Annotated in this window: 52 protein-coding genes, 1 tRNA gene and 3 pseudogenes; 29 read left to right on the plus strand and 27 right to left on the minus strand. The window is 73.8% G+C overall.

Annotation, left to right across the window (positions count from 1 at the left end):
* Together LCD33_RS14975 and LCD33_RS14980 are read right to left on the minus strand one after the other, a co-directional pair.
* A partial coding sequence (locus LCD33_RS14975; protein ID WP_224977963.1) for an MFS transporter occupies positions 1–1,203 on the minus strand: 1,203 nt, incomplete at its 3' end.
* Between the two features lie 52 nt (positions 1,204–1,255).
* Positions 1,256–2,755: an MFS transporter gene (locus LCD33_RS14980; protein ID WP_224967471.1), complete on the minus strand. Its 1,500-nt coding sequence runs from the start codon at positions 2,753–2,755 to the stop codon at positions 1,256–1,258.
* Positions 2,756–2,833: 78 nt separating this feature from the next.
* Here LCD33_RS14980 and LCD33_RS14985 point away from each other — a divergent pair, with 78 nt between their 5' ends.
* Both LCD33_RS14985 and LCD33_RS14990 read left to right on the plus strand, forming a co-directional pair.
* On the plus strand, positions 2,834–3,406 hold the full coding sequence (locus LCD33_RS14985; RefSeq protein WP_224967473.1) for a TetR/AcrR family transcriptional regulator: 573 nt from the start codon (positions 2,834–2,836) through the stop codon (positions 3,404–3,406).
* A gap of 194 nt (positions 3,407–3,600) precedes the next feature.
* Positions 3,601–4,914: a lipase family protein gene (locus tag LCD33_RS14990; RefSeq protein WP_224967474.1), complete on the plus strand. Its 1,314-nt coding sequence runs from the start codon at positions 3,601–3,603 to the stop codon at positions 4,912–4,914.
* Positions 4,915–4,979: 65 nt separating this feature from the next.
* Here LCD33_RS14990 and LCD33_RS14995 read toward each other — a convergent pair whose 3' ends face one another.
* Positions 4,980–5,348: a hypothetical protein gene (locus LCD33_RS14995; protein ID WP_224960972.1), complete on the minus strand. Its 369-nt coding sequence runs from the start codon at positions 5,346–5,348 to the stop codon at positions 4,980–4,982.
* A gap of 426 nt (positions 5,349–5,774) precedes the next feature.
* On the opposite strand from LCD33_RS14995, the pseudogene LCD33_RS29620 reads away from it, so the two are divergent.
* Positions 5,775–5,831: pseudogene (locus LCD33_RS29620) on the plus strand (hypothetical protein); the annotation flags it as partial.
* 811 nt (positions 5,832–6,642) lie between these two features.
* A complete protein-coding gene (locus tag LCD33_RS15005) occupies positions 6,643–7,866 on the plus strand; it encodes a beta-galactosidase (RefSeq protein WP_224977964.1) in 1,224 nt (407 codons plus the stop codon).
* 29 nt (positions 7,867–7,895) lie between these two features.
* Here LCD33_RS15005 and LCD33_RS15010 read toward each other — a convergent pair whose 3' ends face one another.
* The 4 genes from LCD33_RS15010 to LCD33_RS15025 all read right to left on the minus strand — a co-directional run bounded on the left by LCD33_RS15010 (position 7,896) and on the right by LCD33_RS15025 (position 11,152).
* Entirely contained in the window at positions 7,896–8,534 is a 639-nt protein-coding gene (locus LCD33_RS15010) for a response regulator transcription factor (protein ID WP_224977965.1), read from the minus strand.
* A complete protein-coding gene (locus LCD33_RS15015) occupies positions 8,531–9,688 on the minus strand; it encodes a sensor histidine kinase (protein ID WP_224960967.1) in 1,158 nt (385 codons plus the stop codon). Before LCD33_RS15015 ends, LCD33_RS15010 begins: the two co-directional genes overlap by 4 nt.
* 26 nt (positions 9,689–9,714) lie before the next feature.
* Positions 9,715–10,344: a DUF1453 domain-containing protein gene (locus LCD33_RS15020; RefSeq protein ID WP_224960964.1), complete on the minus strand. Its 630-nt coding sequence runs from the start codon at positions 10,342–10,344 to the stop codon at positions 9,715–9,717.
* A gap of 121 nt (positions 10,345–10,465) precedes the next feature.
* Entirely contained in the window at positions 10,466–11,152 is a 687-nt protein-coding gene (locus LCD33_RS15025; protein ID WP_224960962.1) for a TetR/AcrR family transcriptional regulator, read from the minus strand.
* Between the two features lie 115 nt (positions 11,153–11,267).
* Here LCD33_RS15025 and LCD33_RS15030 point away from each other — a divergent pair, with 115 nt between their 5' ends.
* Positions 11,268–12,479, plus strand: coding sequence for a cytochrome P450 (locus LCD33_RS15030; protein WP_224960959.1), 1,212 nt, complete (start codon positions 11,268–11,270; stop codon positions 12,477–12,479).
* An 11-nt stretch (positions 12,480–12,490) separates the two neighbouring features.
* The gene (locus LCD33_RS15035) at positions 12,491–12,688 is read left to right on the plus strand and encodes a ferredoxin (RefSeq protein ID WP_224977966.1); all 198 of its coding nucleotides are present in this window, start codon (positions 12,491–12,493) and stop codon (positions 12,686–12,688) included.
* Between the two features lie 52 nt (positions 12,689–12,740).
* Here LCD33_RS15035 and LCD33_RS15040 read toward each other — a convergent pair whose 3' ends face one another.
* Together LCD33_RS15040 and LCD33_RS15045 are read right to left on the minus strand one after the other, a co-directional pair.
* Positions 12,741–14,201: a carboxylesterase/lipase family protein gene (locus LCD33_RS15040; protein ID WP_224967480.1), complete on the minus strand. Its 1,461-nt coding sequence runs from the start codon at positions 14,199–14,201 to the stop codon at positions 12,741–12,743.
* Positions 14,198–15,112, minus strand: a complete 915-nt coding sequence (locus LCD33_RS15045) for an MBL fold metallo-hydrolase (RefSeq protein ID WP_224967512.1) — start codon at positions 15,110–15,112, stop codon at positions 14,198–14,200. Before LCD33_RS15045 ends, LCD33_RS15040 begins: the two co-directional genes overlap by 4 nt.
* A gap of 96 nt (positions 15,113–15,208) precedes the next feature.
* Between LCD33_RS15045 and LCD33_RS15050 the strand changes: the two genes are divergently transcribed.
* Positions 15,209–17,815 (plus strand): AAA family ATPase, encoded by a 2,607-nt coding sequence (locus tag LCD33_RS15050; protein ID WP_224977967.1) that lies wholly within the window; start codon positions 15,209–15,211, stop codon positions 17,813–17,815.
* Positions 17,816–17,955: 140 nt separating this feature from the next.
* Here LCD33_RS15050 and LCD33_RS15055 read toward each other — a convergent pair whose 3' ends face one another.
* Positions 17,956–19,929, minus strand: a complete 1,974-nt coding sequence (locus tag LCD33_RS15055; RefSeq protein ID WP_224967485.1) for a UvrD-helicase domain-containing protein — start codon at positions 19,927–19,929, stop codon at positions 17,956–17,958.
* A 137-nt stretch (positions 19,930–20,066) separates the two neighbouring features.
* Between LCD33_RS15055 and LCD33_RS15060 the strand changes: the two genes are divergently transcribed.
* The 7 genes from LCD33_RS15060 to LCD33_RS15090 all read left to right on the plus strand — a co-directional run bounded on the left by LCD33_RS15060 (position 20,067) and on the right by LCD33_RS15090 (position 25,917).
* Entirely contained in the window at positions 20,067–20,891 is an 825-nt protein-coding gene (locus LCD33_RS15060; protein ID WP_224977968.1) for a GNAT family N-acetyltransferase, read from the plus strand.
* 63 nt (positions 20,892–20,954) lie between these two features.
* A complete protein-coding gene (locus LCD33_RS15065) occupies positions 20,955–21,311 on the plus strand; it encodes a WhiB family transcriptional regulator (RefSeq protein WP_308011280.1) in 357 nt (118 codons plus the stop codon).
* Between the two features lie 15 nt (positions 21,312–21,326).
* Complete coding sequence (locus LCD33_RS15070) at positions 21,327–21,566, plus strand: DUF6158 family protein (protein WP_224960918.1); 240 nt, start codon at positions 21,327–21,329, stop codon at positions 21,564–21,566.
* Positions 21,556–22,956, plus strand: a complete 1,401-nt coding sequence (locus tag LCD33_RS15075) for an NAD(P)/FAD-dependent oxidoreductase (protein ID WP_224977969.1) — start codon at positions 21,556–21,558, stop codon at positions 22,954–22,956. Before LCD33_RS15070 ends, LCD33_RS15075 begins: the two co-directional genes overlap by 11 nt.
* A 149-nt stretch (positions 22,957–23,105) precedes the next feature.
* A tRNA-Ala gene (locus LCD33_RS15080) sits at positions 23,106–23,178 on the plus strand.
* Positions 23,179–23,711: 533 nt separating this feature from the next.
* Positions 23,712–24,281, plus strand: a complete 570-nt coding sequence (locus tag LCD33_RS15085) for a thymidine kinase (protein WP_224961799.1) — start codon at positions 23,712–23,714, stop codon at positions 24,279–24,281.
* A 148-nt stretch (positions 24,282–24,429) separates the two neighbouring features.
* Positions 24,430–25,917 carry a trypsin-like serine protease gene (locus LCD33_RS15090; protein ID WP_224961802.1) on the plus strand — a complete coding sequence of 496 codons (1,488 nt, stop codon included), beginning with the start codon at positions 24,430–24,432 and terminating at the stop codon, positions 25,915–25,917.
* Between the two features lie 48 nt (positions 25,918–25,965).
* On the opposite strand, the gene LCD33_RS15095 is transcribed toward LCD33_RS15090, so the two are convergent.
* Entirely contained in the window at positions 25,966–26,634 is a 669-nt protein-coding gene (locus LCD33_RS15095) for a TetR/AcrR family transcriptional regulator (RefSeq protein ID WP_224977970.1), read from the minus strand.
* Between the two features lie 101 nt (positions 26,635–26,735).
* On the opposite strand from LCD33_RS15095, the gene LCD33_RS15100 reads away from it, so the two are divergent.
* Positions 26,736–27,701: an SDR family oxidoreductase gene (locus LCD33_RS15100; protein ID WP_224961807.1), complete on the plus strand. Its 966-nt coding sequence runs from the start codon at positions 26,736–26,738 to the stop codon at positions 27,699–27,701.
* 826 nt (positions 27,702–28,527) lie between these two features.
* Here the strand turns inward: LCD33_RS15100 and LCD33_RS15105 are convergent.
* Positions 28,528–29,059: pseudogene (locus LCD33_RS15105) on the minus strand (response regulator transcription factor); the annotation flags it as partial.
* Between the two features lie 456 nt (positions 29,060–29,515).
* Here LCD33_RS15105 and LCD33_RS15110 point away from each other — a divergent pair.
* Together LCD33_RS15110 and LCD33_RS15115 are read left to right on the plus strand one after the other, a co-directional pair.
* Complete coding sequence (locus tag LCD33_RS15110; protein WP_224961809.1) at positions 29,516–30,187, plus strand: DUF3159 domain-containing protein; 672 nt, start codon at positions 29,516–29,518, stop codon at positions 30,185–30,187.
* A gap of 35 nt (positions 30,188–30,222) precedes the next feature.
* Positions 30,223–30,747, plus strand: a complete 525-nt coding sequence (locus tag LCD33_RS15115; RefSeq protein ID WP_224961811.1) for a TIGR02611 family protein — start codon at positions 30,223–30,225, stop codon at positions 30,745–30,747.
* A gap of 16 nt (positions 30,748–30,763) precedes the next feature.
* Here the strand turns inward: LCD33_RS15115 and LCD33_RS15120 are convergent, their stop codons facing one another.
* The 3 genes from LCD33_RS15120 to LCD33_RS15130 are packed head-to-tail and all read right to left on the minus strand — an operon-like array spanning position 30,764 to position 32,370.
* Positions 30,764–31,354 (minus strand): cysteine hydrolase family protein, encoded by a 591-nt coding sequence (locus tag LCD33_RS15120; protein WP_224961813.1) that lies wholly within the window; start codon positions 31,352–31,354, stop codon positions 30,764–30,766.
* The gene (locus tag LCD33_RS15125) at positions 31,351–31,752 is read right to left on the minus strand and encodes a PaaI family thioesterase (protein WP_224961815.1); all 402 of its coding nucleotides are present in this window, start codon (positions 31,750–31,752) and stop codon (positions 31,351–31,353) included. Before LCD33_RS15125 ends, LCD33_RS15120 begins: the two co-directional genes overlap by 4 nt.
* Positions 31,753–31,794: 42 nt before the next feature.
* On the minus strand, positions 31,795–32,370 hold the full coding sequence (locus tag LCD33_RS15130) for a UTRA domain-containing protein (RefSeq protein ID WP_224961818.1): 576 nt from the start codon (positions 32,368–32,370) through the stop codon (positions 31,795–31,797).
* A gap of 511 nt (positions 32,371–32,881) precedes the next feature.
* On the opposite strand from LCD33_RS15130, the gene LCD33_RS15135 reads away from it, so the two are divergent.
* The 6 genes from LCD33_RS15135 to cobF are packed head-to-tail and all read left to right on the plus strand — an operon-like array spanning position 32,882 to position 39,655.
* Entirely contained in the window at positions 32,882–33,691 is an 810-nt protein-coding gene (locus tag LCD33_RS15135; RefSeq protein ID WP_224961820.1) for an AfsA-related hotdog domain-containing protein, read from the plus strand.
* Entirely contained in the window at positions 33,688–34,332 is a 645-nt protein-coding gene (locus tag LCD33_RS15140) for an isoprenylcysteine carboxylmethyltransferase family protein (protein WP_224961821.1), read from the plus strand. Before LCD33_RS15135 ends, LCD33_RS15140 begins: the two co-directional genes overlap by 4 nt.
* Positions 34,332–37,022 (plus strand): PEP/pyruvate-binding domain-containing protein, encoded by a 2,691-nt coding sequence (locus LCD33_RS15145; protein ID WP_224977971.1) that lies wholly within the window; start codon positions 34,332–34,334, stop codon positions 37,020–37,022. Before LCD33_RS15140 ends, LCD33_RS15145 begins: the two co-directional genes overlap by 1 nt.
* On the plus strand, positions 37,019–37,927 hold the full coding sequence (locus tag LCD33_RS15150) for a hypothetical protein (RefSeq protein ID WP_224967502.1): 909 nt from the start codon (positions 37,019–37,021) through the stop codon (positions 37,925–37,927). The genes LCD33_RS15145 and LCD33_RS15150 overlap by 4 nt, the downstream gene beginning before the upstream one ends.
* Positions 37,924–38,835, plus strand: coding sequence for an NAD(P)-dependent oxidoreductase (locus LCD33_RS15155; RefSeq protein WP_224967504.1), 912 nt, complete (start codon positions 37,924–37,926; stop codon positions 38,833–38,835). The genes LCD33_RS15150 and LCD33_RS15155 overlap by 4 nt, the downstream gene beginning before the upstream one ends.
* 43 nt (positions 38,836–38,878) lie before the next feature.
* The gene (cobF, locus tag LCD33_RS15160; RefSeq protein WP_224967506.1) at positions 38,879–39,655 is read left to right on the plus strand and encodes a precorrin-6A synthase (deacetylating); all 777 of its coding nucleotides are present in this window, start codon (positions 38,879–38,881) and stop codon (positions 39,653–39,655) included.
* A 9-nt stretch (positions 39,656–39,664) separates the two neighbouring features.
* Here the strand turns inward: cobF and LCD33_RS15165 are convergent, their stop codons facing one another.
* On the minus strand, positions 39,665–40,237 hold the full coding sequence (locus LCD33_RS15165) for a TetR/AcrR family transcriptional regulator (protein WP_224967508.1): 573 nt from the start codon (positions 40,235–40,237) through the stop codon (positions 39,665–39,667).
* Between the two features lie 76 nt (positions 40,238–40,313).
* On the opposite strand from LCD33_RS15165, the gene LCD33_RS15170 reads away from it, so the two are divergent.
* Complete coding sequence (locus LCD33_RS15170; RefSeq protein WP_224967510.1) at positions 40,314–41,087, plus strand: oxidoreductase; 774 nt, start codon at positions 40,314–40,316, stop codon at positions 41,085–41,087.
* 7 nt (positions 41,088–41,094) lie between these two features.
* On the opposite strand, the gene LCD33_RS15175 is transcribed toward LCD33_RS15170, so the two are convergent.
* The 5 genes from LCD33_RS15175 to LCD33_RS15195 all read right to left on the minus strand — a co-directional run bounded on the left by LCD33_RS15175 (position 41,095) and on the right by LCD33_RS15195 (position 44,552).
* Positions 41,095–41,517, minus strand: coding sequence for a pyridoxamine 5'-phosphate oxidase family protein (locus LCD33_RS15175; RefSeq protein ID WP_224961834.1), 423 nt, complete (start codon positions 41,515–41,517; stop codon positions 41,095–41,097).
* A 229-nt stretch (positions 41,518–41,746) separates the two neighbouring features.
* On the minus strand, positions 41,747–42,133 hold the full coding sequence (locus LCD33_RS15180; RefSeq protein WP_224968488.1) for an ankyrin repeat domain-containing protein: 387 nt from the start codon (positions 42,131–42,133) through the stop codon (positions 41,747–41,749).
* 77 nt (positions 42,134–42,210) lie between these two features.
* A complete protein-coding gene (locus tag LCD33_RS15185; RefSeq protein ID WP_224963270.1) occupies positions 42,211–43,674 on the minus strand; it encodes a catalase in 1,464 nt (487 codons plus the stop codon).
* A gap of 22 nt (positions 43,675–43,696) precedes the next feature.
* Complete coding sequence (locus LCD33_RS15190; protein ID WP_224963272.1) at positions 43,697–44,122, minus strand: Fur family transcriptional regulator; 426 nt, start codon at positions 44,120–44,122, stop codon at positions 43,697–43,699.
* A gap of 142 nt (positions 44,123–44,264) precedes the next feature.
* On the minus strand, positions 44,265–44,552 hold the full coding sequence (locus LCD33_RS15195) for a hypothetical protein (RefSeq protein WP_224968486.1): 288 nt from the start codon (positions 44,550–44,552) through the stop codon (positions 44,265–44,267).
* 279 nt (positions 44,553–44,831) lie between these two features.
* On the opposite strand from LCD33_RS15195, the gene LCD33_RS28930 reads away from it, so the two are divergent.
* Positions 44,832–45,155, plus strand: a complete 324-nt coding sequence (locus tag LCD33_RS28930) for a hypothetical protein (RefSeq protein WP_255617511.1) — start codon at positions 44,832–44,834, stop codon at positions 45,153–45,155.
* Here the strand turns inward: LCD33_RS28930 and LCD33_RS29625 are convergent.
* The 5 genes and pseudogenes from LCD33_RS29625 to LCD33_RS15220 all read right to left on the minus strand — a co-directional run.
* A pseudogene (locus tag LCD33_RS29625) lies at positions 45,038–45,325 on the minus strand (AlkA N-terminal domain-containing protein); the annotation flags it as partial. The gene LCD33_RS28930 and the pseudogene LCD33_RS29625 overlap by 118 nt on opposite strands.
* Positions 45,325–45,927, minus strand: a complete 603-nt coding sequence (locus LCD33_RS15205) for a DNA-3-methyladenine glycosylase I (RefSeq protein ID WP_308011281.1) — start codon at positions 45,925–45,927, stop codon at positions 45,325–45,327. The pseudogene LCD33_RS29625 and the gene LCD33_RS15205, both read right to left, overlap by 1 nt.
* Entirely contained in the window at positions 45,909–46,601 is a 693-nt protein-coding gene (locus LCD33_RS15210; RefSeq protein ID WP_224977972.1) for an alpha-ketoglutarate-dependent dioxygenase AlkB, read from the minus strand. The genes LCD33_RS15205 and LCD33_RS15210 overlap by 19 nt, the downstream gene beginning before the upstream one ends.
* A 319-nt stretch (positions 46,602–46,920) precedes the next feature.
* Positions 46,921–47,523: a methylated-DNA--[protein]-cysteine S-methyltransferase gene (locus tag LCD33_RS15215; protein WP_224962411.1), complete on the minus strand. Its 603-nt coding sequence runs from the start codon at positions 47,521–47,523 to the stop codon at positions 46,921–46,923.
* A complete protein-coding gene (locus tag LCD33_RS15220) occupies positions 47,520–48,002 on the minus strand; it encodes an RNA polymerase sigma factor (RefSeq protein ID WP_224968482.1) in 483 nt (160 codons plus the stop codon). Before LCD33_RS15220 ends, LCD33_RS15215 begins: the two co-directional genes overlap by 4 nt.
* Positions 48,003–48,079: 77 nt before the next feature.
* Here LCD33_RS15220 and LCD33_RS15225 point away from each other — a divergent pair, with 77 nt between their 5' ends.
* From LCD33_RS15225 to LCD33_RS15235, 3 genes are all read left to right on the plus strand, one after another.
* Positions 48,080–49,378, plus strand: coding sequence for a hemolysin family protein (locus tag LCD33_RS15225; RefSeq protein WP_224977973.1), 1,299 nt, complete (start codon positions 48,080–48,082; stop codon positions 49,376–49,378).
* Between the two features lie 129 nt (positions 49,379–49,507).
* Positions 49,508–50,035: a hypothetical protein gene (locus tag LCD33_RS15230; RefSeq protein WP_224977974.1), complete on the plus strand. Its 528-nt coding sequence runs from the start codon at positions 49,508–49,510 to the stop codon at positions 50,033–50,035.
* Positions 50,029–50,691, plus strand: a complete 663-nt coding sequence (locus LCD33_RS15235; protein WP_224977975.1) for an excalibur calcium-binding domain-containing protein — start codon at positions 50,029–50,031, stop codon at positions 50,689–50,691. Before LCD33_RS15230 ends, LCD33_RS15235 begins: the two co-directional genes overlap by 7 nt.
* A gap of 70 nt (positions 50,692–50,761) precedes the next feature.
* Here the strand turns inward: LCD33_RS15235 and LCD33_RS15240 are convergent, their stop codons facing one another.
* The gene (locus tag LCD33_RS15240; RefSeq protein WP_224962403.1) at positions 50,762–51,331 is read right to left on the minus strand and encodes a helix-turn-helix domain-containing protein; all 570 of its coding nucleotides are present in this window, start codon (positions 51,329–51,331) and stop codon (positions 50,762–50,764) included.
* Between the two features lie 47 nt (positions 51,332–51,378).
* On the opposite strand from LCD33_RS15240, the gene LCD33_RS15245 reads away from it, so the two are divergent.
* Positions 51,379–52,221 (plus strand): class I SAM-dependent methyltransferase, encoded by an 843-nt coding sequence (locus LCD33_RS15245; RefSeq protein WP_224968480.1) that lies wholly within the window; start codon positions 51,379–51,381, stop codon positions 52,219–52,221.
* Positions 52,222–52,418: the final 197 nt, after the last annotated feature.

The raw sequence follows: 52,418 nt of genomic DNA on the forward strand, positions 1-52,418 counted from the left end.
GGGGGGGGGGGGGTGGGGGTGCGGGGGTTTGAGGAGCAGGGCGGTCAGGGTGCTCGTTGCTCCTATGAGGGCGAGGGTGTGGTCCAGGGGGAGGTGTTCGGCTGCCAGGCCGAACAGGAGGGGGCCCACGCCCTGGACCGTCATGGTGGTGGTGTTGAGCAGGGCGAAGCCCTGGCCCTGCAGGGCTTCGGGGACGGCCGCCAAGTAGCGGCGCTGCAAGCCCAGCAGGTAGGCGGAGCCGGTGCCGGTGAGCACGTAGGCGGCCACCACCACCGGGTGCGGCGGGTCCGCCGCCAGGACGATCAGCGGTGAACCCATGACCAGCAGCAGCGGGCGGACCAGGCGCTCGCGGGTGCGCGGGTCGAACGCCCTCCCCACCACCACGTCCCCGATGAGCATGCCCGCCGAGATCGCCGCCAGGAGCACACCCGTCTCCGCGGGCGTGAGCCCCCGCTCGGCGGCGTACGGGATGATCAGGCTGCCGCCCGCGGCTAGGAACGCGGCGGGCAGGCACTGCACCGCGATCAGCCTCGCCACGCCCGGTGCGGCCAGCAGCGCCGCATTGCCCCGCACGGTGTCGCGCACGATCGACCCGCGCGGCCGCACCACCTCGGTGCGCGCCAGGAACAGGGCGCTGAGCACCGCCGCCGCCAGGTGCGCCCCGGCGGTGAGCAGCATCGTCCGCTCCACGCCCGAACCTGCCGCCAGCGCGCCGCCCACCGCCATGCCCACCAGCTGCGCCGCCACCGCGACCAGGTACGACAGCGAACGCCCCAGCACGTAGGCGTCCCCGGCGAGGACCGCCGCGAGGACGCGGGCCGCGGCGCCCGTCGTGACCGGGGTCAGGCAGGCGGCGGCCGCGACGAGCAGCAGGCAGGCCCCGACCGGCAGCCGCCCGAACGCCAGCAGCAGCCCGACCGCGGCCTGCACGCCGTAGCCCGTCGCGATCAGCGTCCGCGGCGCGAACCGGTCCGCCATCGCCGCCAGGAACAACCCGCCCGCGGCCTGCGGCAGGAAACCGATCGTGAACGCCACCGCCGTCAGCAGCGGCGAACCCGTCCGGTCGTGCACCAGCACCGCCAGCGCCACCGACCGCACCGTGTCCGACAGGACGCCGAGCAGCCGGGCCGCGAACAGCGCGCGGAACTGCGCCACCGCGAAGACCTGGCCGTAGGTGGCCTTCACCGCGAACTCGTCGCCCATGCCGGGGATGCTTCCGGAAACCTCCGCGGGATCCCAGGCGTTTTCGCCGCGCTCAGCCCCGCGGGATCGTCCGCATCGCCACCAGCGCCGCCGCGAAGGTGATCGCGGCCGCGGCGAGGGACGTGGTCTGCATGGCACCGGTGAACGCGTCCCGTGCGGCCACGAGCAGCGGCGAATCCGGTGGGAGCACCGACGACGCCGCCGCCAGGGAATCCGTGAACGCCGCCCGCGCCTCGGCGGGGAGCTGGTCCGCGGGCGGCAGCGCCGAGCGGTACCGCAGCGACACCGAGGATCCGAGGATCGCGATGCCCAACGCGACACCCAGCTCCATCGCCGTCTCCGAGATGGCCGATGCCGCCCCCGCCTTGTGCGGCGGCACCGCCGACACCACCACGTCGGTCGTCAGCGTCTGCGCGATCCCCACGCCCAGCCCGGTCGGCACCAGGGCCAGGCCCAGCCAGAAGTAGGAACCGGCGCCCTCCGCGACCGCCACCGCGACGAGCCCGGCCGCCACCAGCAGCAGGCTCACCGCGATCGCCCGGCCGGCGCCCAAGCGGCGCGACGCCCAGCCCACCACGGCGACCGCGGCCATCGCCGACACCGTGCTCGGCAGCTCCCCGAGGCCGGCCGCCAGCGGCCCGAAGCCGCGCACCAGCTGCAGGTACTGCGAGAAGAAGAACAGCAGGCCCATCAACGCGAACACCGCCATGAAGCCGGCGAACACGGACCCGCTGAACGCCGGGCGGGCGAACAACGACACGTCGATCAGCGGCACCTCCAGCCGCCGCTGCCTGCGCACGAACGCCCAGCCGCCCACCAGTCCGGCCAGCAGCGCGCACCCGCCCGCGGCGTCGGCGCCGGACGCCACGGTGTGCTTGATCGCCCACACCACCGGCACGATCGCCACCATCGACAGCACCGCCGACACCAGGTCGAACCGGCCCGGGTGCGGATCCCGCGACTCCGGCAGCAGCCACATCCCGCTCACCACCAGCGCCGCCATCACCGGCACGTTGATCAGGAACACCGAGCCCCAGGCGAAGTTCTCCAGCAGCACCCCGCCGACCAGCGGGCCCACCGCCGCGCCGCCGCCCGCCGCGGCCGACCACACCGCGATCGCCCTGGTCCGCTCGACGGGGTTCGGGAAGATGTTGCGCAGCAACGACAACGTCGACGGCATCAACGTCGCCCCCGCCACCCCGAGCAGCAGCCGCGCCACGATCAGCATCGCGGCGCTCGTCGACAGCGCCGCCAGCAGCGACGCCGCCCCGAACGCGGCCGAACCGACCAGCAGCAGCCGCTTGCGGCCCACCCGGTCCGCCAGCGAGCCCATCACCACCAGCAGCCCGGCCAGCGCCAGCGAGTAGACGTCGCCGATCCACAGGACCTGCGCGGCCGACGGGGCGAGGTCCGCGGTCAACGCGGGGACCGCCAGGTACAGGACGGTGTTGTCGATCGCCAGCACGAGCACCGCGATCGCCAGCACCGCCAGCGCCGCCCCCCGCCCGCGCGGGGAGAGCACCTGCGGTCGCGCTTCCGAATCCAGCTGCATGAGCATTACTGTACTGACCAGTCGGTGCAGTTCCCAGGTGGTGCTGCTCTCCGCGGGGCGTGCGGAAGGATGGGCGGCATGGGTCGAACAACCGGGCGCGCACCCGAGGACACCCGCCGGATCCTGCTCGACGCGGCGAAGCGGGTGATCCGCGAGCACGGCATCGGCGCGACGCTCGACGTGATCGCCCGCGAGGCCGGGGTGTCCAAAGGTGGGCTCGTGTACCACTTCGCGAGCAAGCAGGCCCTGCTGGTGGCGCTCGCGCAGGAGCAGATCGACCTCTTCCGCGGCGAGGTGGACGCGCAGCTCGTCGAACCCGAGGGTGTTCCCGGCCGGCTCACCCGCGCTTACGTGCGCGCGAGCACCGCGACCGTCGACGGCGAGGAGATCCGCGAGCGGTTCAGCCTGATCGCGCAGCTCTACGTCGTGCCCGAGGTGGTCGAGCTGGCGAAGGAGGACGACCTGCGCTGGCAGCGGGACCTCGACGCCGACGGCGTGCCCGAGGCGACCCAGGTGCTCGTGATCGCCGCGGCCGACGGAGTCGGCGACCGGCCGCTGTGGGCCTCCGAACTGGAGCCGCGGGCGCGGGCACGGCTGGAGGCCGACCTCATCGCCATGGTGGACGCGGCGGTCGCCGACGGGGCTCGGTGATCCGGAAGGGGCTTCCCCGGGGGCACTGATCGTGAGCTGACGTCACGGTGGGTGCATGCTCGGTTGCGAAGAGGTTGCGAAGTTACCTTCGGGTAGTCGGAGTGATTGTCATTACTCCGTGTCGCGGGTCACGCTCGATGTCGACCTACTCAGCGGTAGGTCGATTCGGTTCGCCACTCAACGAGGAGTAGCCCGTGAACCTCCGTCCGTTCCACCGCGCGGCCACGACCGCGCTGACAGCCGTGGTCGGGGTCTCGTTCGCCGTCGCGACCGCGTCCGCCGCGTCCGCCGAGGAGCGGCCACCGTTCTACGAGCCACCCGCGGAACTGCCGGGGGGCAACGGTGACGTCGTCCGATCCGAACCGTCCGAGTACTTCCTCGACCCGCTGAAGACCATCCCCGTCGACGCCGACGTGCAGCGGGTCATGTACCGCTCCACCGACGGCGACGGCGGGCCGATCGCGGTGACCGGCACCGTCATCACGCCGAAGGACGACTGGAAGGGCGACGGCGAGCGCCCCGTCATCGGCTACGCGCCGGGCACCCAGGGCATGGCCGACCACTGCGCGCCGTCCCGGCAGCTCGCCAACGGCACCGAGTACGAGGGCTTCTTCATCAAAGCCATGCTCAGCAAGGGCTACGCCGTCGCGATGACCGACTACGAAGGCCTCGGGACGCCGGGCTCGCACACCTACGTCAACCGCGAGGTCACCGGGAATGCGGTGCTCGACGTGGTGCGGGCCGCGCAGCGGCTGCCCGACGCGGACGTGCCGGACGACGGACCGGTGGTCCTCTACGGCTACTCGCAGGGCGGCGGGGGCTCGGCGTCGGCCGCCGAACTCGCCGGGAGCTACGCCCCCGAACTCGACATCAAGGGCGCCGCGGCCGGTGCCGTGCCCGCCGAGCTCGGCGGGGTGGGCGAGAACCTCGACGGCAGCCCCTACGCGGCGTTCCTCGGTTACGCGCTGGTCGGCGTCGCCGCCGGCTACGACATCGACCTCGACCCGTACCTGAACGACACGGGCAAGCAGTTCCGCGAGGACGTCGAGAACTCCTGCACCATCGACGGCATCGCCAAGTTCGCCTTCGCCAAGTCGGCGGACTACAGCGCCGACGGCAGGCCGGTGACCGACTACCTCGACGAGGCACCGTTCGCCGACGTGGTCGCCGAGCAGCGGATCGGGCGCACCGCCCCGGACTTCCCGGTGCTGGTCTCGCAGAGCCGGCTGGACGACGTGATCCCGTTCGAGCAGTCCAAGACGCTGGCCGACGACTGGTGCGGTGCCGGCGCCGACGTGCAGTTCGCGCCGAACCTCGGCCCGACGCACATCGGCGGCGCGGTGGCCTCCTTCCCGCGCGCGTTCCAGTGGATCGACGACCGGGTGGCGGGCAAGCCCACCGAGCCGAACTGCGGGAGCACCGACCAGGCCCCGGCCGATCCGGAGATCCCGGTGGACGAGAACCAGCCGCTGCTGCCGCAGCTGTCCGAGCGGATGGACATCCACTGACCCGGTGATCGGAGCACGGTGGCGGAGTGCCGCCCCTTCCACGCGGAAGGGGCGGCACTCGTTCGTCAGAGCCGTTCCAAGGTGATCCGCACCGAGTTGCCCGTGCCGGTGGCGCCGTAGCTCTTGGACGTGCCCTTCGGGCAGGCCTTGCCGCTGCGGAAGGACTTGTTGCCCGCCTTGCCGCTGACCCGCACGCACTTGCCGTCCGCCTTGGTGTCGGTGACGGTGCCGCGAACGGTGATCTTGCCGGACTTGCAGGTGACCCGGAACGTGGTCGTGGCCCACGACGTCCGTGCCGTGTAGGTCTTCCCGCACACGGCCGCGATCGAGGCGTCGTCCGCCGGTGCCGGCGCGGCCACCGCCGGAGCGGTGAGCATGCCCGCGAAACCGGCCATCATGGCCCCGGCCACGAGCAGGCGCTTCGTCTTGTTCATGGTGTTCCCCCTGTTCCCACGGGAATGTCCCGTCGTTCGTCCCTGCCGAGGAACGGCAGCGGATCCCGGCCGAGCGACCGCGGCGTGCACAACACGTCCCGCGATCACCCGGCCCCGCCCCCAGCGACCCCCGGAGCGCGGCGTCGAGCCGCGTGGACCCAGGTTCGCGAGATCGTCCGCGTTGGGACAACCGGGTGGGACGTCCCTGGGACGTTGGGATGAAAGGGCCTTCGTGACCAGGATTGATCGGGTCATCTTGGGACGAATCGGGATCACCGGGACGTCGTCCCGTGCAAGACTTCCCGGCCATCGGAAGCAGAGGGGAGCCTGGGGGATGGCCGGACTCGGCGGGGAGGTCGCGCGGCGGCTCGACGAGCTCAAGCGGCGCAGCGGTCGCAGCTACAGCAGATCGCGGCGCGCACCTTCCTGAGCAGATCGACGGTGCACCGGTACTGCAGCGGGCAGAGCGCACCGCAGACCTTCGCCGCGGTCGAAGCGATCGCCACCGCCTGCGGCGCGACCGGGGCGGAGCTCGACCGGCTCTACCGCTGCTGGGAAGCCGAACGCCGGGCGAGAACGGCGGATCCGGTGCCGCGCGGGGTGCGGGCCGCGATGTCCACCGTCGCCCCCGGGAACGCCGTGACGGCCGGAAGTGCGGAAGCGGCCGGGATTTCCGATGCGACCGGGACTTGGGACACGACCGGGTCTCCGGACACGACCGGGATTCCGGGAGCGAGCGGGATCACGCACGCCACCGGGGCCCTGGGCGCAGCCGGAAGTCCAGGAGTTTTCGGGGGTCTGGGCGCAACCGGGGGCTTGGGCGCAGCCGGAAGCTCAGGAGCAACCGGCAGTCCCGAAGCACCCGACAGTCCCGAAGCACCCGGCAGCCCTGAAGTGACCGGCAGCCCTGAAGTGATCGCCAGTCCCGAAGCGGCCGGAAGTTCCGGAATGGCTCGAAGCTCCGAAGCGGCCGGAAGTTCCGGAGACGCCGGAAATCCCGGAGCGACGGGGACCGGCGACGCCGACGGAGCCCCGGAGCCCGCCGGAGGATCGGCCGCCTGGCAGGCGCCGAGCACCGCGGGGCCTCCGGCGGGCACCGCAACCCCCGGCGGCCCGGCGACCGGCCCGGCGACCGGCCCGGCGACTGCCCGGCACCGGCCCGGCGACCGGCCCGGCCCCGCGCCGGGACCCCGTTCCCGAGGCGCAGCCTGCCCGCGCCGAGCCCGCTGCCGCCACCACGACCCGCGGCCTCCGCCGCTGGTGGTTACCGGCATCGGCGGTCGCGGGGCTGCTGGTGCTCGCGCTGCTCGCGTACTCGCTGCGCGCGGGGCCTGGGCCGCAGCCGCTGCACAGCCTCCCGCCGAACTGGACCGATGTGCCCGCGGAGATCGATCCCGACTTCGTGGGCGTCACCGTGAGCAGTTCCACCGGCGGGATGCCCGGCTTCCCGGTCGATTCCGTGCGGCTGTGGGACTCGGGGACGCGCTGGCAGGACCTCGAACCGGAACGCGGGCGCTACGACTGGCGGACCCTCGATCGGCTGCTCGACTCCGCCCAGGACGCGGGATTGCCGGTGGTGTTCACCTTCGGTGGGACACCGAGCTGGGCGAGTCCGCGCGGTGAGCGCTCCGCCTACCGCGATGATGCGCGCACCGGGCCGCCCGACGACCTCGCCGACTGGGAGCGGTTCGTCACCGCCGTCGCGACCCGTGCCGCGGGCCGGGTGGAGGCCTACGAGCTGTGGGACCTCGGGCCGCCGCACTTCGACGGCACGGCGGAGGTCCTGGTGGAGATGACCGAGATCGGCAGCCGGGTGGTGCGGGAGCTGGACCCGCGCGCGCAGGTGGTCTGCCCGGCTTTCGGCGAGCTGTGGGATCCGGCCGCCGACGCGCACCTGGAGCGGTTCGCGGCGCTGCACGGCTACGACCACTGCGACGCGGCACCGGTGGAGCTGCGCCCGCGCCGGACGAGCGACCCGCCGGAGACCATGACCGAGCTCGCCACCCGCGTGGAGGCGACCCTGCACCGCGGCGGCGCGAGCCCGCGGATGTGGAACACCGGGGCCGGCTCCGACGACCCGTACGAGCCGCAGGTCCCCGCCGAGCTCGCCGCCGACTTCGCGGTCCGCTGGTACCTGATCGGGCTGTGGATGGACTACGACCGCGTCTACTTCGACGGCTGGGGCGGCGACGAGGTGCCGATCCCGTTGCAGGTGGCCGGTTTCCAGCCGACCGAGGCCGGCCGGTACGTCGGTGAGCTGCGGGAGTGGTTGCGCGGTGCGCGGATCAGTTCCTGCGGGCACGGGGCGGAGGCGCTGCTGCCGGACAACGTCTGGCAGTGCCGATTCGATCGGGGCGGCCGGGCCTTCGTCATCCGCTGGACGCACGAGGGGACCGCGGAGATGGCGCCGGATCCGGGCATGGCGGTGGTGCAGCGGCTGGACGGCTCCCGCGACCGGTTGCGGCCGGGGGAGCGGGTGGAGGTCACCGGCAGTCCCGTGCTGCTCCGCGCCGGATGACCCGGTGGCCGGGACCCCGGCAGCGCCCGTCAGCCGCGCAGGGTCAGCGCGAGCCGCACCGCGTCGGCCCGGGAGTGCAGGTCGGCCTTGCCGAACAGGTTGTTGATGTGGGTCTTCACCGTCGCCTCGCTGATGTGCAGGTGCCGGGCGATCTCCCCGTTGCGCAGGCCTTGCCCGATCAGGTCGAGCACTTCCCGTTCGCGGGCGGTCAGCGCGATCGGCGGTTCCGGCGCCGGGGCGGCCCGGCGGGTGGCGAGCTCCAGCAGCCGGGACTGCACCTGCGGGTCCAGCACCGAATGCCCGGCGTGCGCGCTGCGCACCGCTTGCACGATGGTGGCCCGGTCGGCGTCCTTGGTGAGGTAGCCCTGCGCGCCCGCCTGCAGCGCGGCGAGGATCGACTCGTCGTCCTCGAAGGTCGTCAGCACCACCACCGGCACGCCGGGCCGAGTCGCGCGCAGCTTCCCGGTGGCCTCCACCCCGCCCAGCACCGGCATGTGCAGGTCCATCAGCACCACGTCCGGGGCGTGCTCCGCGGCGGCGGCGAGGGCGCGTTCGCCGTTCTCGGCGGTGCCGACCACGTCGATGCCGGGGTCCAGGCCGAGCATCACCGCCATCGCGTCGCGCACGGCGGCCTGGTCGTCGACGACGAGCAGTCTGATCGGGTTCATCGCGGCAGCTCCATCCGCACGGTCCAACCGGTCTCGGGCGGGGTGCGCGGTCCGGCCCGCAGCGTGCCGCCGAGCAGCTCGGCGCGTTCCCGCATCCCCACCAGGCCCATGCCGCTGCCCTGGTCGCCGTCCGGGACCGGCCCGGTGGCGCCGCCGTCGGTGGCGGTGAACCGGACGGAGTCCTCGGTGCACTCCAGCAGCAGCTCCGCCCGGGATCCGGGGGCGTGCCGCCGGGCGTTGGTGAGCGTTTCCTGCGCGGTGCGGACGACGGCCTGCCCGATCTCGACCGGCACGTCCTCGGCGTCACCCCGCACCGCGAGCTCGGCGGCACCGTCCTGCGCCAGCCGCGTCAGCGTGTCCACCAGCGGCAGCGCGCCTTCGCGCAGCGCGTGCACCGCCCGCTTGGTCTCGCCGAGCCCGGTGACGGCCAGCGCCCTGGCCCGGCGCACCGCCTCGTTCGCCTCGTCGGAGCGGCCGCCGGCGTGCAGGGCGTCGGCCATGTCCAGCTGCACGGCGACGCCGGACAGCGAGTGGCCGAGCACGTCGTGGATCTCCCGGGCGATCCGGCTGCGCTCCTCCAGGGCGGCTTCCCGCGTTTCGGAGGCGATGGCGCGCCGGGTCTGCTCGGCGGCCAGCAGCGACGCGGCGCGGGCGTTGACCCGCTCGCGGCGGGCCATGCCGATGTACAGCGGCAGGCTCACCATCAGCGCCAGCCACCACGGCGGGCCGTCGGGCACCTGGAACCAGAACTCCAGCGTCCAGGTGGCCGCGGCGGCGGCCACCGTGCTCGCCACGGCGACGAGGAGCGCGGCGCGGCGCGAGCTCAGCTTGTCCCCGGCGGTCGCGCAGGCGATGAACACGAACGCGGCGCCGACGGTCCGGGGCGCGAGCGCGAACACCATCGCGCCCGCCAGCGCGTACACCGCCACCAGCGCCACCCGGGCCCACTCGGGTCCGCCGCGCCACGGCACCGCCGCCGCGCACGCCGCCACGACCGTCACCGCGCTCGTCACCCAGACCAGGCCGGTGAAGTGGGCGGGCGGGGCCTCCCGCAGCTGGACCACCAGCAGCACGGCGAGGAAGACGACGACCACGGGGCGCAGCAGCTGATCGGTGGCCCGCAGCGCGCGCTGCCCGGGCGAGGTCGTGGTCATCGGCCGCGATGTTCCTCCGGGGCTCGTCATCGCCGGGCACCGGGGTGCGCGTTCCGCCGGTCGGCGGCGGCGTCGCGGAGGCCGTCGAGCACCGGGGCGAAGCTCCGCATCCCGCGCAGGTCGCCCGCGTCCCGCGCCTTGCGCTGCATCGAGTCCAGCATCGGCGAGGGAACCGGTGCCGCGTCGCCGCGACCACGCGACCACGGGATCCGCCCGGTGCCGCGCACGCCCTTGGCCAGGATCGCCACGCCCTCGGCGAGCACGGTGAGCCCGAGGCTGAACGTGATGCCGCCGCCCGCGTGCAGCCCCACGGCTCCGGCGAGCAGCCCCGAGCCGAGCTTCACGGCGATGTTCACCACCCACAGCACCGCGGTCACCCAGGTGTAGCGCATCATCGCGTGGCCGTCCCGCTCGTAGATGCGGACGCTGAACCCGCGCAGCACCCCCAGCACCACGCTGATCACGGCCGTGGCCACCAGCATCCCGATGGCGGCGGGCGAGTGCGGCACCTCCCGCAGGTTCACCGCGCCCACCACCGCGATGACCGCGGGCACCAGCAGCATCCGCTTGCCCTCGACCGGTTCTCCGGTGAACCGGCGGACCAGCACGTAGCCGATCAGCGCGACGATCAAGATGATTTCGATGGGACCGCTCACGGATCCGCACCTCCCCGTTCGGAGTTCCTCGTGTCGTCGATGACGTTAGGAATTCCGGCGGCCGGAGTCGTGGGGCGCGAACCGTATTCCGGGTGGAGATCCGTCTCCACCCGGGTGCGGCTCACCCGTCGCGGGCGGGTCGCTTGTCGCGCTTGAGGAGGGGGATCTCGGACACCGGGATCGGTTCGCCGGGCAGCCCGGCGCCGGGGCGTCCGGGTGTGCGGAGCCCGTCGAGCATGACCTGCAGGGCGCGTTCGGCGAGGCGTTGCGAGTCGGGGTGGTCCGGCCCGGGACGCCGCAGCAGCATCGCGAAGATCGCGGCGATGTCGCCCGCGCCCACGTCGGCCCGCAGCGACCCCTCGGCCTGCGCGGTGGCGACGACCGAGTCGAGCGTGGCCAGCAGCGAGTTCCGCAGCCGCTGGGTGATCTCGTCGGCCTTGACGATCTCCCAGGCGCGCGGCGAGGACATGCCGAGGTGCACGCTGAGCTGCAGCTCGTCGGAGCTCTTGAGGAGCCGGACCAGCGAGTCCCAGCCGGTGGGTTCTTCCACGGCCGCCGCTTCGGCCTGCGCGAGCGTGTTCGCGAAGTTGTCCCTGGCCACCGCCCGGATCAGCGATTCGCGGTCCGGGAACCGCCGGTAGAGGGTGCCGACGCCGACGCCCGCGCTGCGCGCGATCTCCTCCATCGGCACCTCGGGGCCGTCCGAGGTGAACAGCGATTTGGCCGCGCCGATGATCTGGTCCCGGTTGCGGCGGGCGTCGGCGCGCAGCGGTGGTTCGCCCGTCGAAGCCGAGAAGTCCGTGGTCACGGCTCGTATTGTCGCATCCGCCCGATCGGAGGTGGACGGAAATCTTCCGCTTCAGTACCGTGGGAGCCATAACCGGAAGATTTCCTTCCGTATCTTCGCCTGGGAGGCAGCGCCCATGCCCGACACCACCGAACAAGCCGTGCGGGACTTCCCGGTCGCGAGGCGGTGTCCGCACGCGCCGCCCGAGGAGTACGTGCGGTTGCGCGAGACCAACCCCATCTCCCGCGTCCGGACACCGATCGGCGGCGAAGCGTGGGTGCTCACCCGGCACGAGGACGTCCGATTCGTGCTCTCCGACCCGAGGTTCAGCTCCGACCGGCGCAACCCCGCGTTCCCGTTCTTCGTCGCCGGCCAGCAGGAATCGATCAGCGAGTTCCGGCCCAACATGCTGTCCCTCGACGAACCCGAGCACGGCGTGGTGCGCCGCTCCGTGCTCGGCGAGTTCACCGTGCGGCGGATGCAGGCGCTGCGCCCGCGCATCCAGCGGATCGTGGACGACTGCATCGACGAGCTGCTGACCGGACCGCACCCGGCCGACCTGGTGGCCTCGCTGGCGCTGCCGGTGCCGTCGCTGGTGATCTGCGAACTGCTCGGCGTCCCCTACGACGACCACGACTTCTTCCAGCGCTGCTCCACCGCGATGCTCAGCCGCAACACCCCCGCGGACGAGCGGCTGCGCAGCGCCGGTGCCGTCCGCGGCTACCTGCACGACCTGATCCTCGCCAAGCGGGAGGACCCGGGCGACGACCTGCTCGGCAGGCAGCTGGTCAAGATGCGCGACAACGGCGAGGAGGACGTCGAAGACCTCGTCGCGATGGCCACGCTGCTGCTCGTCGCCGGGCACGAGACCACCGCGAACATGATCTCGCTGGGCACGCTGACGCTGCTGGAGAACCCGGACGACCTCGCCGCGATCAAGGCGGACCCGGAGCGCACGCCCGGGATGGTGGAGGAACTGCTGCGCTACCTCACCATCGTCGAGACCGTGACCTCGCGGGTCGCCACCGCCGACGTCGAAGTGGGCGGCACGCTCATCCGCGAGGGCGACGGGGTCATCGCCCTCGGCCACACCGCGAACCACGACCCCGGCGCCTTCCCCGAACCGGACGAGTTCGACATCGGCCGCGGCGCCCGCCACCACGTCGCCTTCGGCTACGGACCGCACCAGTGCCTCGGGCAGAACCTCGCCCGGCTGGAGCTGCAGATCGTGTTCGACACCCTGTTCCGCCGGATCCCGACGCTCGCGCTCGCGGGACCCCGCGCCGAGCTGCCGTTCAAGGACGACGCCGTGATCTACGGCGTGTACTCGCTGCCGGTCACCTGGTGACGGGGGCCGGCGTGCGGATCAACGCGGACACCGGGCGCTGCATCGGGGCGGGGCAGTGCGTGCTGACCGAACCGGACGTGTTCGACCAGGACGACGACGGCCTGGTGATGCTGCTCGCCGACGACGTGGACGGGGAGCGGGTGGAGCAGGTGCGGACCGCCGTGCAGATCTGCCCCAGCGCCGCGCTGTCCCTCGCAGCGGACGGGTGACCTCCCGGGTGGACGGCCCGGTCGCCCGAGGAGCGGGCCGTTCACCCGGGCGTCACCACGCCTCCCGCTCCAGGGGGCGGGGGTCGGTGACGGTGGTCGACGGGGTCGCGAAGCGGCGGACGCGGCGTTGCGGTGCGGTGTGGCGCTCCCAGCCCGGATCGCCGGTGGCGGCGAACCGGACCCACGCCGAGTGCACCTCCCGCACCAGCTCCGGCGGAGCGCCGTCGCCCAGCAGGGCGCCGTCCCCGCGCAGCCGCGGGCCGTCCGCCGAGTCGAACACGAACGGCAGCTCCACCCCGTGCGCCGCGCCGAGCCGCCCGCCCAGCGCCGTCGACCGCCACGCGAACTCGTAGCGGAACGTCGGCAGCCCGCGCCCCGCGTGCGCGTCGGCGAGCGCCCGGGTGCCCGCCCCGAACAACGCGTCGCCGAGCACCGCCGACCGCAACTCGCCACCGGAGGCCGCCGGGCGCTGCCGCCGGTACGCCTCGACAAGCCGGTCCGGCTCCGGATGTGCTTGCGCCGCAACCGAACGCGCGTCCTCCACAGTGGACGAATCGAGCTCGGCGGCGGACAGGTACAGGTTGCCCTCCTCGGTGTTGTTCCCGATCAGCAGCTCCACCTCGGCGCCGTCCCCGGCCGCCACCGACACCGCGGGCTGCCGCTCCAGCACCACGCCGAGCGGCGTCAACCGCAGCAGCGGATCGTGGTGCCCCGGTACCCGCAGATCCGGCTTGCCCAACCGGGAGACCGCGTCGACCAGCCGCTCGTCCGGCACCTCCGGCACCTCGGCGAGCGGCACGCCCAGCACCCCGGCCAGCCGGTTCGCGACCAGCTCCGCCTGCGCGGGCACGAACGCGCCGAGCCCGTTGCCGCTCTGCACCACCGCCCGCCGGAACAGGCCCCGCGCCGCCGGTTCCGCCAGCACCGCGCCCACCACGGTCGCCCCGGCCGACTGGCCGGCCACCGTGACGTTGTCCGGATCGCCGCCGAACGCGCCGATCTCCGCCCGCACCCAGCGCAGCGCCGCCAGCACGTCCAGCACTCCCCGGTTGTCCGGCGCTCCCGGCAGCGACAACCAGCCCGGCGCCCCGATCCGGTAGTCCACCGACACCAGCACCACGCCGTCCCGGGAGAACCCGGTCCCGTCGTACAGCGACGCCTGCGCCGCGCCCGACACGAAACCGCCGCCGTGCACGAACACCAGCACCGGCAGCCCGCCCGTCGCCGCGTCCGGCGTCCACACGTCCACCGACAGGTAGTCGTCGCCGCGCACCCAGCCCGGGCCGAAGAACGGACCCATGTCCAGCCCGCCGAAGTCCCGGTGCGGCGACGGCGCCGTCGGCCCCGCCGCGGTCGCGTCCCGCACCCCGTCCCAGCCGGGCGCGGGCTTCGGTGCCGCGAACCGGGCCGGACCCACCGGGGCCGCCGCGTACGGAATGCCGCGGAACACCAGGCCCTCCGCCGTCCGCGCACCCCGCACCCGGCCCGCGCCGGTGCGCACCACGGCGCTCACCGGTTCGTCCAGCGCGGCCGCTCGAACGCCGCCCAGGCGTCGATCGCGAAGCGGTCCCCGTCCCGGCTGACCTCGGCCGCGCCGTGCCCGCCGAAGTGCGCGGGCACCACCAGCGCGGTGCGGTCCGCCGCGAACTCCAGCAGCCGCCGCCGGGACGCGCGCGCCGCCGCCGGGTCCTCGTCGAAACCGCAGTTGTGCGACGGGTCCAGCAGCTGCACCGGGGTGTGCAGCAGGTCGCCGATGAACACCGCCCGGTCCGAACCCGACTCCAGGTGCAGCACCGACGAACCCGGGGTGTGGCCCGGCGCGGGCAGCAGCCGCAGGTTCTCGTCGATGACCCGCTCGCCCTCCCACAGCTCCGCCAACCCCGCCCGGTGCACCGGCGCCACGCTGTCCTCGAACACGTTCTGGTGGCTGCGCGTGCTCTTCGGCCGGTGCTCGCCCAGCGGGTTCCAGAACTCGAAGTCCACCCGCGGCAGCAGGTAGGTGGCGTTCGGGAACGTCGGCACCCAGTCCCGCTCCACCAGCCGCGTGTTCCACCCGACGTGGTCCACGTGCAGGTGCGTGTTGATCACGATGTCGACGTCCTCCGGCCGCACCCCGGCGCGGAGCAGGGCGTCCAGGTAGCCGGTGTTCAAGTGCCGCCAGTGCGGTGAGTACGGCCGTTCCTTGTGGTTGCCGACCCCGGTGTCCACCAGGATCGTGCGGCCCGCGCTGCGCAGCACCCAGGTCTGCACCGCGGCCATGAAACCGTTGTCGGCGGGCGACCAGAAGTCCGGATCCAGCAGATCCCGCTCGGCCTCGAACACCTCGGTCGGGATGTCGGGGAAGAACTCGTCCATGCCCATCGCACGGCCGTTGATCTCCAGCACGCGCGTGACTTCGACGTCTCCCAGCATGATGCTCTCCATGCCGTCGACCATGCGCCGCGCACCAGGTCGCGGGGTATCCGTCACGTGACTGCACCTGCCGGGGCGGGGCTAGAGTCGGAGGCCGGGAGGCCGCGGATGCAGGAGATCATCGGCCGGGAGCGGGAGCTCGCGCAGCTGCGCCGGACCGCGCACGGCACCGGGCACGTGCTGGTCGTCACCGGCGACCCCGGCATGGGCAAGACCACGCTGCTCGACGCCGTCGCCGGACCGGGCGCGCTGCGGATCGCGGGCAGCGAGAGCGAAGCGAACCTGGCCTTCGCCGGGCTGCACCGGTTGCTCGCGCCGCTGCTGCGCCGCGCCCCGGACCGGCCGGAGACCGCTCGGCTGCGCTGCGCGTTCGGCATGGACCGCGGCGACGACGAACCCGACGTGCTGCGGCTGGGCCTCGCCGCGCTGGAACTGCTCGCCGAGCACGGCGGCCCGCTCGTCGTCGACGACGCGCACTGGCTGGACCGGGCCAGCCTCGACCTGCTCGCGTTCCTCGCCCGCCGCATCGGGACCGAACCGCTGAGCCTGCTCATCGGCGCCCGCGAGGACGAACCGCTGCCCGGCATGGACGGGCTGCCGACGCTGCGCCTCGAACCGCTCGGCGAACTCGACGCGAACCGCGTCCTCAACGCGCTGCCGCAGCCCCCGGCAGGCGCGCGGCGGATGCGGGTCCTCGCCGAAGCGGGGGGCAACCCGCTCGCGCTCGTCGAACTCGCCGCCGTCCCGCAGGAGACCGGACCCGGGCCGCTGGCCACCACCGAACGGCTGGAGAAGATCTTCGCGGCGCGGGCGCAGGAACTGCCCGAGCGCACCAGGGAACTCCTGCTGGAACTCGCCGCCGCCGACACGCCCGACCCGGTGCACGCGCCCGGTGACGGGTGGGCCCCGGCCGAACGCGTCGGGCTGGTGCGCTGGGACGGCACCCGGTTCCGGTTCCGGCACCCGCTGGTGCGCTCCGCCCTGTACCACTCGGCGCCGTTCGAGCAGCGCCGCCGCGCCCACTTCGTCCTCGCCGACGCCACCCGCGCCGAACCGGACCGGCACGCCTGGCACCTCGCCGCCGCCGCGACCGGACCCGACGAGGACGTCGCCGCCCGCCTGGAGGACACCGCCGAACGGGCCCGGCGGCGCGGTGGCTACGCGGCCGCCGCCACCGCGCTGGAACGCGCCGCCGAGCTCAGCCCCGACCGCGCCGACCAGGCCCGGCGGCTGGTGCTCGCCGCGAACTCCGCGCTGTTCACCGCCCGCTCCGGCTGGGTCGAAGACCTCGCCGCCCGCGTCGTGGACCGCACCGACGACCCCGGGCTGCTCGCCGTCGCCGCGCTGCGCGCCGGGCAGGCCCTCACCGTCAGCCACCGGCACGCCGCCGCGTTCGCCCAGCTCACCCGCACCGCCACCGACCTCGCGCACCGCGACCCGGCGACCGCGCTCGACGCGCTCGGCACCGCCGCCGTCGTCGCCTACTACTGGGCGGAACCCGGCCGCGGCGACGAGGTCATCGCCGCCCTCCCCGAGATCGACGGGCCGCACGACCCGGTCACCGAAGCGTGGGTGCGGGCCGTCGCCGACCCGATCGGCAGCCGGGAGGACGTGCTGCCGCGGCTGCCCGCGCTCGCCGACGCCGACTCCGGGCCCGGGCGGGCCATCGCCGTCGCCACCATCGCCTGGCTGCTCGACGAGGCGCCGATCGCGCTGCGGCTGTTCGAGCAGGCCTTCGACCAGTGGCGGGTCCGCGGGCCGCTGCCCGAAGGGCTCGGCTGCGCCCACGGGTGGGCGCTGTTCGAGGCCGGGCACTGGACGCAGGCGCGCGCCATCGCCGCCGACTCGGTGCACAACGGGGCCCGCGCCGAACTCCCGCACGTCGTCGCCGGCTCCCGCACCATGGACGCCGCGGTGCTCGCGCTGCGCGGGGACACCGCCCGGGCGCGGGAACTCGCCGCCGAAGCACTGTCCACGGTGGACCCGTCGGTGAGCCGGATGGTGGCCGTCCGCGCCCGCTACGTGCTCGGCCTCGTCGCCGCGGCCGACGGCGACCACGCCACCGCCTACGCGCAACTGCGCCGCGCCTTCACCGCGGACGGCGGGTTCGAGCACTACCACCAGTCCATCGCAGCCCTGCCCGATCTGGCCGCCGCCGCGAACCGCCTCGGCTCCGGGCACGACGCCGAGCACGTCGTGGACTCCGCGGAACGCAGGCTCGGCGGCGGCGCGTCCCCGCGGCAGCGGGCGCTGCTGGAGCACGCCCGCGCGCAGCTCGCCACCGACCCCGAACCGCACTACGCGGCGGCGCTCGCCGACCCCCGCACCGGCCGGTGGCCGTTCGAGCGGGCCCGCGCGCTGCTCGACCAGGCCGCGTGGCTGCGCCGGGCCCGCCGCATCAGCGAAGCCCGCGCGCCGCTCGCCGAAGCGCTCGACACCTTCCGCAGGCTCGGCGCCGAACCGTGGACCGCCCGCGCCGAAGCGGAACTCCGCGCCTCCGGCGGCGCCGAACCCGCCGCACCCGCCCCGGACGTGCTCGCCGGGCTCAGCCCGCAGCAGCAGCAGATCATCCGGCTCGCCGCCCGCGGCCTCACCAACCGGGAGATCGGCGACCGGCTGTACCTGTCCCCCCGCACCGTCGGGTCGCACCTGTACCGCTCGTTCCCGAAGCTCGGCGTCAGCACCAGGACCCAACTCCGCGACCTGCTCGGGTGAACGGCCCGTCGGCTCCTTCTGAGAAGGGGTCGGGTGGCGGAACCTCAGCGCTCTCCGCGCTGCGGTGCCGGGTGCATGCGTGGTCGCTGCTCAGCGGCTCCGCCGCTGACAGGACCGTGCGGACGGGGCGCCGCGGGTCGTCACTCGTCGGATTCCTCCAGGGCTCCGATCCAGAGGTAATCGCGGGCCCGGGTGGTGGCGACCAGGAGCTGGCGTTGCAGCGCCTCCAGCTCGTCGCGGTAGAAGCCCATCGGCCTGCGCTCGTCCGGCAGGAACACCGCCCGGAACTCGAAGCCCTTCGCCTCCAGCAGAGTTCCCACCAGCACCGCCGCCGGCTCCGGCGACCACGGCGCCAGCCGCCGTGCCGGGACACCACCGCGGCGCAGCACCTCGGTCCACTCCTCCGCGGCCGTGCGGGAGCGGGTCAGCACCGCGGTGCCCGCACCCGCGTCGAGCCCGCGCAGCGCCGCCAGCACCGCGTCCCGCTGCGCGACCCCGTTCCAGCGCACCACTTCACCGCCGCTGAGCACCGGCAGCGAGGAGCGCAACGTGACCGCCGGGGCCCCGTCGATGTCGTCGAACCGGTTCACCGCGTCCAGCTCGCCCGCGGCCTCCACGATCGCCGCCCGGTTCCGGTAGTTGCGCCGCAGCACCTCGCTGCGGCCGCGCAACGAGATCCCCGCCTCGGACAGCCGCCAGCCGCCCGCGAACACCTGCTGCTGCCCGTCCCCGACCAGCAGCAACCGGTTCGGCCCGTCCCCGCTGACCGCGTGCACCAGCCGCAGCCCGACCAGGGTCAGGTCCTGCACCTCGTCGACCGCGACCCCCGAGTACACCCGGCCCAGCGGGGTGCGGCCGAGCTCGTCGAGCGCGCGGATCAGCACGTCGTTGCGGTCGTAGATGCCGCGCTCGCACAGTTCCCGCTCGTACTCGCAGTAGAACTCCCAGACGTGCGCGCGGAACGCGGGGCTGAGCTGACCGCCGCGCCCGCGCCGCGTCGCCGATCGGTACGACTCCAAGGTGCCCAGCCCGCGGCCCTTGATCACCCGGTCGATCTCGTCCTTCCAGTAGTGCCTCGATGGTCGTGCGGCGGCGAGCGGCCCGGACCGCCCGGACCGCTCCCACACCGCGGTGAACGCCGCGTCCACCCGATGCTCGTCGACCACCGTGTCCCGGCCGCGTTCGGCGAGCAGTTCCGCGGCCCACTCGTGCAGGTTCCGGAACTCCACCCGGTGCGCGACCTGCGGGGCCAGCGCGCGGAACTGCTCCCGCGCCAGCTCCGGCAGCGACTCCAGGTGCGAGGTGAACAGCAGCCGCCCCGGGCCGCGCCGCGCCAGGTGCGCCAGCCGGTGCAGCGCCAGCGTCGACTTGCCGGTGCCCGCCGGGCCGGAGATCCGCGCCGGGCCGCCGTACTGCCTGCGCACCGCGCCGAGCTGCGCGTCGTCCAGGAACAGGCGCCAGTCCGGCACCGCGACGTGCGGGGCCCGCTCGGCCTGCTCGTCCCGCAGCCGCCGCACCTCGAACAGGCCGGAGGAGCGGTCCGAGGCCCCGACCTGGCCCGCGCCGCGCGGCCGCGGGATCCGCTGCGGGTTCCAGGCGATCGGCGTCAGGTCGAACGTGCCGTTGTCCAGCTGCCGGGCCGCCGCCAGCGCATCCGCCCCGTCCAGGACCGGTTCCGCGCACACCAGCACCCGGTCCAGCTCGGACTCCGCGACCACCACGTGCTCGCCGTCCTCGGCCGTGGCGCGCCCGCCCTCCGGGAACACCACCACGGTGCGCACGACCGCTTCGGTGAGCAGCCCGTGCGGCGTGGCCAGGCCCGCGAGCAGCTCCGCGGTCCACACGAACGCGGCCCGCGCCGCCGCCACCGGCGGTTCGTGCTCGCACAGCAGCACCACCAGCACCCCGCCCGGCCCGACCAGCACCGCGTCCGGCCGGTTGTCCGGGGTGTGCGGGGCGAACTGGTTCAGCAACGTGTACCAGCCGGAACCGCGTTCCACCGCGAACCGCTCCACGACCCGCTTCTGCCAGCTCGGCAACGGGGGTCGGGCGCGCAGTTGCTCGTCGGCCTCGCGCCGCAGCCGCTCGCGGTGGTGATCGTAGGTCCCTGTCACGGAGACTCCCCGGTTCGCACGCAGGTGCTCTACCGACATTACGGTCTTCCGCGCGGAAAACGAGACCTGCGAAGCGGGATCACCTCAATGTCGCAGGGCGGTGCGAAACCGGGCGTCACCACCTCCACAATGGACGTGTGGACCCGCTGCACGATCCGGACGACGAAGCCCTGCTCGACCCGCGACAGGCGCGGGAGCTCGCCGGGCTCGTCGAAACCGCCCGCCTCGCCTCCGGCGCCATCCGCTACGGCCGCATCGGCCGCGTCGGAGCCGCCACCGTGGTGCTCAACCAGGACGACCCGCTGCCCGCGGGCAACCACGCCGTCGGCCTGTGGGGCACGCTCGCCGAGGTCGCCACGACGCTGCTCACCTTGGAGCGGTCCTTCGCGGACGCCGGGCGGCCCGAAGCGATCGTGTACGCCTCGCCGACCACGGTCGCCGAGATCGAGGGCATCGCCGACGACTCCGGCTGGCGCGCCGTCGAGGAGCAGATGGCGCTGCTGCACCGCGAGGACAAGACGCCCAGCCGGGACGTCCGGCCCGCCACCGACGACGACCTGCGCGGCATCGCCGAGCTCATCGGCGACGACGCCGGCCTGTCCGACGACGGGGAACGGCGGCTGGTGCGGACCCTCGCGCACCGCGGCGACGACCCCCGCTGCGTGCTGCGCGTCGTCGACGACCCGGAAACCGACCGCATCGCCGGATTCGCCCAGGGCTTCGCGGAACGCGGCGTCGGCCTCGTCGAGCAGGTCGTGGTGCGGCCGGGGCGCAGGCGGCGCGGCATCGGTTCGTCCCTGGTCGCGGAGGTCGTCGACGAGGTGCGGGCGCGCGGGGCGCGGCTCGGCGCCGCGCACGGCGACGAAGGGGGAGCGGCTGAGCGCTTCGCCGACGAGTGCGGGTTCGAAGCCGTCTACCCGGTGACCGCCTACGCGCGGCGGGTGGACGAGCTGCTCGACTGACGCCTGGTGCGGATGTGGCCCGGGTGGCGCCGGGCGCATGTGTCCGCCGCGGGGGCCGTGGGTATGACGTCTGTGGCGCTGGCGAACGCAGTGCCGTCCCGCGGCGAGGTGGTGATCACGATGACGGCGACCATGCGGCTGCCCAAACCGGTGGCCGAGACCTGGGAGTGGCAGCTGCAAGCCGCCTGCCGGGACCTGAGCACCAGCACGTTCTTCCACCCGGAGAACGAGCGCGGCAGCGCCCGCAGCAACCGGGAGGAGCAGGCGAAGCAGATCTGCCACCGCTGCCCGGTGATGCTGTCCTGCCGCGAGCACGCACTGGCCGTGCAGGAGCCGTACGGCGTCTGGGGCGGGCTCAGCGAACGGGAACGGCAGGACCTGCTGGCGAAGCGGGTGCCGAAGCCGCGCGCCGCGGCGTGACCGGCGGAGGCCGACATGACCCCCACCGGAGTGCCCGCCGACGAGCTCGCCGAGCCGGACCTGCTGCGCGAGCTGGAACGGCTGCACCGCACCCGCAACGAGACGTTCCTGCACGGAGCGCCGGACGCGCTGCGCGAGCACACCGCGCGGTCGTTCGAACTGGAACAGGAGTACCTGCGCAGGCATCCCGACCGCCAGGTGGATCCGCGGCGGACCCGCGCGGGCGCGAGAGGAGACCCGGTTCATGGCAGCTGAAACGGACCAGACGGACCCGTCCCGCGACCACCGGCCCGCCCCGGGCTCGCCGGGCCGGAAGCCGCGGATCGTCATCGTCGGCGGCGGCCACGTGGGCCTGACCGTGGCGCTGCGGCTGCAGAAGCGGCTGGAACCCGGCGAAGCGCGGATCACCGTCATCGACCCGCAGTCGCACATGACCTACCAGCCGTTCTTGCCGGAGGCGGCCGCCGGATCCGTCGAACCGCGGCACGTGGTGGTGCCGCTGCGGCAGGCGTTGCGGCGCAGCGAGGTCCTCACCGCCCAGGTCACCTGCATCGACCACCGCAGCCGCGAGCTGACCGCCACGCTCGCCGACGGCACCGAGGAGCACCTCACCTACGACGTGCTCGTCGTCGTGCCCGGTTCGGTGTCGCGGGCGCTGCCCATCCCGGGCCTGTCCGAGCGGGGCGTGGGCTTCAAGACCATCGGCGAGGCCATCTACCTGCGCAACCACGTGCTGTCCCGGCTGGACATCGCCGCCAGCACCTCCGATTCGGAGCTGCGGCGGCGGTTGCTGACGTTCCTGTTCATCGGCGGCGGCTACGCGGGCATCGAGGCGATCGCCGAGCTGGAGAGCATGGCCCGGGAGGCGATCCGCGCCTACCGCACCCTCGAACCCGGCGACATGCGCTGGATCATGGTGGAGGCGACCGGCCGCATCATGCCCGAGGTCAGCGCGCCGATGGGCGAGTACACCCGCCGCCGCCTGGAGGAACGCCGCATCGAGGTGAAGACCGACACCACCGCGAAGACCCTCACCGACGGGCACGTGGTGCTCTCCGACGGCGACGAGTTCGACGCGGACACGATCGCCTGGACCGCCGGGGTCAAACCGCACCCGATGCTGGAGGACTCCGACCTGCCCCGCGACGGCAAGGGCCGGGTGGAGTGCACCGCGAAGCTGCAGGTCCGCGGCACCCAGGACGTGTTCGCCGCCGGCGACTGCGCCGCCGTCCCCGACCTGACCAGTGACAAGGCCGACGCGCTGTGCGGGCCGTCCGCCCAGCACGCGGTGCGCCAGGCGCGGGTGCTCGCCGACAACGTCGTCGCGCTGCTGCGCGGCCACGAGCAGCAGGAGTACCGGCACCGCTACGCCGGATCCGTCGCCGGGCTCGGCCTGTTCCAAGGCGCCGCCGAGGTGTACGGCATCAAGCTCAAGGGCCTGCCCGCGTGGTTGCTGCACCGCGCCTACCACCTGGCGAAGCTGCCGACGCTGCGGCTGAAGGCCCGCATCCTCGGCGACTGGCTGCTGGAGATCCCGCTGCGGCGGCAGACCGTCGCCCTCGGCGAACTCCACGACCCGCGGTCCGCGTTCGTCAAGGCCGCCAACACCCGGGGCCTGCCCACCGAGCACGGCCGCGCCGGGTGAACCGTCGGCGCAGCGCACAGTCCCGCGACCGCCTCTCGAAGATCGAGGGGGACCCCCTTCGCGGGGGCTTCGCGGGCCTGTTGTACTGTATGCAGGCACGAGGCGAACGGGGCCGGACCACCGGAATCGGGAGCCGCACAAGTGAATCAGGGGCTGTGGCGCAGTTGGTAGCGCACTTGACTGGCAGTCAAGGGGTCACGGGTTCGAATCCCGTCAGCTCCACGCAATAGGAGGCTCGCGCTCGCGGAGAGCGCGAGCCTTTTGCGTTCCGCGTGTTTATCGCGGGGGCCGCCCCCCCCCGGACCCCCACGGTGCGGTGGTCGCTTTTCGTTGGCTCCTGACGTTGTGGAGCGTTCCTGGTCTGCTCACTGACCAGCGGTTTTGTGTTCGAGTAAGCTCCCGCAACCTCCACCCTGGAATCGCAGGTAGCAGGTCCGGTGCTCAGCTGAGTGCCGGGCCTGTTTCCGCATCGGGTGGCTAACCGGGTGACCACCCCTTTCTTCGCGCCCCTCAGCCTCAGCGCCAGACCCTGCCGCTGAGGGGTTCGCTGAACGGTCTGGAGGTCGCCGAGAGCGGCGTGCGATCCTCCCCTCACGTGCGAGCGGATTCTCCTGCGTTGCCAGCCGCGTGCGGCGTTGCGGCGAGCTGTGGGTTCCTCGATCGCGGCGGTGACCGCGTTCCTGGGCGCCTGATGGGGGACGCGTCCGGCCGGTGCCGCGACCTCGGCCGGTGGGGCTGTGGTTAGCTTCCCGGTCGTGGCGAAGCTCTACTTCCGGTACGGCGCGATGAACTCGGGCAAGTCGACGGCGCTGATCCAGGTGGCCCACAACTACCAGGAGCGCGGGCAGCGCGTCGTCGTGGTGAAGCCGAAGCTCGACACCAAGAGCCCGGTGGTGCTGTCCCGGATCATGGTGACCCGCGAGGTCGACGTGGTGCCCGGCGAGGACGACCTGCTGCGGGACGCGGTGCTCGCCGGGGGCGCACCGGACTGCGTCCTCGTCGACGAAGCCCAGTTCCTCACCGGGCCCCAGGTGGAGGACCTGTTCCGGCTCGCCGTGCTCGACGGGATCCCGGTCATCGCCTACGGGCTGCGCAGCGACTTCCGCACCCGCGGCTTCCCGGGCAGCCTCCGGTTGATGGAACTGGCGCACTCCATCGAGGAGCTCAAGACCGTCTGCCGCTGCGGGCGCAAGGCCACGTTCAACGCGCGCACCCTCGACGGCGAGTTCACCCGGGACGGCAGCCAGGTCGCCATCGACGGCGAAGTCGGCTACGAGTCCATGTGCGGGAACTGCTACCTGCGCAACGTCGGCACCCTCGGCTGACCGGCCGCCTTCGTGGCGGGGAAACGCCCGTGCGGCCCCGGCCGCGACGGATCTTGTTCCACGCTCGTGACGTTCCGGGGTCGGAGCGCGGACATCGCGGCGGAACCGTGGTCCTCGTCGGTTCCGCACAAGCGAAGGAGTTCCACCCATGCGCGTCCGTGCCGCAGCCGCGACCGGCGTCGCGCTGGCCGTGGCGGTGTTGACCGCACCCGCCGCGACAGCCATCACCGGTGGCGAGGAGTCGCCGAACGCCTACCCGTTCACGGGGTCGCTCCAGCGGCCCGAATCACCCCGGCCGGACGGTCACGTCTGCGGGGTCACGCTGATCTCGCCGGAGTGGGTGGTCACCGCCGCGCACTGCGCGCGGACCGACGACCAGGCCACCACGGGACATCCGGTGGACTGGCGGGTCCGGCTCGGGTCGGTCGACCCCGCCTCGGGCGGTGAGCTGATCGACGTCGACGAGTTCATCGCCCACCCCAGCGGGCAGCAGGGCAACGACATCGCCCTGCTGCGGTTGCGGACCCCGGCGAAGGGCGCCCCGATCCCGATCGCGGCGCGGACACCGCCCGCCGGGACGCCCACCCGGATCATGGGCTGGGGGGTGACCTGCGACGAGAACGCCCCGGAGTGCTTCCCCGCGCACCTGCGGGAAGCCGACACCGAGGTGCAGCCCGCCGACGCCTGCGAACGGTCCGGGATCGGCGCGGACGAGATCTGCGTCGGGGCCCGCGACGGCAGCACCGCCGCGACCAACATGGATTCCGGCGGGCCCGCGCTCGTCGAGGACGGCGATGGCTGGGCGCTGGCCGGTGCCGTGCACGGCAGCAACGGGAAGGGGCAGCCCGTCGTCTACACGGACGTGGCGGCGATGCGGTCCTGGATCGAGTCCATGACCGCCGACCGCAACCCCACCCTGGAAGGGGCGGCGGTCGTCGGCGACTGCTCCGCCTCCATCGTCCGCACCGGCGCGACCAGGCCGCAGGACCCGGCGCTGGTGCTCACCAACGGGCACTGCACCAGCGGCGCACGTCCCGCGCCCGGCGACGTGGTCGTCGAACGCCCCGAGGAGCAGATGGTCGGCGTCCTCGGCACCGACGGGCCGGTGACGACCGCGAAGACCACCGACCTGGTGTACGCCACCATGACCGGCACCGACGTCGCGCTGTACCGGTTGGACAAGACCTACGCGCAGCTCGCGGACGAGGGCGTCAAGGTCTTCGAGCTCTCCGCCCGGGCCCCGCGGCAGGCCGACGCGATCGACGTCGTCTCGGGCGGATTGCAGGACACCTGGAGCTGCGCCGTCGCGGGCATCGTGCCGGAGCTGCGCGAGGAGGGCTACTCCCAGCGGCAGGCGATCCGGTACACCGAGGACTGCCTGCCCGACGCGGGCGGTTCCGGTTCGCCGCTGCTCGACCCGGCCACCGGTGCCGTCGTCGGGATCCACAACTCCAGCAACACCTCGGGCGAGGTCTGCACCGCGGACAACCCGTGCGAGGTGGACGAGGAAGGCGTGGTCACCGTCCACCCGCAGCGGCGCTACGCGCAGCAGACGGCGGCGATCCCCGCGTGCCTCACGCCCGGATCGGGCATCGATCTCTCCCGCCCGGACTGCGCGCTGCCCGGCGCGGCCTGACCGCCACCGGCACCGCGCGCGACCGGCGCGCGGTGCCGCTCGGTCCGCTCAGGACTCCGGGTGCCGCCCGAGGAGGCCGTCCGCGATCAGGTCGGCGAGCTGGCGGGCGGTGCGCAACTGGCCGTCCCGGGTCACCGGCGCGGCGCGGCCGCGCCGGTGCGCCAGCGGCAGCTGCACCAGCCCGGCGACCGGGCTGATCACGGCGAAGAAGAGCACGTCGACCGGCACCAGGGGCAGGCGTCCCGCAGCCATGAGTCGTTCGACCGCCGGGAGCAGCGGGCGCAGCGTCGGCGCGACGTACTTCTCGTGCAGGTGGTCCAGGCGCTCGGACTCCCGGCCGAACTCGTCGGCGAGCAACCGCCCGAACAGCGGCACTTCGACGGCGGACCGGTAGAAGTGGTGGATCACGGCGCGGACCAGCTCGGCATCGTCCAATCCGGCCCCGGCCAGCCGCTCGCGTTCCCGCTGGTCGGCTTCGAGGACGGAATCGACCGCGGCCCGCCAGAAGCGGGACTTGGACCCGTAGCGGTCGTTGATGAAGTTGTGGCTGACGCCGAGGCGTCGCGCGAGTTCCCGCGCCGAGGCGCGCTCGTAGCCGAGGTCGGCGAACGCCTCCACGCCTCGCCGGAGGACCTCGGCCTCGTCCGGTGCCGGCCGCGAGCCCGGCCCGGGCCGTCCCGGCCGCCGTGCCGCGCCGGTCGGTTCGTCGGTCGCCATGCGCTCGTCCTCCCCGCTTTCGCTCCGCAGTGGAATCCTGACACCTGTCAGGTAGTGTCTGACGGGTGTCAGGATACCGTGGACCAGCAGGAGGCACGAACATGGCGACCACCCCGGACATCCCGGCCCCCGACCTCACCGGCAGGCTCGCGGTGGTCACCGGAGCGAGCGACGGCGTCGGACTGGGGCTGGCGACCCGGCTCGCCGGCGCCGGCGCGGAAGTCGTGCTGCCGGTCCGCAACCCGCGCAAGGGCGATGCCGCGATCGCGAAGATCCGCCACCGGCATCCCGGGGCCGAGGTGTCGCTGCGCGAGCTCGACCTGTCCTCGCTCGCGTCCATCGCCGCGCTCGCGGACCGGCTCGCCGGGGAAGGGCGGCCGATCCACGTCCTGGTGAACAACGCCGGGGTGATGACCCCGCCCGAGCGGCGCACCACCGAGGACGGCTTCGAGCTCCAGTTCGGCACCAACCACCTCGGGCACGTCGCGCTCGTCGCCGGATTGCTGCCGCTGCTGCGCGCGGGCCGTGCCCGGGTCACCTCGCAGCTCAGCGTCGCCGCCGGGCGGCACGGCATCAACTGGGACGACCTCCAGTGGGAGCGGAACTACCGCGGGAACCGGGCCTACAGCCAGTCGAAGATCGCGCTCGGCCTGTTCGGCCTGGAACTCGACCGGCGCAGCCGGGAGGGCGGTTGGGGCATCACCAGCAACCTCTGCCACCCGGGGGTGTCACCCACGAACCTCCTCGCCGCCCGGCCCGAGGTCGGCCGCGGCCGGGACACCGCGAAGGCGCGGTTCATCCGCGCCCTGTCCGCGCGCGGCGTCCTGTTCGGGACGGTGGACACGGCGTCGCTGCCCGCGCTGCCCGCGCTGCACGCCGCCACGGCACCCGGCGCGGAGGGCGGCCGGTTCTACGGACCCAGCGGTTTCCGCCACTTCTCCGGTCCGCCCGCCGAGCAGGAGCCGTACCCCGGCCTGCGCAGCACCGACGAGGCACGGCGCATCTGGACGACCTCCGAAGAGCTGATCGGGCTGCGGTTCCCCGCCGTGGAAGCCCCCGCCGGCTAGTCGGGCGAGCGGCGGCGCCCTGCTCCGCTCGATCCGGCAGGCGGGGTGCCGCGGACCGGCCGGGAACCCCTCGAACGCGGGGGCGGGAACGTCCGCGCCGACCGAAGAGTCCACCCAGGACGGTCGAGCAGCAGGAACCGGTGGTGCGGCCTCGGCCATCCGGACCAGCGCAGCCGAGGGGATTCCCGTACCCGGCCCCGGACCACCCCGCCGGCCCGCGGCGCCGCCGCAGAATTGCGGAGCAAGCACGCGACGCCGTGGAACGGCGGGTCGGGCCGCACCGGTCCGCCGCCACCACCGCGGCCGAGGGCGTTCGGAGGGTGATCATGGCGACCGAGGTCGAGGCGAAGCCCCACGCTGCGGGGACCAGGACCGCGGGGGAGAGCGGGCAGCGAACGCGCGTGGCGGTGTGGGCCCCCGATCCGATCACGCTGGTCGGCCTCACCGAGACGCTGGTGAGCAGCCTCGACGTGTTCGTCGGGTCCACCGACCAGCCGTCGGACGTGGACGTGTGGGTGTTCGCGACCGACCGGGTCACCTCCGACGTGGTGGCCCGCATGCGGCGGACGGCGGCCGGTTCCACCGCTCCCGCGGTCCTGGTGACGCGCGAACTGGAGCGGGCCCACCTGATGAGCGTGGTCGAATGCCGGGTGGTCGCCGTCGTGCACCTCACCGCGGCCACCGAGGAACGCCTGGTCAGCACCATCGCTGCTGCCGCCGCCGGAGGTGGTTCGCTGCCGCCGAACCTGCTCGGCGAACTCCTGCGGCAGGTGCAGACCCTCCAGCAGGAGGTGCTGGCACCCCGAGGCCTCAACTCCGCCGGGTTCACCCCGCGCGAGATCTGCTGGCGGCTGTGCACGCGGCCGGGGCTCGCGGACAGCTCCAGCAGCAGCCGCAGTTCCGTCGGGGTCAGCCGCACCGGGTCGCCGTCCTTGGCGACCAGCAGCGCGGCGCGGTCGATGGACAGCCGGGTGGCGCTCCAGGTCGGCCTGCGGGCGGGCGGTGCGCCGGAGCACGGCGCGCAGGCGCGCTTCGAGCACCCTGGCCCGCACCGGCTTGACCACGTAGTCGTCGGCGCCCGCTTCCAACCCGGCCACCACGTCGATGTCGTCCCCGCGCGCGGTCAGCACGATCACCGGGAGTTCGCCGCCCGCGCGGATTCGCCGGCACACCTCGAAGCCGTTCATCCCGGGCAGCATCAGGTCGAGGACCACGACGTCCGGGGGATCGGCCCGCAGCTGGTCGAGCCCCGCTTCGCCGGTTTCCACGCCGTGGACCTGGTGCCCCTGCTGGGACAGGCCCAGTTCGAGACCGCGGCGGACGGCGGGATCATCCTCGATCAACAGCACGCGTGACACCTGATCGAGTATCACAGCAGCACCGGGCGCACTCGCGACGGGCGCACCGGGGCGCGCCCCGGCCGGAGAAGTGATCACCCCGCTCAGCGTCGGCCCGCCGGGTCACCGCTACGTCCGGGGGATGTCCCGAGTTCGTCACGATCCCGGCGGGCGCCCGCCCCCGCGCAGCGCCCGCCGCCGCGCCGGAACTCGGCGGTGGCCGCGATGACGGCGGATGGCCCGGTGCCGCGCGGATCGACGCCGATGGCGGCGGAGCCCGGCCGGAATGCGGATCCGGGACGGCCTGGGCGGCGCGGGAGTGTCCGATGTGGATGGACCGAGCAGAGTGTCCGATGTGGACCAGGGGCGGTAGTGGCGACCCCTCGGTGTGACGTGCGTCGCAGTGCCTTGAGCATGACGTTGCGGCACGGCTTCTCCTTCTCCTCGTCACCGGATGTCGATCGAGGAGCGAAGGCCATGACGAACGTGGAGCAGGAAGTGCGGGACGAGCGGCCGACCGAGCGCATCGAGGCCGTCGCGGCCGAGGCGCCGAAGCCGTCGGTGCTGGACCAGGTCGGCGGGCCGGTGGGATTCGTGTACTCCACGGCACCCGTCATCGTCTTCGCCGGGGCGAACTCGTTCCTGCCGCTGTCGGTGACCATCGCCGTGTCGGTCGGCGCCGCCGTGCTGCTGACCGCGTTCCGGATGCTGCGCGGCGAGAAGTTCGCCTCCGCCGTCGGCGGGCTGGTCGCGGTCGGCGTCGCCGTGGGCCTCGCCGCGTGGACCGGGTCGGCGAAGGACTTCTTCGCCATCGGGATCTGGGCCGCGCTGGCCGGGTTCGTGCTCACCGCGGGCTCGCTGCTGGCCCGGCGGCCGGTGACCGGCGTGGTCTGGAACCTGTTGCACGGCGGGACGAACCCGTGGCGGGAGGACCGGCCGAGCCTGCGCGCCCACGACCTCGCCACCCTCGCGGCGGCGCTCGTGTTCGGCGCCCGGTTCGCGGTGCAGCAGTGGCTCTACGTCATCGACACGACCGGTGGGCTGGCGGTGGCCCGCGTCGCGATGGGGACGCCGCTGACGGTGCTCGGCGCGCTGGTCGTCGTCTGGGCGTTCCGCCGCAGCAGCAAGCGCCTCCTCCGGAAGTCGTGAGCGGACCGCACGCGCAGCAGGCCCGGAGGACGACCGTGACCGGCACCGCCACTACCGAAGCCGCCGCCGAATCCGCTGCTGAATCCGCGACCGGATCCGCGACGGCCGAACTCGACCCGGCCGGGCCCGCCGCCACCGAGCCCGCCGCCACGGCACGCCCGAGCCTCCGCGACCGGTACCGCGGGCAGCGGGAACGAGCCCGCCGCAATCGCGCCGCCGACGTCGCGTGGCGTACCGGGGTCGGCATCGCCGGTTCCGCGGTGCTCGTCGCCGGGATCGTCATGATCCCGTACCCGGGGCCGGGCTGGGTCGTGGCGTTCGCGGGCCTCGCCGTGCTCGGCACCGAGTTCGAGCCGGCCCGCCGCGCGCTCGCCTTCCTGCGCCGCGGGTACGACCGGTGGGACGCGTGGCAGCGCGGGCGGCACCCCGCGGTGCGCCTGCTGCTGCTCGCGGGCACCGGCGCCGTGGTGCTGGGCACGGTGTGGCTGCTCGGGGCGCTGGAGTTCGGCGCGGGCCTGATCGGCCTCGACCTCCCGTGGCTCGCGTCCCCGCTCGGCTGACGTGCCGGGCCCCGGCCTACCGGCAGGCGGCGAGCGCCTCCGCCGCGGTGCGGTTGCCCGCCGTGGTCCGCGCGAGCGCCGCGAGGGACGCCCGGTGCGTCGCCTCCTCGGCGGCCGCCGTGCAGTCGGTGACGACGTGCACCTGGAAGCCCAGGTCGGTGGCGTGCCGGGCGGTCTGCTCGACCGTGAGGTCGGTGGCGACGCCGGTGAGGAACAGCGTCCCGACCCCGCGGTCGCGCAACCAGGTGGCGAGATCGTTGCCCGCGAGCCCGGACAGCTTCTGGTTGTCCACCACCAGGCCCGGTTGTCCGGCCAGCTCCGGGACCAGCGCCGCGCCCGGAGCGTCGGGGCGGAACGACTCCTGCGCGTCGCCGACTGCGCGCATGAACTCGGTGTTGCGGACCAGCTCGCCCTCCCCGGCGGGCACGGTGAAGCGGGTGAAGACCAGTTCGGCGCCCGCTGCGGCGGCGGCCGCGTGGAACCGGGCGGCGCGCGCCACCACTCCGCTGCGCGCGACCGGAGCGGCGAGCAGGTCGCCGAAGAACCCTTCCGGCGCGATGACGTTGATCTGCCAGTGCAGCGCCAGCACGGCGCACTTCCCGTTCATGCCCCGATCCTGCCGTCCGCCCGGCGGAAGCGGCCACGGTTCAGGGGCGGGCGCGGTCCGGTCCGGGCGCGTCCGCCCTGCTGGATCGGTGCCACCTGCCACAGCTGCTGGGTGCGGTCCTGGCTGATCGCGACGGCCTCGACGTCGAGCCTGCCGCTGCGGTGCGGGCGTAGGAAGTCGGTGGCGTTGGCGACGCCGACCGCCTGCTGCCCGTGGTCCTCGACCGCTTCGTAGGCCCCGGTGGTGGCGAAGGTTTCGACGACCGCGGTGTGCAGTCCACCGTGGACGATTCCCCAGGGCCGGTGGTGGCGTTCGTCCGCGGCGACCGAGCCGCGCACCGAGGTCGGGGTGATCTCGTCGAACGAGAGGCCGAGTACGGCATCTCGCGCAACATCCACGCTCCTGGTCCGGTCCGCCGGGGCACGCGCGACGGGTGACGGTCAGCAGGCGTCCCAGGAGTAGCGGAGTTCGGCGGCGCCGGCGGGCATCTTCACGTCGGTGAGCTCGACGACGCGGTCCCCGCTCCACGTGGTGCGGCGCACGTGCAGCAGCGGTGCGCGTTCGGTCTCCAGCGCCCGCCGTTCCAGCTCGGTCGCCATCGCGGCGGTGACGACCTCCTCGTAGCGGGTGGCGCCGTGGCCGAGCTCGTCGAGGCGGGCCGGTGCGCCGCCCGGCCCGGTGTCGGGGCGTTCCAGCGCGGTCCCGGCGGTGATCGACCGCGGGAACCGGGAGACCGCCAGCAGCACCGGGTGCCCGTCGGCGCGCAGCACCCGGTCGCGGACGCAGATCTCGTCCCCGGCGCGGATCCCGAACGGCTCGGCGAGGTCGGCGGCCGGTTCGAACCAGACCTGGGTGGACGAGTCGGGGACGAAACCCTGCGCGGCGGCATCGGCGAGGAAGGCCCCCTCGTTCCGCTCCCGGCGCGCCCGGCTCAGCCGCTCGCGGGCGTCGAGCCGCGCCACCCGCGGCGGGCCGGTGGCCGCGCCGCCCTCGTCGTCGTGCTCCGCCGCGCTCATCGGCACCTCCTCGGGTGGGCTGCGTCGTCCGCGAGTCATCGTCGCACCGCGCCGGTGCCGGGCCGCGGAACCGCCGCCGGAGTCGGCGTCGCCGATCGGGTGGTCGCGGTCCTCGCGGCCCGGAAAGGCACCGGGTGCCTTTCGCACGGGGATCGCCGGAATGGGGTCCCGGCGTTGTCGCGGTGCGCAGCTCCGGTTTCCGGTGATTCGGTCCGCTGATTTCCCCGCTTCGCGGGTGAAATGCGCGACGCGGTGCGGAAAATGGCATGTCCGCCCGCGTGGTGGGGATCATCGCGGGCTCGGGACCAGCGCAGGAGTCCTGATGTCGAGGACTGCTGATTTCCCTAGAAGGCGGGCTGGATGCTCGGTTTCTCCGTTGATCGCCGCTGGGTGCGCCGGGGGCGCTGGTGCCTCTCCGGCCAACACTGGGAATTCCACTAGATCAACTTCCGGTAGTCCTGGAATAGGCGACCGGACCATTCGGCGACTTCCCCGGGCCTTGAGGAGAAACATGAGCGTCACGATCGACTCCGTCGTGCACACGATGACCGGATCAATGGTCTCCGATCCGACGGACGCGTTCTTCTTCGACCACCCGCTGGACCACCTGCCCGCGATGCTGCTGCTCGACGGCATCGCCGGGCTCGCCTCGGCGTCCCCCGGCCGAGTCGCGGAGCTGGCCGTGGAGTTCCACCACTTCTGCGAGCTCGACCGCCCGGTCGAAGTGCTGATGAGCAGCCCGGCGACCGACGGGGAGCGCTGGGACGCGTACTGCTCCTCCGGCGGCCTCGTCGTCGCCGACGGGAACGTGTCGCTGCGCGACCACCACGACCCGCCGCCACCCGGCCCCGTGCTGCCCGCACCGGTACCGGTCGATCGGGAGCTGGTGCACCGCCACCGCGCGGAGAACGTCGCCATCGGCGACTTCACCGGCGACGATTCCGGTTGCACCGCGCGGATCCTCGACTTCGCGCCGGACCACGCGCTGCGCCGCCGCGACCCTCGGCACCGCTCCGCGCTCGAACTCGTCGAAGGCGCCCGCCAGTTGATCACCCTGGTCGGGCACCAGGTGTGGGACGTGGCGCACGACTGGAAGTACGTGCTCAACGGGGTCCGGCACGAGCAGCGCCGCCCCGTCGCCGCCACCGAGGACGTCCGGCTCCGCACCACCACGATGACCATGCGGCGCAAGCGCGTCGAGTTCGCCGTGGACCTGCTCGCCGCAGGCGACGTGATCGGCTCCGTCCGGCTCACCGGCATGATCGTTCCCCCGCGCGTGTACGACCACCTGCGCTGGGCCAACCGGGAAGCAGCACGATGAACCGCAAGCTGGAAAGCCTCTTCCCGCCCGCGATCTTCCTGTGCGGGATGCTGGTGCTCGCCTGGGGCATCGGCGGCCGCCTGCTCGACGGTGATCCCGCGTCCGGCGAAGCCGCCGTCCTGCTCGCCTACCTGGGGTGGACGCTGGTCGAATCCCGCGTCACCTTCCAGGGATCGGTGCAGGAGACCAGTTCCGCCGACCGCGGCAGCCTGCAGCTCTACGGGCTGTCCCGGCTCGCCGTCCTCGCCGCCGTCGCGCTGCCGCCGAACACCTGGGACGGGTGGGGGCTCGGCCGCACCGCCGCCGTCGCCGTGTTCTTCGGTGGAGTCGTGCTGCGGCTCACCGCCGTGCACCGGCTCGGCCGCTTCTACTCGCACCGCGTCCGCACCGTCGACGGGCACGCGATCGTCAGCACCGGGCCCTACCGGCTGGTGCGCCACCCCGCCTACACCGGCATGGTGTTCGCCCACCTCGGGCTGGTGGTCGCGTTCCTGAACCCGTACGGGGTGCTCGCGTTCGCCGCGCTCATGGTGCCCGCCGTGGTGCGCCGCGTCCTCGTCGAGGAGGACACGCTGATGCGGCTGCCCGACTACCCCGACTACGCGCGGAACCGCCCCCGGCTCATCCCGGCGGTGTGGTGATGGGACCGGTGACCGCCGCGATGATCCACGACGACGCCCGGCCGACCGGCGCGCAGGTCGGCAACAAGTTCGCGCGCCTCGCCGAGATGCGGGCCGCCGGCCTGCCGGTGCCGCGGTTCTGCTGCCTCGACGCCGCCGTCTTCCGCGACGTGGCGCGCGAGATCGGCGGTGGGATCCGCCGCGAGCTGGACGCCATCGACTTCACCGACCGCGCCTCCCTCGACGCCGCCGCGAAGGCCATCCGCGACCTGTTCCTCGACGTCCCGTTCCCCGCCGGGGTCGAGCGGTCCGTGCTCGACGCGTTCGACGCGACCTTCGCGCCCGGCTCGCTGGTCGCCGTCCGCTCCTCCAGCGTGGGCCGTTCCGAGCGGGAGAGCGAGGATTCCGCCGCCGACCCGTTCGCGGGCATGGGGGAGAGCTTCCTGTACGTGGGCCGGGACCGGGTCCTGGACCGGGTCCGCGAGTGCTGGGCGTCCGGGTTCACCGCCGAAGCGCTGCTGTACCGGCACGTCCAGGGGCTCGCGCTCGACGGGTTCGCGGTGTCCGTCGGCGTGCAGGAGATGGTGCTGGGCGCCAAGTCCTTCGTGCTGTTCACCTGCGATCCGGCCACCGGCGCCGACGACGCGGTGCTCGCCGCCGGGCACGGCATCGGCGAAGGCGTCGTGCAGGAGAAGGTCGGCGTGGACCACTACTTCCTGCGCTCGGCCACCGGCCGCTGCGAGTCGCACCTCGCGCACAAACCGGAACGCCTCGGTCTCGACCCGGACCGCCCCGACGCCGGGCCCGTCCCGCTGCCGGTGCCGCCGGAACTGCGCGACGCGCCCGTGCTCGACGAAGCGCAGGTGCGGGAGGTCGCCGCGCTCGGCGCCCGGGTCGCGGCGCTGTTCGGCGCCCCGCAGGACGTCGAAGGCGTGCTCACCGAGGACGGCACCATCCGCCTCGTGCAGGCCCGGCCCATCGCGATCGACCTGTCCACCCGCAAGCAGTGGAGCAACGCGAACGTCACCGAGAGCTTCTCCGGCACCACGACCGCGCTGACCTACTCGTTCGCCCGGGGCTTCTACCGCACGATCTTCCACGACCTGTACCGCCGCTACGGCGTGGACCGGGACCTGCTCGACGCGAGCGGGCCCGAGCTGGAGCGGATGATCGGGTACCTCGGCGGCCGCGTCTACTACGACCTCGACTCGTGGCTGCACCTGCACGGTCAGGTCGCGTTCTTCCCGCTGCTGCGGGCTTCCTGGGAGCAGATGATGGGCCTGCCCGTCAGCGGCGAGGGCTCGCTGCGCTCGCTGGCGCCGACGTGGCCGGGAGTCGTCGGCAGGCTCGCCGGCCCGCTCGCCCGGCTGCTGCGGGCGCTGGCCCGGCACGACCGCGCCATGCGCGAGTTCGAGACCTGGTGGGAAGGCGTGATCGCACCGCGTCGCGCGGTGGACTGGGCGCAGCGGGACCCGCTGGCCCGGATCGCCGATTTCCGCGCCGCGTGGCGGGAGGTCGGCGCGCACTGGGGCGTCACGCTGATCAACGACTCGGTGCTGTCGGCCACCACCGGCGCCGTCCGCGGGCTGCTCGCGAAGTGGGCGCCGGGGCTGGACGAGGGCGTGCTCAACGACCTGCTGTGCGGCGGCGAGCGCAACCGCGGCGAAGCCGCCGTGCTCTCCGCCGTCGGCCTCGCCGAACTCGCCCGCGCCCGGCCGGAGTTCCTCGCTGCGATGGACGACCGGCCCGCCGCGCAGGTGTGGTCCGAAGTGGACGGTGGTCGGCACGGGGACGCGTTCCGCGTAGCGGTGCACGAGCACCTGCACCGCTACGGGGACCGCAGCGTGCAGGACCTGAAGATGGAACAGCCGACGCTGCGCGCCCAACCCGGCGCACTGCTGCGCACGGTCGCCGACTACGCCCGAGTCGGCCTGGACCGGGCCACCTTCGTCGAGCGGGAGGAGCGCATCCGCGCCGACGCCGAGCGGCGGCTCACCGCGGCCCTCGGTGCCCGCTCCCCGAAGCTCGCCGTGCTGCGGCGGCTGCTCGACAAGCTGCGCCGCAGCGTGCGGCACCGGGAGAACTCGCGCTACTGCCGCAGCGAACTGTTCGGCCTCGCCAAGACGGTCTTCCACTCGCTCGGCGAGGACCTCGCCGCGCAGGGCGTGCTGCGCTCCGCCGCCGACGTGGTGCACCTGACCGAGGACGAGGTGTTCGGCCACTTCGACGGCACCGGCGTCACCCGCGACCTCGGCGCCGTCGCCGCCGTCCGCAAGGCCGAGTTCGAGCAGGACCCGCCGGAACTGCCCGAGCGGTTCAGCACCCTCGGCGGCGTCACCACCTCCCTCGGCGCCGTGCGGGCCGCCGCCGACCCCGGCGGGGGAGAGCTGCGCGGCCTCGGCTCCAGCAGTGGCCGCGTCGAAGGCACCGCGCGGATCGTGCTCGATCCGCGCGACCCCGTCGAACCCGGCGAGGACATGATCCTCATCGCCCGCGAGACCGATCCGGGCTGGCTGTTCCTGATGCTCACCGCGAAGGGCATCGTCGTGGAGCGCGGCACCATGCTGTCGCACACCGCGATCACCGGCCGCAAGTTCGGCATTCCCACCGTGGTGTCGCTGCGCGGCGCCACCACCGCCATCCCGGACGGGGCGCGGATCGCCGTCGACGGCGCCTCCGGGGAGGTCACCGTGCTGGAGGTGCCGTCGTGACCACCACCGCCGCTCCCGGGGCGGGAGCTCGGCTGGGCCGGTTCGTGCTGGATGTGTTCCCGCCGAAGGTCTACTGCACGTACGCGGTGCTGTGGGTGCTCGCGCTGGAGGGGTCGCTCGCCGTCGTCGCCGGTGACCGGTGGGCGCCGTCGGCGGGCACGGCGGTGCGGATCTGCTCGGTCGGCCTGGTGCTGCTGTACCTGCGGATGGTCGACGAGCAGAAGGACCTCGACTACGACCGGGAGCACAACCCCGGCAGGCCGCTGGTGCGCGGCTCCATCACCGCGGTCGAGCTGCGGCGCTGGATGCTGCTGTTCGCCGCGCTGCTGGTGCTGGCGAACGCGCTGGTCGAGGCGGTCTCGGTGGCGGTGTTGGCGCTGGACCTGGGTTACGCGCTGCTGCTGGTGGTGCTGGAGCGCCGGTCGGCGCGGCTGCGGGACGCGCTGTTCCCGAACCTCGCGATCACCTATCCGGTGCAGGTGCTGCTGAGCGTGTACGTGTGCGTCTCGGCCACCGGCGGGCTCGACCCGGCCGTGATCGGGTTGATCGGGTGCTTCTCCTGCGTGTTCCTGCACTTCGAGTTCGCCCGCAAGACGGCGTGGACGGCCCCGGCCGATGCGCGGCTGTACTCGAACGTCGTCGGGCCCGTCGGCGGCGCGGTGCTGGTGCTGGCCGCACCGGCGCTGGCCGCCGCCTCCGCCGCGGTGCTGTTCCGGCCGTGGGAGCTCGACGGAGCCGCCGACCTGGGGCGGCTGCTGCCGTACTGCGCGCTGGCGCTGCCCGCCGTCGGGGCGCGGCGGTTCTTCGGCGGCAGCCGCGCCTGGCCCGCCGGGCCGGCGATGACCTTCGTGCTCGGTTGGTACGCGGCACTGGTGTGCCAAGCGGCGGTGGTGAGCTGGGCATGACGGAATTGCTGGTGACGGGCGCGACCGGGTTCGTCGGCGCGGCCACCCGCCGGGCGCTGCGGGAGCGCGGGGTGCGGCTGCGCACCCTGGTGCACCACCGGCGCACCGGTGGCGATGACGAGCAGGTCGAAGGCGACCTGGCCGATCCGGCTTCGCTGCGCGGGAGCTGTGCGGGCGTGGACGCGGTGGTGCACCTGGCCGCCGCCGTCGGCTCCGACCCGGACACCTGCCGGGCCGTGAACGACGCGGGCGCGCGGGCGCTGCTGGCGGAGGCGCGCGGCGCGGGCGTGCACCGCTTCGTGCAGCTCGGCACCGCCGCCGTCTACGGCCGCGGCGAGCACCGCGGACCCGCCGAGGACGAGGTGCGGCCCCGCCCGGAGTCGGTGACCAGCGAGACCCGGCTCGCCGGGGAGAACGCGGTGCTCGCCGCGGGCGGCACCGTCGTCCGTCCCTACTTCGTGTACGGCGCAGGGGACCGCTGGGTGGTACCCGGCCTCGCCCGGCTGCTCGCCGCGACCGGCAGCACGATCGAGGGAGCCCGGCCCCGGCTCGGCATGGTGTGGGTGGACGACCTCGCCGAGATCATCGCGGCACTGGCCGTCGACGGCGCGCCGCCGGGCCGGGTGCTGCACGCGGACCACCCGCGGCCGGTGCCGGTGCGGGAGCTGGTCGACCGGCTCGTCCACGATCTCGGGGTGCCCGCACCCCGGCAGGACCTGTCCTATCGGGAGGCGGTGCGACGGCTGCCCGGCGCCGCCGACCAGCTGTCCCTGCTGGCCCGTGACCGGTACTTCGACGCCACCGCCGCGTGGCGGGCCACCGGCCGCGCACCCACCCCCTTCGACGTCGGCTTCGCCCGCTCCCTCGACTGGTACCGCGCGCACCTCACCGCGGACCGGACGAGCTGACCGGGGAGGATGGGACTCGGAGCGGAACAACGAGGAGGTCGTCGTGAGCGGAACGTCGGCGGGTGCCCGGCACCTCATCGCCATCGGCATCGGCGCGGGCGACCCGCGGCACCTCACCCTCGAAGCGGTGGACGCCATCGGCCGCACCGACGTGTTCTTCCTGCCGGACAAGGGAAAGCGCACCGAGCGGCTGCTGCGGGTGCGCGCCGGGATCCTCCGCGAGCACGCCGCGGACTCCGCCCGGACCGTCGCGATTCCCGACCCGCCGCGCGACCGCACCACCGCGGGCACCGACGAGTACCGCGCGCAGGTCGACGACTGGCGGCGGCGCCGCGCCGAGCAGTGGGCGCGGGTCGTGCACGAGGAACTCGCGCCGGGGGAGACCGGTGCGTTCCTGGTGTGGGGCGATCCGGCGCTCTACGACAGCACCCTGGACGTCGTCGCGGAGATCCGCGCCGCCGTCGACCTCACCTGCGAGGTGGTCCCCGGCATCAGCAGCGTTTCCGCGCTCGCCGCGCACCACGGCACCACCTGGACCCGGGTGGGCAGGCCCGTCCGCATCACCACCGGCCGTCCCGGCGTGGACCGGCCGGACCTGTCCGAGGACACCCTGGTGATGCTGGACGTGCCTGCGGCGATCGCGGCGCGGCGCGGCGGAGGCTGGTGGATCCACTGGGGCGCCTACGTGGGCACGCCCGACGAGCTCTCGGTCGCCGGTCCGCTCGACGAGGTCGCCGACCGCATCGCCGAGCTGCGCGCCGAGGCCCGCGACCGGCACGGCTGGATCATGGACAGCTGCCTGCTGCGCCCGCCTTCCTGAACCCCCCGGTCACTCCGCCGTCCCGACGTGGCGGAGGCCGTCGAAGAGGAGTGCGACGATCCGCGCCGCGTCGTCCCGCCAGCCGTCGGTGGCGCGCATCCCGCAGACGCAGCCGAGCGCCCGCAGCACCGTCCACCCGTCGACGTCGCCGCGGATCGTCCCGGCCGCCGCACCGGCCCGCAGCAGCGCGTCGAGGCAGCCGGCCATCCGCTGCCGCGATCCGGCGAACACCGCCGAATCGGTCGCCAGCACGCTCTCCAGCGCGACCGACATGCCCTTGCTGGTGGCGGCGTGCTCGACGAGCAGGTCCAGGAACTCCCGCAGCGCCCGGTCCGGCGCGTGCCGTTCGAGCAGCGCGTCCGGTTCGGCGCACAGCTCGTCGAGGGCCTGCCGGTAGATCTCGGCGATCAGCTCCTCGCGGGTGTCGAAGTGGCGGTACAGGGTGCCGACGGCGACGCCGGCCCGGCGGGCGATCTCGTCCACTCCGATGTCCTCGCCGGCCAGGAACGCTTCCCGCGCGGTCGTGAGCAGGGCTTCCCGGTTGCGGCGGGCGTCGGCGCGCAGCGGGCGTGAGGTGGGCAACGGACGACCTCCGAATAAAGTGAGTCCGACTCCGGTTGTATGGTGAGCCTGGCTCACTTTACTGGAGGTGCTTCCCATGACGATCGCCGACGAAGGACTCGCCGGACGGCGCGTGCTCATCACCGGCGCCAGCCGCGGACTCGGCGTCGCCACCGCCCGCCGCTTCGCCGCCGCGCGCGCCCACGTCCTCACCGCCTCGCGCAGCGCGCCCCCGGACGACGTGCCCGGCACGTTCCTCCCGGCCGACCTCGCCACCGCCGACGGCGTCGCCGACCTCGGCCGGCGAGTCCTCGACACGGTCGGCGGAGTGGACGTGCTCGTCTCCAACGCGGGCGCCACCAGCGGCTGGGCCGCCGCGCTGGAACGCACCGACGAGTCGTGGCAGTTCGACCTCGACATCAACCTGCTCAGCGCCGTCCGGCTGGACCGCGCCCTGGTGCCCGGCATGGTCGAACGCGGCTCCGGCGTCGTCCTGCACGTCTCGTCGATCGCGAGCAGGTTGCCGCAGCCCGGCGACCTGTCGTACGCGGCGGCGAAGGCCGCGCTCAACGCCTACAGCCGCGGCCTCGCCGAAGAGGTCGGCACGAGCGGGGTCCGCGTGCTGCGCGTGCTGCCCGGCTTCGTCGCCACCGAAGGCGCCGTCGCGCACCACCAGGAGATGGCCGACGAGCAGGGCGTCGAGCTCCACGAGATGCAGCGGCGCATCGCGGCCCGGCTGAACACGCCGATGGGCCGCCCCGGCGACCCGGAGGACGCGGCCGAGCTGATCGCCTTCCTCGCCTCCGACCGCGCGAAGTGGCTCACCGGCGCCGAATACCGGGTGGACGGCGGCATCATCCCCGCCGTGTGAGCTCGGATCAGCCGCCCAGGTCCGCGGACAGCCAGCGCTCCGGGCGCATCCGGATCACCACGTGCTCCCCGAGCCGCGTCCGCTCGAACTCGACGAACTCGTCCACCCGCGACGCGGGCAGGTAGCGGGCCGCCATTACCCGGGAGCTCTCGGCCGAACCCGGCTCGATCGAGAGCACCGGGCCCTCCACCGAGACGTAGCGGACCGTCGGCTCGGTGCGCTGCGCCAGCATGCTGAACCGGCCCGCGGCCCGGATCGCGCGGGTCTTCCGGGTGTCCGCGCCCGTGTTGATCCACAGCTCGCCGCCGGGCTCGTAGTGGTACCAGATCGGCACCACCAGGGGCGCTCGGCCGGAACCCTCGGCCACCGCCAGGGAACCGGTGTGCGGTTCGGCCAGGAATCGTTCGCGGTCCTGCTGGGAAAGAGCCATGCGACCGACGCTAGCCGCGACCCCTGACAGGCGCTCGACTCCTGCTGCTCGGGAGGTGGGGTGGCGGAACCTCAGCGCACTCCTCGCTGCGGGATCGTTTTCACCGGTGGCTCCGCCACAGGAGAAAACGCTGTCCTCGCGAGGAGTGCGCTGAGAACCCGCGGCGGTGCCGGTTGCTCGGGGGTCGCCGCTCAGCGGCTTCGCCGCTGAGCGGGGAAGAGCTCTTTCGTCAGTCGGCTATGAGGTGTCGCCTGCCGAAGAGGGTGGCGGCGTCGCGTGCCGTCGGGGTGCCCGCGTCCAGGTCGGCGCCCGCCTCGCGCAGCACCGCCACCACCTCGTCGGCGCCCTTGAACAGCGCGCCCGCGATCGGCGACTGGTCCCGCGCGTTGCGCCGGTCCGGGTCCGCGCCGCGGTCCAGCAGCGCGCGGACCGTGGCGGCGTGCCCGTGGTAGGCGGCGAGCATCAGCAGCGTGTTCGCGTCCGCGTCGGTCACGTCCACCGGCAGCCCGTGCTCGACGAACTCCAGCAGCTGCGCGGTGTCGCCCTCCCGGGCCAGGTCCATCGCGATCGCCACGACCCGCTCGGCCTGCTCCGGGGTGAGCTCACCCTCGCCCATGGAAATCCTCCCCAACGGAAGAGAAACCCCGGGGGGGCACGCGGAATCGCGCGCCACGCCGGGGAATTCGGTCTCACTCAGAGGTTGCCGGCCGCCAGGGCCTCCACCGCCTTGCGGACGCCCTCGCCGTAGGCGGGGTCGGCCTGCGTGCAGTTGTGGATGTGCCGCTCGATGGTGGCCTGCGAGGCACCGTCGATCGCGCGGGCGGTGTTCTCGAACAGGACCTGCTGCTGCTCCGCGGTCATGTTCCGGAACAGATTCCCGGGCTGCTCGAAGTAGTTGTCGTCGTCCTCGCGGTAGTTGAACCGGTCGGCGACGGCCCCCACGGCCTGCTGCGGCTCGCGGTAGGCGGGCTGCTCTTGCCAGCGGCCGTACGAGTTCGGCTCGATGCCGGGGGTGGCGCCCTGGTTGCCGTCGACGCGCATCGCACCGTCGCGGTGGTACGAGTTCACCGGGATCCGCGGCGCGTTGACCGGGATCTGGTGGTGGTTGACGCCGAGGCGGTAGCGCTGCGCGTCACCGTAGGAGAACAGCCGGCCCTGCAGCATCTTGTCCGGCGAGTAGCTGATGCCGGGCACCACGTTCGCGGGCGTGAACGCGGCCTGCTCCACGTCGGCGTGGTAGTTCTCCGGGTTGCGGTTGAGCTCCCACTCGCCGACCTCGATCAGCGGGTAGTCCTTCTTGGACCACACCTTGGTCAGGTCGAACGGGTGGAACCGGTAGCCGTCCGCGTCCGCCTCCGGCATGACCTGCACGTACAGCTTCCACTTCGGGAAGTCGCCGTTCTCGATCGAGTCGAACAGGTCGCGCTGGTGCGACTCGCGGTCCTTGCCGACGAGGGCCTCGGCCTCGGCGTCGGTGAGGTTCTTGATGCCCTGCTGGGTGCGGTGGTGGAACTTCACCCAGAACCGCTCGCCCTCGGCGTTGATGAAGCTGTAGGTGTGCGAGCCGAAGCCGTGCATGTGGCGGTACGACGCGGGAATGCCGCGGTCCGACATGACGATCGTGACCTGGTGCAGCGCCTCGGGCAGGTTGGTCCAGAAGTCCCAGTTGTTCTCGGCGTTGCGCATGTTGGTGCGCGGGTCGCGCTTCACCGCGTGGTTCAGGTCGGGGAACTTCAGCGGGTCGCGGAAGAAGAACACCGGGGTGTTGTTGCCGACGAGGTCCCAGTTGCCCTGGTCGGTGTAGAACTTCAGCGCGAAGCCGCGGATGTCGCGCTCGGCGTCGGCGGCACCGCGCTCACCGGCCACGGTGGAGAACCGGGCGAACATCTCCGTCTTCTTGCCGACCTCGGAGAAGATGCTCGCCGAGGTGTACTGGGTGATGTCGTTCGTGACGGTGAACGTGCCGAACGCGCCGGAGCCCTTGGCGTGCATGCGGCGTTCGGGGATGACCTCGCGGTCGAAGTGGGCCAGCTTCTCCAGGAACCACACGTCCTGCAGCAGCATCGGGCCGCGGGCACCGGCGGTCATGGAGTTCTGGTTGTCCGGAACCGGCGCGCCCGCGGCGGTCGTCAACGGCTTCTGGTTGTTCTCCGGCAAGATCGGCTCCTGTGTTCGGGATTCATTCGGTTCGCGCGCGGCAGGCCGGGCAGGTGCCCCAGTAGGTCACCTCGGTCCGCTCCAGGGTGAATCCCCGCGAGTCGCGGACGTCGAGGCAGGGCGCCGCGCCGACCGCGCCGCGCACGTCGGTGATGCCGCCGCAGCCGCGGCACACCAGGTGGTGGTGGTCGTCCCCCACGCGGGTCTCGAACCGGGCGGGGGAGCCCGCCGGTTCGATGCGCCGCACCAGACCAGCCTCGGTCAACGCGCGCAGCACGTCGTAGACCGCTTGGGTGGACACCGAGCCGAGCTCGCGGCGGACCGCGGTCGCGATGGCATCGGTGTCCGAGTGGGGGTGGTTCGCGACCATCGACAGCACCGCCACCCGCGGGCGCGTGACGCGCAGCGCGGCGTCGCGCAGGAGTGCGGTGGCGTCGATGACCGGCATGACCCGAGACAACCAGCTTTTCTGGAATTAGTCAAGTTTAGCTGTGGTGCGGCGTGGCGCCCCGAAGATCACGTCTTCGCAGGTGGGAAAGGCCCTCGCGCAAATACCGGCCCCGCGCGTTCGCCCGACCGGGGTCCGAAGTTCACCGCACCCCGTACGCGGTCGCGGTCCACAGGTGGAACACCGCGTGCGCCCGGTGCGGCGACCACCCCCGCGCCCGCTCCGCCGCGGCCGCCGCGGACTCCGCGCCCAACGCCCGCCGCAGCACCAGATCGCCCGACGGGAACGCGTCCCCGTCGCCGAACGCGCGCAACGCCAGGTGTTCCACCGTCCACGGCCCCACCCCCGGCAGCGCCAGCAGCTCCCCGCGCACCTCCGCACCCGGGCGCAGCGGCAACCCGTCCGCGACCGCCGCCGCCAGCGCCCGCACCGTGCGGGCGCGGGGCCCCCCCCCCCCCCCCCCCCGCCGCGCCGCCCCCCCCCCCCCCCCCCCCCCCCCCGGCCCCGCCGCGGACTCCGCCCGGAGGGCCCAGCCCGAGCCGCGACGATCCCGCACCACCGNNACGGGGGGGGGGGGGGGGGGGGGGGGGGGGGGGGGGGGGCCCCCCCGGGGGGGCCCCGCCGGGGGGGGGGGGCCCGCCGCCCCCCCCCCGGGGGGGGGGGGGGGCGCGGCACGCCCACCGCGGTCCGCAACTCCTCCAGCGGCGCCGTGGCCAGCACCTTCGGCGCGGGGAACGCGACCAGCCCGCCCGGCTGCGGCTGGCCGTACTCCGCCAGCAATCGGGCCGCGAACGTGCGGCCCGCCGCCACGCTCACCTGCTGGCCCAGCACCGTCGACACCGCGCCCTCGAACCCGTCCGCCCAGCCCACGACCCGCAGCCCCGGCCGGGCCGCCACCAACGGCTCCAGCAGCGGGTCCGCCGCCAGCACCGCGTCGATCCGCGCCACGTCCGCGTCCAACCCCAGCCAGTGCCGCACCAGCGCCGCCACCTCCTCTTCGGCGCCACCGGCCTCCCCGGACACGGCCACGTGATCCGCCGCCAGCCGCACCGACACCTCGGCGGGACCGCCCGCCAGCGGCAGCAGCCGCCGCACGCACCGCCGCGCCCGGTCCACCCGCTCCGCGCCCGGCAGCGCATGCGCCGCCAGCGCCGCCACCGCCGCATCCACCGCGAACGGGACCCGGACCGGGATCCGCAGCATCACCGCTCCGGCCACAACCCGGACGAACCCCGGCGGTGGCTGCCCAGCAGGTGCGTGTCCACCATGCCCACCGCCTCCATCAACGCGAACGTCGTCGTCGGGCCCACGAAGCGGAAACCCTTGCCGCGCAACGCCTTCGACAGCGCCACCGACTCCGGGGACGTCGTGGGAACCTCGCTCATCGAGCGCGGGCGCGGCGTCCGCTCCGGGCGGAACGACCACACGAGCGCGTCCAGGCCGCCCTGCTCGCGCAACGCCACCGTCGCCCGCGCGTTCCCGATCGTCGCCCGCACCTTCGCCTGGTTGCGCACGATCCCCGCGTCCGCCAGCAGCCGTGCCACGTCCTCCTCCGCATAGGCCGCCACCCGGTCCGGGTCGAAGTCGTCGAACGCCTTCCGGAAGGCCGGGCGCTTGCGCAAGATCGTCGCCCACGACAACCCGGCCTGGAAGCCCTCCAGCGAGATCCGCTCGAACAGCGGCTGCTCGCCCCGCACCGGCAATCCCCACTCGGTGTCGTAGTACTCCCGCAGCAGCGGATCGGCGGCCGCCCACGGCGGACGGGCCAGCCCGTCCTCCCCGACGATCAGGTCCTGCTCGTGCACGCTTCTCCTCCGCGTTCCGGGGCCAGTCCAGTGACCCGCAGGGTGATGTTGAGGCGGCCCGAGCGCAGCCCGCACGCCGGGTCCGCCGTGCCCGGGCGCACCGCCGGCACACCGTGGTACGCCAGCCGCGACGGGCCGCCGAACACGAACAGGTCCCCCGAGCACAGCTGCACATCGGTGTGCGGGTGGCCGCGGGACTCCGGCTTGCCGAACCGGAACACGCAGGTGTCGCCGATGCTCAACGACACCACCGGTGCCCGGGACAGCTCGTCCTCATCCCGGTGCATGCCCATCCTGGCGTGCTCGTCGTAGAAGTTGATGAGCGCCGCGTCCGGGTGGTAGTCCGCGGCCTCCGCCGGACCGTACGCCGCGGCCAGCGCCGCCCGGCCCAGCTCGCCCAGCCGGTCCGGGAACGGCGCCACCCGCGCGCCGCCCGCGTCGTCGGCGGTGCGGCTGTAGGCGTACGGGTACCAGTGCCAGCCCAGGCACACCGTGCGCACCGACATCCGGTGCCCGCTCGGCAGCCGCGCCGCCCGCATCGGCACCGGGCCGCGCGCCCACTCCCGGCACGCCGCCACCAGCTCCCGCTGCCGGTCCAGGTCCAACCAGCCCGGCACGTGCACCGCGCCCGGTGCGACGACCCGGGGCGGCAGCGAGAACAGCGGTGCACCCATCGCTCCGATCCTCCTCCTCGGCGGAAGCCGACCGGCACCCCGCCTCGCCGCGTCGTGCTGGGGGAGTGGGGGCCGCCCGCCACCCGCTGGTAGTGTAGGGGGTGGGCGGGGCGGGCGCCGGCGGGGGGGGGGGGGGGGGGGGGGCCGCCGGGGCGGGGGGGGGCGCGGCGCCGGGGTGGTGGTGGTGTTTTATTTCCTTCTTTCCAATCATTATTTCGCTTATCTGTCCCCCCCCCCCTCAACTCGGGTTCGGTCGTGTGCGAACGTCCGGTCGGGGTGAACGGCCCGTTTGCCCAACTAGATGGGACGAACGGTCCGTTCACTCCGAACCGGTGGTTTCTAGGGTCAGGAGGGTCCGCTTCGCCTCCGCCCCGCCCACGTACCCGCCGGCGCTGCCGTCGGAACGCACCACCCGGTGGCACGGCACCACGATCGGCAGCGGGTTCGTCGCGCACGCCGTCCCGACCGCCCGCACCGCCCGCGGACTGCCCGCGGCGGCGGCGAGCTGCGCGTAGCTGGCGGTGCGCCCGTAGCCGACCTCGGCGAGCCGGGCCAGCACGGTGCGCCGGAACCCGCGGGACAGCCGCCGGTCCAACGCCAGCTCGAAGGAGGTGCGGTGCCCCGCGAAGTACTCGTCGAGCTGCCGCGCGACCCCGTCGAGCCTGCCGGGCGCGTGCAGCACCCGCGGGCTGATCCGCTCGGCCAGCGACGCCAGCACCTGCTCGGAGGCCCCGAACGCGACGCGCACCAGCCCGTCCTCGGTGGCCGCGAGCAGCAGTTCCCCGACCGGGCTGGGCACGGTCCGGTAGGCGACGTCGAGCAGCCCGTCCGCGGCGGCGGCGACGACCACGCGGTCGTGCAGCCGGGCGAGGGTGCCCGCGTCGGTCTCGGGCAGCGCGTCGAACAACCCGTCGGATGTCATCGTGTTCCTCCTCCCGAAGCCGGGTAGCTGCGGCGCAGCGCCCGGATCCCGTCGGCGGCGGCGCGGCGGGCCGCGTCGGTGCTGCCGCCGGTGATGGCCGCGATCTCCGCGTAGGGCAACCCGGCGAGGTGGTGGTAGGCGACGGCGGTGCGCTGCTTGGCGGGCAGCGCGGCCAACGCCTCCCACAGGTCGCCGTCCCAGTCCTCGGGGCGCCCGCGGTGCGCGGGCCGTTCCGGGAGCTGCTCGACCGGGTTCGGGCGGCGGGCGCGGGCGCGAGTGGCGTCGATGGCCTTGCGGTGCGCGATGGTCACCAGCCACGCCTGCACGTTCGCGTGCTCGTCCAGCTCGGGGTAGGCGCGCAGCGCGGCGAGGAACGTCTCGGACCAGGCGTCCTCGGCGTCGACCGGCCCGAGGACGGCCCGGCACACCCGCAGCACCACCGCCCCGTGCTCGGCGACGATCTGCTCGAACGGTCTCATCACGTCCAGTAGACGCCGGGCGGCGCCGGAACGTGAGGCGCGTGGTGTTCTTGCCCGCCTCTCGGCACCATCGCCGGATGGGGGACGTCTTCGGCAACCTGGCGTTGATCTCGCTGTTCGTCCTGCTCGGGGGTTTCTTCGCGGCGGCGGAGATCGCGCTGGTGTCGTTGCGGCAGAGCCAGGTGCACCGGCTGGAGGACCTGGGCAGGCGCGGGGCGGGCGTGGCCCGGTTGAAGTCCGATCCGAACCGGATGCTCTCGGCGGTGCAGGTCGGCGTCACGTTCACCGGCTTCTTCGCCTCCAGCTACGGCGGGGCGACGCTCGCGGTGCGGCTGGAGCCGCCGCTGGTCGGGTGGGGCCGGGCGGAGGAGGTGCCGACGACGGTGGCGCTGGTGCTGGTGACCGCGTTCGTGTCGTACCTGTCGCTGGTGTTCGGCGAGCTGGCGCCGAAGCGCCTCGCGCTGCAGAAGCCGGAGGTGGTGTCGCTGGCGACGGCGGGAGTGCTGGACGCGGTGGCGACCGCGTTCCGGCCGGTGATCTGGCTGCTGTCGGTGTCGACGAACGGGGTGGTGCGGCTGCTGGGGGTGAGCCCGCGCGCCGACGAGCAGCAGGTCGGCGAGGAGGAGCTGCGCGACATGGTCCGCACCAGCGACCAGTTCACCACCGAGGAGCGCCGCCTCATCACCGACGCCTTCGAGGTCGGCGACCGGGTGCTGAGCGAAGTGATGGTGCCGCGCACCGAGGTCGACTTCCTCGACGCGGACACCGGCGCCGCCGACGCGGTCGACGAGGTGCTGGGGAAACCGCACTCGCGCTATCCGGTGCTGCGGGACGGTTCCGCCGACGACGTGGTCGGTTTCGTGCACGTGCGCGACCTGTACGAGGCGAGCCGCGGGAGCCGGGCTCGCACGGTCGGTTCGCTGGCGCGGCCGATCACGACGCTGCCGGGCACGAAGCCCGCGCTGGCCGCGTTGACGGCGATGCGCGGTCGCGGCGGCGGACACCTCGCCGTGGTCGCCGACGAGTACGGCGGCACCGCGGGCATCGTCAGCCTCGAAGACCTGGTGGAGGAGATCGTCGGCGAGATCTGGGACGAGTACGACCTGCGCGAACGCCCGGCCGCGCCACCCGCCGAGGGCGTGCTGGAGCTCGACGGCCTGCTGCACCGCAGCGAAGTGGCCGACCGCTCCGGGATCGCGCTGCCGGAGGGCCCGTACGACACCCTCGCCGGGTTCGTCCTCGCCCGCCTCGGCCGGATGCCGCGCGAGGGCGATTCGGTCACCGCCCTCGGCCACGAGTTCACGGTCCGCGCGGTGGAGGGCCGCCGCATCTCCCGCGTCCGCATCACCGGAGCGGCCCCCGACGACGACCGGTGAGACCGGGAGCGGCGCGGAGAACGCCGATGCGCTGAACACGCACCGTGTCCTGTTCGATACCGTACGTGCCGATCTCGTCGCGGAGGGTGCGCGAGGTCCACCGCTGTCGTCCGTGGGGGAGTTCTCGTCGTGGAAGCATTGGTCGCGTTGCTGGGGATCATCGGCCTGGGGGCCATGATCTGGGCGATCGTGCTGGGGGTCCGCCGTCGAGGCCGGTGGGATCCGGTGGTGCGCAAGGGTTTCTGGCTCCGGTTCGGCAGCGGTTATGCGGCGATGTTCCTGGCGCTGCTGCTGGATCCGGCCGAACCGGACGCCTTCGCGGGATTCCTGCTGCTGACCGGGATCGGGCTGATCGTCTGGTCCGGCGTGTTCGCGGTCCGGCATCCGCGCGGGTGGGACCGGACGATCACCCGCGGGTTCGCGGCTCGGCTGGCGCCGGGAGCGGTCCTGTTCGGCGTGGCGTTCGCGTTGCTGCCGCCCACCGGGTCGACCACGCGGGTGGTGGCCGATCAGGCGGCGCAGCCTTCGGCGACCGCGCCGGCGCCGAGCACCCCGGCCGCGCCTCGACCGCGCCGGCGCCGAGCACCCCGGCCGCGCCTCCCGCTCCGGCGCTCCCGGCCGGTGTTCCGGCGGGGGTGCAGCGCGCGGTCGTGCTGAGCGTCGAGGCCGGCACTCGGCTCCGGCTCACCGCCGTCGAGGACGGGGCGATGCCCGGTTCCGTCCCGCGCGGCGTCCGGCTGCTGCACGTCCGCCCCGTCGCGGACTGCTTCCGGGAGGAGGCCACCGCCGAGCTGAACCGGCTCGCCCCCGTCGGATCGGTGGTCTGGGTGCTCCCGGACGTGCAGCCGCAGGACGAGCAGGGGTGGGACCTGCGCTACCTCTGGAACGACCGCGGGGAGTTCGTCAACGCCGACCTGGTCGGCGGTGGTTTCGCCGTCGCCGAGCAGATGCCGCCGAATTCGCTGCGCTGGGCGGAGATCTCCGCGGCGGGCGGGCGCGCCGAGCCGGCGGGCGCCGGGGCCTGGGCGGTGTGCGGCGCGGCCCGGGAGAGCTCCACGGCGGAACCCGATCCGCGGCCGAACCCCGAGCCGAACCCGGAGCCGAAGCCCCGGCCGAACCCGCAGCCCGCGCCGGACCCGACCTACGCGTCGGACGACGAGGACGACGAGGACGGCGGGGACGGCGGCGGTGCCGCCTACTACCCGAACTGCACGGCGGCGAAGGACGCGGGCGCGGCTCCCCTCTACCGCGGTCAGCTGGGATACCGCTCGGCGCTCGACCGGGACGGCGACGGGGTCGCCTGCGAGACCTGATCGCCGTCGGAGCTCGGCCCGCCCCCGCAGGCCTCGCCGGGCCGCAGTCGCGCGGCGGGAACCCGCACCGTCAGGTCAGGTGGGTGCGCTGGCCGTCGTGGTCGAGGATGGTGAGGATCTCCGCCGGTCCGCCGCGTGCGCCGAACGCGTGCGGGGTCATGGTGCTGAACTGCGCGGCCTGCCCCGACTCGATCAGGATGGTGCGTTCGCCGAGCACCAGCTCCACCGTCCCGGACAGCACCGTGAACCAGTCCTTGCCCGGGTGCACCGCCAGCCGCCCGGAGTCCCGCGCCGGCGCGGGCCGGGTGAGCCGCATTTTCGCGACGGTCATGCCGTGCGGCCCGGAGTCCTTGCTGAGCAGCCAGGACGTGGCGCCGCGGGTCTCGTCGCGCACCGGGCGGATCACCACGTCCTCGTCGGTGGCCGATTCGACCAGCTGGTCCAGGGTGGTGCCGAGCGCGCGGGCCAGCGGCGCCAGCTGGTCCAGGCTGATCCGCCGGTGCCCGGTCTCGATGCGGCTGAGCGTGGAGGTGCTCAGGTAGCAGCGCGCGGCCAGCTCGTCGAGGGACAGGCCCCGCGAGGTCCGCAGGCTCCGGATCCGTTGCCGGACGAGGGCGTCCAGCTCACCGTCTTGCGTCATGAGCAAAACAGTATGCCATCGACGCAACCCGCGGCTACCTTGGCGGCATGGCACACCACGAACACCCGAACACCGACGACACCGCTCAATTCGAGATGCTTGATCTCGACGCCGAGGTCATGCACGACCACCTGGCGGAGCTGACCGGGGAACTCGCCGAACTCGTCGACCCGCCGGTGCACCGGATCCTCGACCTGGGCTGCGGCACCGGGGCGGGCACCTTCGTCCTGCTGGAGCGGTTCGCGCGGGCCACCGTGCTCGCCGTGGACACCGACGATTCCGTGCTCGCGCACCTGACGACCAAGGCCGCCGCCCGCGGCGAAGCCGACCGGGTGCGCACCGAGCGCGCCGACCTCGACGCCGGATTCCCGTCGCTGGACGCGCCCGTCGACCTGGTGTGGGCGTCCGCGTCCCTGCACCACCTGGCCGATCCGGCGCGGGTGCTCGGCGAGGTGTTCGCGGCGCTGCGGCCCGGCGGGGTGCTTGCGGTGGCGGAGCTCGACTCGTTCCCCCGGTTCCTGCCCGACGACCTGGGTTTCGGCCGGCCCGGCCTGGAGGAGCGCTGCCGCGACCTGCTCGCCCGCAAGCGTGCCGAGCACCTGCCGCACATCAGCGCCGACTGGGCGGAACCGGTGGCCGGAGCCGGTTTCACCGCGGTCGCGCACCGCACCGTCGACGTCGACCTGCCCGCCCCGCTGCCCGCCGTCGCGCGGCGCTACGCCGAGGTGACGCTGCGCCGGATGCGCCCGTTCCTCGACGCGTCCCTCGACGAGGCCGACGTCGCGGCCCTCGGCGAACTCCTCGACTCCGACGGCCCCGGCGCTCTCCGCAGCCGCGACGACCTCACCATCCGAGCCACCCGAACCTTCCTCGCCGCCCGCCGCCCCTGATCGGGCTCCGAGCGGACGGGGTGGGTCCGCCGTTCCGGTGAGGTTCGGCCGCGCGGCGGTGTCGACGGCAGCCCGAGTCGATCATGATGCCGGTGTCGTGGGGGGGGGGGGGCCCCCCCCCGCGGGCGGGGGGGGGGGGGGGGCCCGCGCGGTGGGTGATCACGACCCGGGTCCGGCCGGGCAGCGCGGTGGTGATG

It is taken from the genome of Saccharopolyspora sp. 7B, assembly GCF_020177435.1.
Taxonomy (GTDB): Bacteria; Actinomycetota; Actinomycetes; order Mycobacteriales; family Pseudonocardiaceae; genus Saccharopolyspora_C; species Saccharopolyspora_C gregorii.

Coding starts and splice junctions, on each gene's coding strand:
- LCD33_RS15120 (WP_224961813.1), bottom strand. CDS start 31,354: ATGAACGGGAAGTGCGCCGTGCTGGCGCTGCACTGGCAGATCAACGTC.
- LCD33_RS15065 (WP_308011280.1), top strand. CDS start 20,955: ATGACGTCTGTGGCGCTGGCGAACGCAGTGCCGTCCCGCGGCGAGGTG.
- LCD33_RS15130 (WP_224961818.1), bottom strand. CDS start 32,370: ATGAGCGCGGCGGAGCACGACGACGAGGGCGGCGCGGCCACCGGCCCG.
- LCD33_RS15030 (WP_224960959.1), top strand. CDS start 11,268: ATGCCCGACACCACCGAACAAGCCGTGCGGGACTTCCCGGTCGCGAGG.
- LCD33_RS15245 (WP_224968480.1), top strand. CDS start 51,379: ATGGCACACCACGAACACCCGAACACCGACGACACCGCTCAATTCGAG.
- LCD33_RS14980 (WP_224967471.1), bottom strand. CDS start 2,755: ATGCAGCTGGATTCGGAAGCGCGACCGCAGGTGCTCTCCCCGCGCGGG.
- LCD33_RS15190 (WP_224963272.1), bottom strand. CDS start 44,122: ATGCCGGTCATCGACGCCACCGCACTCCTGCGCGACGCCGCGCTGCGC.
- LCD33_RS15225 (WP_224977973.1), top strand. CDS start 48,080: ATGGGGGACGTCTTCGGCAACCTGGCGTTGATCTCGCTGTTCGTCCTG.
- LCD33_RS15100 (WP_224961807.1), top strand. CDS start 26,736: ATGGCGACCACCCCGGACATCCCGGCCCCCGACCTCACCGGCAGGCTC.
- LCD33_RS15015 (WP_224960967.1), bottom strand. CDS start 9,688: ATGACCACGACCTCGCCCGGGCAGCGCGCGCTGCGGGCCACCGATCAG.
- LCD33_RS15095 (WP_224977970.1), bottom strand. CDS start 26,634: ATGGCGACCGACGAACCGACCGGCGCGGCACGGCGGCCGGGACGGCCC.
- LCD33_RS15140 (WP_224961821.1), top strand. CDS start 33,688: ATGAACCGCAAGCTGGAAAGCCTCTTCCCGCCCGCGATCTTCCTGTGC.
- LCD33_RS15170 (WP_224967510.1), top strand. CDS start 40,314: ATGACGATCGCCGACGAAGGACTCGCCGGACGGCGCGTGCTCATCACC.
- LCD33_RS15090 (WP_224961802.1), top strand. CDS start 24,430: ATGCGCGTCCGTGCCGCAGCCGCGACCGGCGTCGCGCTGGCCGTGGCG.
- LCD33_RS15010 (WP_224977965.1), bottom strand. CDS start 8,534: ATGAACCCGATCAGACTGCTCGTCGTCGACGACCAGGCCGCCGTGCGC.
- LCD33_RS15050 (WP_224977967.1), top strand. CDS start 15,209: ATGCAGGAGATCATCGGCCGGGAGCGGGAGCTCGCGCAGCTGCGCCGG.
- LCD33_RS15110 (WP_224961809.1), top strand. CDS start 29,516: ATGACGAACGTGGAGCAGGAAGTGCGGGACGAGCGGCCGACCGAGCGC.
- LCD33_RS15180 (WP_224968488.1), bottom strand. CDS start 42,133: ATGGGCGAGGGTGAGCTCACCCCGGAGCAGGCCGAGCGGGTCGTGGCG.
- LCD33_RS15175 (WP_224961834.1), bottom strand. CDS start 41,517: ATGGCTCTTTCCCAGCAGGACCGCGAACGATTCCTGGCCGAACCGCAC.
- LCD33_RS14995 (WP_224960972.1), bottom strand. CDS start 5,348: ATGAACAAGACGAAGCGCCTGCTCGTGGCCGGGGCCATGATGGCCGGT.
- LCD33_RS15210 (WP_224977972.1), bottom strand. CDS start 46,601: ATGGGTGCACCGCTGTTCTCGCTGCCGCCCCGGGTCGTCGCACCGGGC.
- LCD33_RS15215 (WP_224962411.1), bottom strand. CDS start 47,523: ATGACATCCGACGGGTTGTTCGACGCGCTGCCCGAGACCGACGCGGGC.
- LCD33_RS15075 (WP_224977969.1), top strand. CDS start 21,556: ATGGCAGCTGAAACGGACCAGACGGACCCGTCCCGCGACCACCGGCCC.
- LCD33_RS15155 (WP_224967504.1), top strand. CDS start 37,924: ATGACGGAATTGCTGGTGACGGGCGCGACCGGGTTCGTCGGCGCGGCC.
- LCD33_RS15240 (WP_224962403.1), bottom strand. CDS start 51,331: ATGACGCAAGACGGTGAGCTGGACGCCCTCGTCCGGCAACGGATCCGG.
- LCD33_RS15045 (WP_224967512.1), bottom strand. CDS start 15,112: ATGGAGAGCATCATGCTGGGAGACGTCGAAGTCACGCGCGTGCTGGAG.
- LCD33_RS15220 (WP_224968482.1), bottom strand. CDS start 48,002: ATGAGACCGTTCGAGCAGATCGTCGCCGAGCACGGGGCGGTGGTGCTG.
- LCD33_RS15070 (WP_224960918.1), top strand. CDS start 21,327: ATGACCCCCACCGGAGTGCCCGCCGACGAGCTCGCCGAGCCGGACCTG.
- LCD33_RS14985 (WP_224967473.1), top strand. CDS start 2,834: ATGGGTCGAACAACCGGGCGCGCACCCGAGGACACCCGCCGGATCCTG.
- LCD33_RS15135 (WP_224961820.1), top strand. CDS start 32,882: ATGAGCGTCACGATCGACTCCGTCGTGCACACGATGACCGGATCAATG.
- LCD33_RS15145 (WP_224977971.1), top strand. CDS start 34,332: ATGGGACCGGTGACCGCCGCGATGATCCACGACGACGCCCGGCCGACC.